The sequence below is a fragment of the Catenuloplanes indicus genome (assembly GCF_030813715.1).
Lineage (GTDB): Bacteria > Actinomycetota > Actinomycetes > Mycobacteriales > Micromonosporaceae > Catenuloplanes > Catenuloplanes indicus.
The window spans coordinates 8,347,984-8,405,047 of record NZ_JAUSUZ010000001.1; the positions used below are offsets into that span (position 1 = coordinate 8,347,984).

Consider the following 57,064-nt stretch of genomic DNA (forward strand, 5'->3'; position numbering starts at 1 on the left):
GTAGTCCGCGTCGTCGTCGACGTGACCGATCCGGTGCGCCTCGTCCGCGGGCAGCGAGCCGTCCACCGCGAGCGTGATGCCGAGCGCGGGCGCGCAGCGGCGCAGCTCCGCGCGCAGGCCGTGGCTGGAGCCGACCATGCCGCCACCGGCCAGGCCCGGGTGGTCGTCGAGGAACAGCGGTTCCGGGAAGTCGACCGGGACGTAGTAGCCGGCCGAGTCGGAGTGGCAGAGCAGGTGCGAGGAGAACATCATGGTCTCGTCGTCGACGACCTGGCGGTCGCGGTCCAGCTCGGCCGGCCCGCGCGCGGGCGTGACGTCCCGGCCCGCGTCGATCAGCGCGAGGACCCGCCGCAGGTAGGCGAGCATCGAGTAGGAGAGGCTGCCGAGCGCGTGCGAGTCGCGCGGCACCGGTGGCGTCTCCGGCTCGGACCAGGTGATCCCCTCGGCCGCGAGCGCGACGCGCAGCGTCTCCAGCCCGCCGGCCAGGGTGGCCCGCTCCTCCGCGTCGGTCACACCGGACAGCACACCCACCGAGATCGCTACACCCACGCCGGCACGTTACCGCCCGTGTCGATCAGCGTGGTTCACCGGGTCCGTGCGTACGCAGGGTGACGGCGTTGTCCGAAGCGCGACAACCGGCCGCATCGGACGGTCCGCCGGGACGAAGCTGGGACTTTCACGGCACGGAGGGGGCCTGCGATGCAGCGGGTGATGACGGGCTTCCACGCGGGGGGCGGTTGGCGGACCGACCGGCATCCTCGATTCATGATCGACCTGACCGGCGACGGCCGCGCGGACATCGCCGGTTTCGGCGAGGCCGGCCTGCACACCGCGCCGGCCGCGGGCGGCGGTGCGTTCGGCGTGCCCCGGCTGGCGCTGGCCGCGTTCGGCTACGCGGCCGGCTGGCGGGCGGACCGGCATCCGCGCCTGTTCGCGGACCTGACCGGCGACGGCCGGCCGGACGTCGTCGGGTTCGGTGACGACGGTGTGACCGTCGCGCGGAACAACGGCGACGGCACGTTCGCCGCGGCCCGGCTGGTCGTGCCGGACCTGGGCTACACCGCCGGTGGCTGGCGGGTGGAGCGCAACCCGCGGTTCGCCGTGGACCTGACCGGCGACGGCCGCGCCGACCTGGTCGGGTTCGGCGACGACGGCGTGGTCACCGCGCTCGGCAACGGCGACGGCACGTTCACCGCGCCGCGCCTGGTGCTGGCCGACCTCGCGACCGAGGCGGGCGGCTGGCTGGTCGAGCGGCACCCGCGGTTCGTCACCGACCTGACCGCCGACGGCCGCGCGGACATCGTGGCGTTCGGCGACGAGGGCGTGGTGGTGGCGCAGGGCAACGGCGACGGCACGTTCGCGCCGCCGAAGCTGGTGCTGGCCGCGTTCGGCTTCGACGCGGGCGGCTGGCGCACCACCCGGCACGAGCGGGTGCTGGCGGACGTGACCGGCGACGGCCGGCCGGACATCGTGGGCTTCGGCGAGGACGGCGTCTGGGTCGCGCTCAACGACGGCGCGGGCGGCTTCGGCCCGGCTCGGCGGGTGCTGGACGACTTCGCGATCGGCGCCGGTGGCTGGCTGCTGGACCGGCACCCGCGGCTGCTCGCGGACGTGACCGGCGACGGCCGCGCGGACATCGTCGGCTTCGGCGACGCGGGCGTCCGGATCGCCCGGAGCAACGGCGACGGTACGTTCGCCACGCCGGCCCCGGTGCTGACCGGTTTCGGCCAGCGGGCCGGTGGCTGGCGCGTCGACCGGCATCCGCGCTTCGCGGTGGACCTGACCGGGGACGGGCGCGCGGACCTGATCGGGTTCGGCGAGGACGGCGTGTGGACCACGCCGAACGCGGGCGACGGCACGTTCCGTACCGTGCGGGTGCGCCGGGACGCCTGGGACCTACCCACCTGGGACCCGATCCTGCTGCACTACGCGCGCGCGGTGCGGGCGATGCAGTCCCGGCCGATCTCCGACCCGGCGAGCTGGGCGTACCAGGCGGCGGTGCACGGGCGGAACGGGTCCACGCCGTCCGGTGCGGACTGGAACCTGTGCCAGCACGGCAGCTGGCACTTCCTGCCCTGGCACCGCGGCTACCTGTACTGGTTCGAGCGGATCGTGCGCGCGGAGGTGATCCGGCAGGGCGGGCCGGCCGACTGGGCGCTGCCGTACTGGGACTACTCGACGCAGGCGCGGGCCGCGCTGCCACCGGCGTTCCGGGAGCGGACGCTGCCGGACGGCACGCCGAACCCGCTGTTCGTGGCGCAGCGCGCGGCCGGGCTCAACGCGGGCGGGCGCCTGCCCGCGTCCGCGACCGGCAGTGCGAACGCGATGCGCGCCACCGCGTTCACGCCGGGCTTCGGCGGCGGGCGGACGAGCCCGCAGCACTTCTTCAACGCGTACGGCGAGCTGGAGTTCACGCCGCACAACGACGTGCACTCGCTGATCGGCGGGCTGATGGGCGACCCGAACCAGGCCGCGCTCGACCCGGTCTTCTGGCTGCACCACGCGAACGTGGACCGGCTGTGGACGGTGTGGCTGCGCCAGGGCGGCGGCCGCGCGAACCCGTCCGACGCGGCGTGGCGCAACCAGTCGTGGGTGTTCCGGGACGCGTCCGGCAACCGGGTCACCACGACCACGGCGGCGCTGCTGGACACCGACCGGGACCTGGGCTACGTGTACCAGGACGGCGTCGGTCTCGCGCCGGCCGCGGCCGAGGCCATGGTCGCCGAGGCGGCCGCGGTGCCCGCGCTGGAGCTTGCCGGTGCCTCCGACCGGCCGGTCGAGCTGGCCGGCCGGGCCGCGGCCGTGGACGTGCCGGTCCTGGTGGAGTCGGTGAGCGCGCCCCGGGCCTTCCTCAATCTTGAGGACATCGAGGCGGAGGCCAACCCGGCGCTGGTGTACGAGGTGTTCGTCCGCCCGATCGGCGACGCCCGCGCGGTGCCGCACTACGTGGGGAACGTGTCGTTCTTCGGCATCGAGCACACCGGGCCGCGCGGGGACACGCCGCACGGGTTCCGGCGTACGTTCGACATCACGGACTGGGCGGCGGCGCACGGCACCGGCGTCACGGTGTCGTTCCGGCCGCTGACGCTGGCGGAGCCGGACGCGGTGTCGGCGGCCGGGGCGGTCCCGGCGGTGCGGGTGGGCAGGGTGAGCGTCTTCTACGCACCGTGATCGATCCGCTGCGGTGTCGTGGCGGTGCGGTGACCAGGAAGAACGTTCACGTACCCGCTAGACGCTCGTGAATGTGAAGTGGGTGGTCGCTTCGGTCCGAAGCGTGCTCACTACCATCGCGCCGGTGATCCACAGAAGAGCGTCCATAGTGGCCGTTCTCGGCCTGGTCGGCATCGTCGCGGTCGCACCGTCCGCCGCGCTCGCCGACGAGACCGAGACCGCACCACCCGCCGAACCGGCCAAGGTCGAACTGGTCCTCGACGTCAGCGGGTCCATGGAGGCCGCCGACATCGACGGCCGCACCCGCATGTCCGTCGCCAAGGACGCGTTCAACACGGTCGTCGACGCGGTGCCGGAGACCACCCAGCTGGGCATCCGCGTGCTCGGCGCCACCTACGGCGGCGACGACAAGGCGGAGGGCTGCAAGGACAGCCAGCAGCTGGTGAAGGTCGGCCCGATCAACCGGGTCGCCGCGAAGAACGCGATCGCCTCGCTGCAGCCCACCGGCTTCACCCCGGTCGGCCTGGCGCTGCGCGGCGCGGCCGAGGACCTCGGCACCGGCGGCTCCACCCGGCACATCATTCTGATCACCGACGGCGAGGACACCTGCGCGCCGCCGGACCCGTGCGAGGTCGCCCGCGAGCTGGCCGCGCAGGGCACCAACCTGGTGGTGGACACGCTCGGCCTGGCGCCGGACGAGAAGGTGCGGCAGCAGCTGGTCTGCATCGCGACCGCGACCGGCGGCACCTACACGGCCGCGACCACGCCGAACGAGCTGACCGACCGGATCACGCAGCTGGTCGAGCGCGCCACCGACGTACCGGCCGCGGCCCCGCCGGTCGCGGTCGCCGGCACGGACGCGTGCGAGGGCGCGCCGACGCTGACCGCCGGCATCTACACCGACCGGGAGAAGTTCGAGGAGCACCGGTACTACCGCGTCGTCGTCGCGGAGGACCAGGAGCTGCGCGCGTCCGTCAGCCTGGCGCTGGACCGGCCGCTGCAGCGCGACTACGGCGTGCTGCTGCGTGCGACCGCCACGGACGGCCGTGAGCTGGTCCGCGGTACGGACGCGGGCAGTGGGCGGACCGACGTGCTCTCCACGGGTCTGCGCTACTCCGGCGCGCTGGACTCCGAGGAGACCGAGGACGCCGACGCGGAGCGCGTCGTCTGCCTCGTGGTCAGCAACTCGTTCGCGCCCGGTGCCGGTGCGGCCAACGCCGCGAACACGCCCGGCATGCCGATCGAGCTGAGCATCGACGTGGTCGACGCCTCGCCCGCGCCGGACGCGCCCGGCCTCGGCCGCGGCTTCCTGCTGCTGCTCGTGCTCACCGTCTCCGGCCTCGTCGCCGGCCTGCTCGCCGGCTGGCTGACCCGCTGGTGGGTCGCCACGTGGAGGAACTGATCATGCGTCTTTCCCGTCACCTCAGCGGCGCCGTGGTCATCGGCGGCCTGCTGTTCGGCGCGGCCGTGCCCGCGCAGGCCGCACCGGCCACGCCCACGCCGGACGGCGGCGTCACGCCGTCACCGGGCGCGCGGACGGTCACCAAGGCCGGCACCAGCTTCCTGACCGCGACCGAGATCGAGGCCGGGCAGCCGGTCGAGGTGGACGCGGCCACCGGCGAGTACCTCTACTGGGCGTTCGCCGCGCGGGCCGGGCAGGTGCACGACATCGAGGCCACGGTCACGCTGCCGCCGGCCGCGGACCGTACCGGCGACCAGGCCTGGACGATCGAGGTCTTCGACGGGCTGCGCCGCCGCCAGGCGTGCGTGGACGGCGTGCAGAGCCCGGTCGCGAAGACCGCGGACGCCGCGGTCGAGCTGCGCTGCTCGCTGCGCCGGGTGCGATCCTGGGCCGAACCGTGGTCCGGCGACCCGCTGCCCGGCACCTACTACGTCCGGCTGTCCATCACGGACCTGCCGGAGAAGGACCTCGGCCAGTCCGCGAAGGTCTCGCTGCTGGTCGGCGCGACCAACGCGGGCACGTCCGCGGACGACGGCGAGCTGGCCGCGCCGCTCGACCCGGTGACCCGGGCCGGGACGGTCAACGCCCAGCCGTCCGCCGCGCCGTCCGGCCAGCCGCTCGGCGCCGCGGACGACGAGGACACCGAGAGCTGGACCTGGAGCTGGGACTGGCTCCCGGACCTGCCGAAGTTCTCCGCACGCTGGTTCTGGACCGCCGGCGGTGGCGTGCTCGCCGCGATCGCGGGCGTGGTCGGCTTCGCGTTGACCCGCCGCCCGCGCGTCCGTCCCTGATGCCCTCCTGATCCCCCGCGGACCGGCGCGTGCGCGGCCAGCCCCCACGCCCGCGCCGGTCTCCCTGCCCCCAGGGGGAGAGAACGGCCGGGCCCGGTACCTTCCTCGCCGGGCCCGGCCGTCCGTCGTCCAGAGCGAAAAACACCATCAGGGGTACGGGTTCCCGCCCGCGATGAGCGACCCTGAGTGGTGACGACCCGACTCCGCGTGTTTGATCGCATCGATTCCCGGGCATGCGGCCCGGCGGTGCGGGCCGTCGCGGGAGGTCGGGATGAAGATCGAAGCGCTCACCTGGTCGTCGGCGGGGGCGTGGACCGCGCGCTGGGCCGCCGGTGCGGTCCTCGGCCAGATCGTCTTCGGCCCGACCACGATGCTGTTCCTCGCACTCGTCACCGGCGTCGCGGCCGGGGCCGGCGCGATGTACCTGATCCACCGCCGCGCCGTGGGCCCGCGTGCCGGGCGCCGGGTCCGGTCGAGCCCGGGGCGGATGTCGCGCACGGCCGGGTCAGGCGCCCGGCGGCCGTTCGTGCCGCCGGCCCGGCCTGCCCCGGCACAGCCGTCACCCGCGCCCGGTCCGCCCTCGGCTGCCTCGGCGACCCGGCCGGTCTGCACGTGCGGGGCGGCGTCACCGCGTACCCCGGTGGCCGTTGTCTCCGCACGGCTCGCCGCACTCGCGGCGCGCTCCTGGCGTGCCCTGCGTCGCCCGCGCGCCACCCGCCCTGCCCCGCCGGGCCCGCCACCGGCCCGCCGCTACTCACCGCGCGCACCGAAGCGCTCGTTCTCCCCGCTCGCCCCACCCGGCCCGAAAATGTCGTAGGTTGACGCCAGCGTGCCGCCATAAGGCTGACGGCCCCTCCGCCACCGCTCGACATCGAGGCGAAGTTCCCGGAGTTCACCGGTCTGGCCCGCACCACGTGGCGACGGTGGGTCCCGGTGGAGGAGGCGCCCGCCGACCAGCCGGAAGGGGCATATCCGGATTCTGCGCGCGCAGGAGCCCTCGGGCGTGATCGTCGGGCGTACGGGCGTGATGTACCTGCTCACCTGCACGGCCTGTGCGCATCGGCCGATCGTGATGGAGCTCCACTGAGCTGAGCGCCCGCGGAGGCCGTGGTCTGGCATGATGGCGGGCAGCATGACGATGATTGACATCTGTAGGGACAGCCTGGACGGTCTGTCGGTGGGTGACGCGCTGGGCGCGCAGTTCTTCGTTCCGGGCACCAACCCGGGAAGGCTTCCGGACGGGCCGTGGCCCTGGACCGACGACACCGAGATGGCCTGCTCGGTCACGGCCGCGCTGCGGCCCGGCCGGCCGATCGACCAGGACGAGCTGGCGGCGCTGTTCGCCGAGCACTTCGAACCCTATCGCGGGTACGGCGGGGGTGCGGTCGTGCTGCTGCGGCAGCTGCGCGAGGGCGCGTCGTGGCGGGAACTGGCACCGGCCGCGTTCGGCGGCCAGGGGTCGATGGGCAACGGGGCGGCGATGCGGGTGGCGCCGCTCGGCGCGTTCCACGCCGGGGATTCGCGGACCGCGGCGCGGGAGGCGCTGCGGTCGGCCGAGATCACGCACGCGCATCCGGAGGCGATCCTCGGTGCGGTGGCCGTGGCGGTCGCGGCGGCCGAGGCCGGCTGGGCGCGCACGGTGCGTGACCGGCCCGCGCCCGCGGACCTGCTCGACGCGGTGCACGGTCTTCTGGTGGAGAGCCAGGTGGCCGCGGGCGTGGGGCGGGCCCGGCGGCTACTCGGTGTGAGCGTGGCCGAGGCGGCGTACGAGCTGGGGAACGGATCGCAGGTGCTGGCGCCGGATACGGTGCCGTTCGCGCTGTGGGCCGCCGTCACGCATCTGCACGACTTCCCGGCCGCGATCATGGCGTGCGTGGAGGCCGGCGGAGACGTCGACACCACCGCGGCGATCGTGGGCGGGATTGTGGCGTCATATACGGGGCGTGACGGAATTCCGGAGGAGTGGCTGGCACGGCGGGAGCCGTTGCCGTCCTATGCGCTAAACGTTTCCTGACGCGTACCCTCCGTTATTTTCGATGTGCCGGTCGTTTCCGCTGGTTACCGCTTGTGACCAGCGGCAACGCCCGTTGATGCCGTCATAGGGCGAAATTTCCGGCACACCGCGTGCGACCAGGAAGATCACAGTAGGCGGACCCCGGCGCCGGCCGGGCGGGCACTGGGGCAGAATCGACCGTCCGCAGTGGCCGTGGCCGTACCGGAAATCGATGACCGAACTGCTTCCCCGGTCTTTTCCGAAGAAGATTCGTTCGGTACGGTCTGGGGCGCTGTGCCGAATTAAGCAATTCTTAAAAGAGCGGTGGGAAGCCAAAGTGACCGAGGGTATCGACCTCGTTGTTGCGGCCCGGGTGGGGGACCGTCGAGCGCTTGCGGAGCTGAACGCGCTCCATCTGCCCCTGGTCTACAACGTCGCGGGCCGTGCGCTGCGCGTTCACGCCGACATCGAGCACGCGGTGCGCCGCACGTTCGCGCGCGCCGCCCGCGAGCTGGCGCAGCTGCGCGACCCGGACCGCTTCCGCGGGTGGTTGCTCGCGTGTACGGTCCGTGAGATCGCGGGTGTCCAGGCCGCCGGGACCGGCGCCGCCACCGCGCTCGACGGCGGGCCCGCGGCCCCGTCCGCGGACTTCGTCAGCCTCTGTGTCGTCCAGCACAAGCTCACCGGCCGGCGCCGGGAGCTGGACGAGGCCACCCGCTGGATCGACGGCGAGCACTCCGTGGTGCTGGCGCTGTGGTGGCTGGAGGCCGCCGGCCTGCTCACCCGCGCCGAGATGGCGGACGCGCTGCGCATGCCGCCGGACCACGTCACCGGCCGGGTCGCCCTGCTCCGCGAGCAGTGGGAGCAGGCCCGTGCGCTGGTCGGCGCGCTGCGCGCCCAGCCCGGCTGCCCCGAGCTGGCCGCGCTCACCGACGGCTGGGACCACCTGCCCGCACCGGCCTGGCGCCGCGGCCTCGGCCTGCACGTCGGTGACTGCCCGGTCTGCGGCACCGCGATCGCCGGCCTGCCGGAACTGGTCCGGCTGCTCGGCGAGCAGCCGCTCGTCCCGGTCCCGGCCGCACTGGTCGGCGCGCTCGCCACGGACGGCCTGGTCCCGCCGGACGCCGCGCGCACCAACCCGATGCTCGGCGGCACGCCGCCGGTCACCCCGGTCCGCGCGGCCACCACCGGCCCGAACGGCCCGGCACCGGGCCGCCCCGGCGCCTACTCGGCCGGCTGGGCCGGTGCCCCCGGCACGGCCGCCGCCGCGGCCGCCGCGGCCGGTGGCGTGGCGGCGACGCCGGGCGCGGGAACCACCCGATCGGGTGAAGTCTCGGCCGGGCCGACCGCCGACATCACGGCCATCGCGGCAGCCGCGGCCGCCGGAGCGACCGGCGCCGCTGTGGCGGGTGCGGGCACGGCCGCGGGTGCGGCCGCCGCCGCGGCGGGTGCGGGCCGGGCCGCCGGTGCGGCCGGTGCCGTCACCGCGGGTACCGGCCGGGGTGCCGGTGCGGTCACGGCGGGTACCGGCCGGGGTGCCGGAGAGACCGGCGATGTCCCGGCGGGCACCGGCCGGGCGGGATCGCCAGGCTCCGGGCGGCCGGAGGCGACGACCACCGGGACCGCGCGGCGTGCGGAGCCGACCGCGTCGCGCGGTGGCGCGGGCGTCCGAAACGTGGCGGAGGCCGCCGCCGCACGACGTGCCGCCGACGGCAGCAGGGCATCCGCGGAATCGCGTGACGCCGATTCGTCTGCCTCGCGGTACCCGGGTGGTGCCGCCGGACAGGACTCCCGGCAGGCGGCTTCGCCGGACGTCGCCGGAGCGGCTGGTGGGCGGCGCACCGGGGCGCCGGGGGCTGCGGGCAGCTCTGGCGGGCAGGATTCCCGGCAGCCGGGTGTCGCCGGAGTTGCTGGTCCCGCCGGCGGGCGGCACACCGGGACGCCGGGAGCGGGCAGCGTGGCTGGACAGGCCGGTTCGCGGCAGTCGGCCTCGGCGGGCGCCGGTGGCGCGGCCGGTGCCGATGGCCCGGCCGGCGGGCGGCACACCGCGACGCCGGGAACCGCGGGCAGCACCGCCGGACAGGATTCCCGGCAGCCGGGTTCGGCAGGCGGCGCCGGTTCCGCCGGCGCGCGGCACACCGCGACCCCGGGGACCGCGGGCAGCGCAGGCGGAGGGGATTCCCGGCAGACGGGTTCGGCGGGCGTCGCCGGCGCGGCCGGTGCGGCCGCCGGCCGTACCGTGGCGGGCTCTTCCGGTGTCGTGGCCGGGAAGGCCGATGGCACGGCCGCGCTGCCGATGATCGGTGGCAAGCGGGCGCCGGAGGAGCCGCCCACGTGGCGCGGCACGCCGACCCGGATCGTCGGGCCGGCCGCGTCCGCCGAGCCGGGGGCGGCCGACGAGGCGCCGACGTGGACGGGCGCGCCGACCCGGATCCCGGCCACGGACGCGCCGACCGCGATGCTGCCGGCCGTGTCCGGTGGTGCGCCGGCCAAGGGGGCGCACCAGCGTGAGGTGCCGCCGGGGAAGCAGAGCGGCGCGGGTACCGTGGCGATCCCGAAGCAGCGCGGGGCGGACGCGGACACGACCGCGGTCATCCCGCGGGTGCCGGCCGACGACCGGGATGCCGGCGACACCGGCGTGCTGGCCGGCGTGATCCTGCCCGGCGACCAGTTCGTGCCGCCGCAGACCGCGTCGCGGCACATTCCGCCGCCGTCCGGTGGTGACGGTGACGACGACGCCGGCGCGATCGTGCCGCTCCGCGACGCGGAGGAGCCGGAGCACACCGGGCGGTCGAAGAAGGCGCTGGCGCTCGCCGGGATCGCGGCCGTGGTCGCGCTGAGCACCACGGCCGGGCTGATCATCAACAGCGTGATCGGCGGTGACGAGGAGACGCTCACGCCGATCGCGGCGCCGTCCGGCGCGGCGCAGTACGCGGTGCCGCCGGTGGTGGAGACGTTCGCGTCGGCGTCCGCGTCGCCGTCGGCATCCGCCTCGCCCTCGCCGTCGCCGTCCGTGTCGCCGTCGCCGAGCCCGTCGGCCGCCGCGAAGCCGTCACCGTCGAGGACGCCGTCCGCGGCGCCGCCGTCACCGGCCGCGCCGCCCGGCGGCGGGACCACCGCCGACCTGCGGTCACTGCGGACGGCCGGCTCCGACCGGTACGTGCGGGTCAGCGGCGGCAGCGTGACCGTGGAGCGCGGCTCGGGCACCTCGTTACAGCTGGTACCCGGCCTGGCGAACGCGGGCTGCGTGTCGCTGCGCACGCCGGACGGCCGCTACCTGCGGCACTTCGACTACCGGGTGCGGGCCGACGGCGACGACGGCTCCGCGCTGTTCAAGGCGGACGCCACGTTCTGCCTGCAGCAGGCGGGCGGCGCGGTCATGCTGCGGTCGCACAACTTCCCGGAATACTTCCTCCGGGTACGTGACTCCGGGCTCTACATCACGCAGATCGACCGCAACTCCGCCGCGTCGATGCTCTGGGTGCTCACCGACCCGGTCGGCTGAGTGGCCGGGTGACCGCCGGGGGCGTACGTACCCCCGGCGTCACGGGTGCGGTGGTGTGGCGACGATCAGCAGCGCGACGTCGTCCTCGCCGGTGACCACCGGGCCGTGCCGGATCAGCAGGTCGGCCAGTGTGTCCGGCCCGGCGCGGTGCTCTCGGCGCAGCAGGTCGCGCACGACGTCGAGGCCGTCGTCGAGCGTGGCGGTCCGTGTCTCGACCAGGCCGTCCGTGTAGAGCACCAGCGTCGTGCCGGGCGGCAGGTACCGGGTGTGGTTGCGGCGCGAGGTGCGCCGGGCGGCGCCGATCAGCGGGTCGTGCCCGTCGAGCAGGTCGACGCCACCGTCGGGCAGCACCACCAGCGGCGGCGGATGCCCCGCGTTCGCCCAGGTCAGCACGTGCCCGCCGGCCGGCGCCGGATCGAGGTGCGCGACCAGCACGGTGGTCAGTTCCGGGTGGCCGAGCGATCGGCTGGTGTGTTCCAGTCGGCGCAGCAGCGCGGACGGCGGCTCGTCCCGGTCGACCAGCAGCGTGCGCATCATGCTGCGGTACTGGCTCATCGCCGCGGCCGCCCCGATGCTGTGCCCGGCCACGTCGCCGATCACCAGTGCCAGGCGCTCCTCGCCCAGACTGATCGCGTCGTACCAGTCGCCGCCGACGTGGTCCTCGTGGTGCGCGGGGACGTACCGTGCCGCCATCCGCAGGTGGTCGTGCGCGGGCAGCGGCGTGAGCAGGGCCTTCTGCATGGTCGCGGCGGCCGTGCGCCGGTCGTCGAGCGCGGTCACCCGGACCAGCGCCTGCGCGGTGTAACCGGCCAGCGCGACCAGCACCGCCTGGCCGGCGTCATCCGGTGCGTACGGCCGGTCCCAGGTGAACGTCAGCGCCCCCACCGGACCGGCCGGACCTGGCAGCGGCACGCTGACCGCGGACTGCCAGCCCATCTCCGCGAACGTGGCCAGCGCGTCCGGTGTCTCGGCCGCGACCGCGACCGGGTCCGGCAGCACGACCGGGCGGCCGGTACGCACCGCGAGCGCGGTCGGGGTGGACGAGGCCGACGGATACCGCGCCCACCGGTCGGCGATCCGGGACGGCAGCAGCCGGGCGGACGCCAGCGTCAGGTGCCGGCCCGGCCCGATGACGGAGACGCCGACGTACGCCGGGTCGAGCACGTCCGCGATCAGCTCGTGGACCGCGTCCACCAGGCCGTCCAGGGAATCCGCGCCGGCCAGCGCCGTGCTGGCGCGTAACAGCAGCAGGTTGCGGTCGAAGGCGGCGGCCGCGCGCTGCTCGTGCCGGCGTGCCCAGTAGGCGGTGATGCGCAGACGCAGACTGTCCGAGCAGGCCGCGGCGAGGTCGGCCAGCAGTGCCAGCTCGGCGTCGGTCCAGTCCCGCGGCTCGTGGTCGATCGCGCACAGCGAGCCGAGGACCTGGCCGTCCGCGTCGGTCAGCGGCATGCCCGCGTACCCGATCACGCCGAGGTCCTCGATCGCGAGGTTGCCGCGCACGCGCGGGTCGGTCCGCGCGTCGACCACCACGAGCGGCTCGGAGGCGGCGACCACGTGCTGGCAGAACGAGTGCGACAGCGGCGTCTGCCGCTGCGCGGCCCACGGATCGCCGAGCCCGCAGGCACCCGGGAAGAACTGCCGGTCGTCGCCGACCAGCGACACCAGCGCGACCGGCACGCGCAGCACCGTGCGGACCATCTCCGCGAACCGGTCGAACGTCGCGTCCGCGACCGCGTCCAGCCCGGTGCGGGTCAGCGCCTCGAGCCGGGCGGTGAGCGACAGCACGCCGGACCGCTCCGGGAACGGCTCGGTCACGCGCACACCACGCGCCGGGCGGGCCGCCTCGTCACGCTCGCGGCACCGCCTCGGGGACGTTCGTCGCAGCCCGGCACGCCGGACATTATGACGACCGCCGGCCCCGGACCGCGAGCGCGGACGATGCCGATTCGATCACGCCGGGCGCCGGACCGGCGGGCGCCGGACAGGTGGGCGCCGGACAGGTGGGCGACGGACAGGCGGGCGCCGCCGGACGGGGGGAGTCCGGCGGCGCCCACGGATGGGGGCGAGTCACGCGCGCGGGGCTGCGGGCTCCGGCGTGTGCGTCTCCTCCTCCTCCTCGTCCAGCATGGTGGCCTCGTCGAACGGTTCGCGGCCGGACAGCACCGCGGCCAGGCGCTCCTTGTCGATCTCCCGGGTCCAAGTGCCGACCAGGACCGTGGCGACCGCGTTGCCGGCGAAGTTGGTCAGCGCGCGGGCCTCGGACATGAACCGGTCGATGCCGACGATCAGGCCGACGCCGTCGACCAGGTCGGGACGGTGGCTGGACAGGCCGCCGGCCAGCGTGGCCAGGCCGGCGCCGGTGATGCCGGCCGCGCCCTTGGAAGCGATGATCATGAAGAGCAGCAGCGAGATCTGCTCCCCGACGCTCAGCGGGTCGCCCATCGCGGCCGCGATGAACAGCGACGCCATGGTCAGATAGATCGCGGTGCCGTCCAGGTTGAACGAGTAGCCGGTCGGGACCGTGATGCCGACGACCGACTTGCTGATCCCGGCGTGCTGCATCTTCGCGATCAGCCGCGGCAGCGCGGACTCCGACGACGACGTGGACACGATCAGCAGGAACTCGCGGCCGAGGTACTTGAGCAGGCTGAAGATGTTCACACCGGAGACCAGCTTGAGGATCAGGCCGAGGATCACGAACACGAAGATCGCGCAGGTGACGTAGAAGCCGATCATGATCTGGGCCAGGCTCTTCAGCGCGTCCATGCCGGTCGCACCGACCACCGCGGCGATCGCGCCGAACGCACCGACCGGGGCCAGCCACATGATCATCGCGAGGATCTTGAAGACCAGGCGCTGGATCAGCTCGATCGCGCGCAGGACCGGCTCGCCGCGGCTGCCCATCGACTGCACCGCGAACCCGACCAGCAACGCCACCAGCAGCGTCTGCAGCACCAGGCCCTCGGTCAGCGACGAGACCAGCGTGTGCGGGATGATCCCGAGCAGGAACTCCGACGTGCTCTGGTGCGGCGCGTTCCCGGCCGCCTTCTGGCCCGCGGCCGCGATCGACTCGCTCAGCTGCATGCCCTGGCCCGGGTGCACGATATTGCCGACCACCAGGCCGATCGCCAGCGCCACCGTGGACATCGCGAGGAAGTAACCGAGGGCCAGGCCGCCGACCTTGCCGACCGACGCGGCCTTCCGGATCGACCCGATGCCGAGCACGATGGTGCAGAAGATGACCGGCCCGATCATCATCTTGATCAGGTTGACGAAGCCGGTGCCGAGCGGCGCCAGGGCCTTCGCGGTCTCCGGCCAGATGAAGCCGACCGCGATGCCGAGCAGCACGGCGACGATGACGGCGATGTAGAGGAAATGGGTGCGGCCGCCCGACCGCCGCGCAGGCGCTGTGTTCTCCGTGACGCTCATGCCGCAGACTGTGGCCTGTGTCTCACCCGCAAGGCACGATTGCGTTCATTCTGTTCATCGCGAGGACCCGGAACCGAAACATGCCGATCATCCGCCGCTGGAGCATCGCGCGCGAGCTGTTCGTGCTGCAGGTGCTGGTCGTGACGTTACTGGTCACGGCCGGGACCGTGGGCACGGTCGCGCTCGCGGCGCAGGACGCGCAGCACGCGGCCGTCGAGGAGGTCACCGCCGTCGCCGAGACGATCGCCCGCTCACCGCTGGTGGTCACGGCGCTGCGCGCCGACGATCCCACGACCACCCTGCAGCCGTACGCGGAGAGCGTGCGCGTCGCGACCGGCACCGACTTCATCGTGGTGATGGCGCCGGACCGCACCCGCTACACGCATCCGAACCCGTCGCTGATCGAGGGCGCGTTCGTCGGCTCGATCGACGCGGCGCTGCACGGCGGCGTGGTGGTGGAGACGACCACCGGCAGCCTCGGCCGGTCCGTGCGCACGGTCGTGCCGGTCCGCGACGAGACCGGCGCGATCACCGGGCTGGTCTCGGTCGGCATCACCACCGACGAGATCAACCGCCGGCTGCGCAACCAGCTCCCGGCCGTGCTGCTGGCCACCGTGCTCGCGCTCGCGCTGGCCGCCCTCGGCGCCTGGCTGCTCTCCAACCGGCTGCGGCGGCAGACGCACGGGCTCGGCCCGGCCGAGATGCGCCGGATGTACGAGTACTACGACGCGGTCCTGCACTCGGTCCGCGAGGGCCTGCTGGTGGTCGGCCGGGACGGCCGCGTCGCGCTGATCAACGACGAGGGCCGACGGCTGCTCGGCCTGCCCGACGACGTGCCGGTGTCCGCACTGTCGCTGCCGGCCGAGGTCGCGGAGCTGCTGACCGCGGCGGAACCGGCCGCGGACGTGCCGGTGCTGGCCGGCGACCGGGTGCTGGTCGCGAACCAGCGGGTGACCCGGTTCGAGGGCCGCACGCTCGGCACGGTCCTGACCCTGCGCGACCACACCGAGCTGCGCGCGCTCGCCGGTGAGCTGGACTCGGTACGCGGCCTGACCGAGGCGCTGCGCGCGCAGGCGCACGAGGCCGCGAACCGGCTGCACACCGTGCTCACCATGGTCGAGCTCGGCCGGGCCGACGAGGCGGTCCGGCTCGCCACCGCCGAACTGCAACTCGCCCAGCAGCTCACCGACCAGGTCGTCGGTGCGGTCGCGGAACCGGCGCTGGCCGCGCTGCTGCTCGGCAAGTCCGCGCAGGCCGCCGAGCGCGGCGTCGAGCTGGTGGTCGACCCGGCGTCCAGGCTGGACAGTGCGCGGCTGCCGAGCCGGGACCTGCTCACCGTGGTCGGCAACCTGGTCGACAACGCGCTCGAGGCGGTCGCCGGGCACCCGGTGCCGCGCCGGGTCACCGTGCTGATCACCGAGGAGCCGGCCGAGGTGCTGGTGCGCGTCTCCGACACCGGCCCGGGGATGACGGCCGAGGAGGCCGCGGCCGCGTTCCGGCGCGGCTGGACCACCAAGCGGGAGGGCCGCGGCCTCGGGCTGGCGCTGGTCCGGCAGGTCGCGGAACGGCACAGCGGCACCGCGTCGGCCGCGGCCGGCCCCGGCGGCGGCGCGGTCATCACGGTCCGGCTGCCGGTGGCCGGCGGATGAGCGCTCCGGTGCCGGCCCCGGTCCCGGGACGGCCGGCATGAGCGCGATCCGGGTACTGGTCGTCGACGACGAGCCGCTGATCGCGGAGGCGCACGCGGCGTACACCCGGCGGGTCGAGGGTTTCGAGGTGACCGGCGTGGCGCACACCGGGCGTGCCGCGCTGGCCGCGCTCCGCGCCAGCGGCGTCGACCTGGTCCTGCTGGATCTCCACCTGCCGGATCTGCACGGTCTGGAGATCGTCCGGGCGCTGCGGGCCGCCGGCAGCCCGACGGACGTGCTGGCCGTCACGTCGGCGCGCGACCTGGCGATGGTCCGTTCCGCCGCCGCGCTCGGCGTAGCGCACTACCTGCTGAAACCGTTCACGTTCGCGGGGTTCCGGGACAAGCTGGAGCGATATGCCGAGTACCACCGTCGGCTGCACGGTGACGGTCAGGTCGCGGCCCAGCACGAGATCGACCGGGTCTTCGCCGCGCTCCGCGGCACGCCCGCCGACTCCCTTCCCAAGGGCCTGGACGCGGCGACCCTCGACCTGGTGCTGGCCGCTCTGCGTACCCTGCCCGCCACCGGCGGCCTCTCGGCCGCGGAGATCGCCTCCCGCACCGGCGTCTCCCGCGTCACGGCCCGTCGCTACCTGGAATACCTCGCCGGGACGGGCCGGGTGGTGCGCGCCCCGCGCTACGGGGGACCGGGCCGGCCCGAGGTGGAGTACCGGCCGTCGTGAGGCGCGCACGCGGTCCGGCTGGTCAGTCGCCGCCGCTGCGCGCGTCCGGCACGGCCGCGGCGGTCACCAGGGTGCGGCGCGCGTCGGTGGGCGCGACCACGGTCATCGGCTCGTGGTGGGTGCCGGTCCGGGGCAGTGCCACGCGGGCCGGCTCGTCCGGGTGGTGCCGGCGGATCTCGTCGACGCCGCGCAGCAACGCGGAGCGCAGCGCCGGGCCGAAGCGGCGCTCGACGAAGCGGTGCACCAGCCACGCGGGGATCAGCATCAGCGCCATGGTGGCCGGCACCAGGAACTCCAGCGGGAGACCGGCGTCGACCACGCCGTGCCGGAGGAGGATGTAGCCGATCCGCTGGTGCAGCAGATAGTACGGATAGGTGAGCGCACCCGCCACGGTCAGCCAGCGCCAGTCGATGCGGTCCGCCCCGCCGAGCGCGATAGCGATCAGCACCAGATAGACCAGCGAGATGATCAGGACGGCCGGCCACAGCGGCACGTCCCAGCCGGGGTTGAGCTGTACGCGGTCGTTGAGGCTGTGCAGGTTGATCAGCCAGGTGAAGCCGAGCATGGCCCACAGCAGCGGGGACGGGCCGAACCGGCGGACCAGGTAGAAGAGGATGCCGGCGCAGAAGTAACCGGCGTACTCCGGCATGGTCAGCATGGTGACCACCGGGTTGGCGATGGGCACCGCGAGCACCGCCGCGGTCATCCAGGCCACGCAGAACAGCACCGCCCGCCGGTACGTGACGCCACGGCCCACCACCAGCGCCCACAGCAGGTAGAACCGCAGCTCGGTCCAGAGCGTCCAGTAGACGTTGTCGACCGACGGCGCGCCCAGCGGATGCTGCAGCATCGTCAGGTTGAGGCCGATGTCCACCCAGGTGAACGAGTCGTACACCGGGATCCACCCGCCCTTGACCGGCAGCAGCGTGGTCAGTGCGAGCGTGATCGCGATGCATACCCAGTACGCCGGGTAGAGCCGCGCCACCCGGGACGCCGCGTAGTCACCGAGCCGCTTGCCCCAGCTGCTCATCCCGATCACGAAGCCGCTGATCATGAAGAACACCTCGACGCCGAGGAATCCGTACACGGTCACGCGGCTGGCCGACGGCAGGTAGTGCGCCGGGCTGTGCGTTCCGTCCACCGCCCAGAACGTCGTGTAGTGGTAAAGGGCCACGGCCAGGGCGGCCAGCAGTCGGAGAGCATCGAGAACGGGAATTCGGCGCATAGCGACCCATCATCGTCACCCGAGAGCCCGATGACACGTGCTGCGCACTGTTAGCTTTTACATGCCCGGGTACCTACAACCGAACGGGCCGTCGCGCGACTCTTACTTGCCCGAGGGGCTGCTCAGCGGCCCCGGCCCCGGCCCCGGCGGCCGGTGGAGACGTCGTGCTTGAAGTGCACGAACAGTCGGCCCCAGTTGTCGCCGTCCTTCTCCACCCGGTGGTAGAGCTGCTTGATGTCGCGCTGGTCGAGGAAGCGGAGGACCTTCTTCTTCAGCGCGCCGCTGCCCTTGCCGGGGATGATCTCGACGGTCGCGGCCTTCTTCTGGATCGCCTCGTCGATGATGTCCCGCAGCGCGCGGTCGATCTCGTGCCCCTTGTTGAAGATGTCGTGCAGGTCCAACTTCAGCTTCACGACGTCGATGATAGCTGTCGCCCACGTCTCACCCCGGCCCGGAAATCCGGACGATCATGCTGGGGTTGGCGGGTCTGTAGAGCTTTCCTGACAGACCTTATGGGGTGACCCGGCAATGGATGGACGTGCGGACGCCGTCGTGCTCTTCGGTGTGACCGGCGACCTCGCCGCGAAGAAGCTGATCCCCGCTCTCTACGAGCTGACCCGCCGCGGCCGCCTGGACATGCCGGTCATCGGCGTCGCCCGGTCGGCGTGGGATCACGAGCAGCTCGTCCGGACCGTGCGGAAGGCGGTCACCGAGGCGGTCGACGTGGTGGACGAGGACGCGTTCGGCGCGCTCGCGAGCCGGCTGACGATGATCTCCGGTTCGTACGGTTCGCCCGCGACCTACGCCCAGGTCAGCGCCGCTCTGGGACCGGCGCGGCGGCCGCTGTTCTATCTCGCGATCCCGCCCGCGGTGTTCCCGGACGTGGTCGGCGGGCTGACCGGGTCCGGGCTCGCGGCGCGCGGGCGGGTGATCGTGGAGAAGCCGTTCGGGCACGACCTCGCGTCCGCGACCGCGCTCGCGGTCACGCTGCGCGGTGCGTTCGACCCGGAGCGGATCTTCCGGATCGACCACTACCTGGGCAAGGAGGCGGTCGAAGGGATCACCGCGGTGCGATTCGGCAACCGGCTGCTGGAACCGGTCTGGAGCCGCGAGCACATCGACAACGTGCAGATCACGCTGGCCGAGGAGTTCGGCACGCAGGGGCGCGCCGGGTTCTACGACCGCAGCGGCGCGGTCCGCGACGTGCTGCAGAACCACGTACTGCAGGTGGCGGCGCTGCTCGCGATGGAGCCGGGCGGCAAGGCCGAGGAACTGCACGTGCTGCGCCGGATGCGGCCGTTGACGCCGGCCGCGACGGTCTTCGGCCAGTACGCCGGCTACGCGGACGAACCGGGCGTCGCACCGGTCTCGACGACCGAGACGTTCGTGGCGTCCACGCTGCGGATCGACACCCGCCGCTGGGCCGGTGTGCCGTTCCACCTCCGGGCCGGCAAGCACCTCGGCGCGACCGCGACCGAGGTCGTGGTGACGCTGCGGCCCGCGACGTCGGCGCTGCCCGGCGCCGCGCCGAATCTTCTGCGGCTGCGTCTCGGCCGCGGCGACGGCCTCGGTCTGACGATCAACGTCAAGGAGCCCGGGGGTACGGTCGCGGCCCGCCCGGTGCCGCTGGACGTGGACTTCGGCAGTGTGCTCGGACCGCGGCGGGAGGCGTACGAGCGGTTGATCGACGACGCGCTGGACGGGCGGCAGGACCGGTTCGCGTCCGAGGAGACGATCCTTGAGGAGTGGCGGATCGTGGCGCCGGTGCTGGACGGCAGCGTGCTGCCCCGCCCGTACGAGCGGGGCAGCTGGGGCCCGGAGACGGCCGGCACGCGGCCGACCGGCGGGTGGCACCCGCTATCGGGTCAGGTCCGTCAGCGGGACTGACTCGTCGGACAGCCGGTCCAGGTCGACCTTCCGGCCGGCCAGCCCGGCGCGGATCAGGTCCTGGATCTGGTCCTGCACGTCCCAGACGTTCAGGTTCATGCCGGCGGCCACCCGGTCGCCGGCCAGCCAGAACACGATCGCCTCGCGCGCGGTCAGGTCACCGCGGACCACCACCCGGGTCTCGACGCCGGGCGGGACCCAGCCGGCGTACTCCATGCCCAGGTCGAACTGGTCGGTGAAGAAGAACGGCAGCCGGTCCCACGGCGTGCCGCGGCCCAGCATCGCGCGGGCCGCGGCCGGGCCTGAGTCCAGCGCGTTCGCCCAGTGCTCGACCCGGACGCGCGCGCCGAGCAGCGGGTGGTCGACCGCGGCCACGTCGCCGGCCGCGAAGATCATCGGGTCGCTCGTGGTGTGCAGGGCGTTCACGTGCACACCGTCGCCGGTCGCCAGGCCCGCCTCCGCGGCCAGTTCATCGTTGGGTACGGCGCCGATCGCGACCAGGACCGCGTCCGCGGGCAGCGTCGTGCCGTCGTCGAGGACCACCCGGTCCGGCAGGATCTCGGTGGCGTGCGCGCCGAACCGGAACTCGACGCCGTGCGCGCGGTGCAGGTCCGCGAAGACCTGCGCGACCGTGTCGCCGAGCACCTTGCGCAGCGGCAGCCGGTCCGGCGTCACCACGGTCACCTGCGCGCCGCGCTGCCGGGCCGCGGCCGCGACCTCCATGCCGATCCAGCCCGCGCCGACGATGACCAGGCGGGCGTTCTTCTCGATCGCGGCGTGGAAATGGTCGGAGTCCGCGCGGGTGCGGAACGTGTGGGTGAACGTCTCCGCCCGGTCCGGGCGGCGCGGCATCGCACCGGTGGCGAGCAGCAGGCGGTCGTAGCCGACGTCCTCGCCGGAGGCGGTGCGCACGACGCGGGCGGCCCGGTCGATGCCGGTGACGACCGCGCCGAGGCGCAGGTCGACGTCGTTGTCCGCGTACCAGTTCTCGGCGTGGACGAACGGCTCGTCGGGGGCGGTGGTGCCGAGGAGGAGGCCCTTGGAGAGCGGGGGACGCTCGTACGGGCGGAGGAGTTCGGCGCCGAGCAGCGTGATCCGGCCGCCGAAGCCCTCGGAGCGGAGGGTCTCGGCGGCCTTCGCGCCGGCAAGCCCGGCGCCGGCGATGACGATCGATTCAGGTTCGGACATGGTTGTGGTTCTACCCGTGCGCGGCCCGTTCCGCTCGCTCAGCTCATCAGCCGCTTGTCATCCTCATCCGCTGGTCAGTTCCGACAGCTCGCGGCTGATCGCGTCGGCGACGTTGCGGCGCTGCCACTGGCGGGCGAACGCGTCCGGCGGCACCACCTGCACCGGGCAGACCGCATGCGACACGCAGTAACCGGCGACCGACCGCCGGAACAGCCGCCGCCACCAGCGTTGCGGCGTCCGCCCGACGAACAGCACGTCGTCCTCCCGCGCGTAGTCGACCAGCGCCGCACCGGGCCGGTCGAGCACGGTCACGGAATTGATCTGCACGTCCGCCGGCATCCCGCCGAGCGCGTCCGCGAAACACTCCCGGATCAGCTGCCGGGCCGCGTCCCGCCCGCGCACGTACACCGCGTCCGTACCGTCGAGATCCCAGGCGCGCACCGCCCGCAGCGGCACGCCACGTCGCCGCGCCTCCGCCACCGCCAGGCGCAGCGCCCGCAGGCCGGTCAGCGACGGCGAGACGCCGACGATGACACGCGGACCCACCGAGTCGGCCAACACTCTGCCCTCCGTCCCGTCCGCCCGTCACCCTCCACGCCGATGCGCCGGCGGACGTGCCGCATCACAAGACACAACGATCGAGCGACACGGGGTGCCCACCCGTTCCCGCTCCGTCGTCATGCAGACGGTAAGCCAGCACACCCCTCTCTGGTAAGGCCCGAATTCCATCGATCCGTGACGGGACCTTCGACCCAGCGTCCCGGGCCGTGGGTCACTGCCCGTTTCGTCCCTCGAGCGCCAGGCCGAAGCGCGCGACGCTGGCTCGGCCGGTGTCCAGTCCGGCCAGGAGTTGTTCGACGACGGCGGCGGAGCGGCCGTCGTGCAGGCGGCGGAAGAGGCGGGCCGCGTTCGAGGAGAGCGGCCCGTGCGCTGTCCGGCCGGCCTTGTGCGGTGAGCAGGACGCCACGTGCCCAGCTGAGCCGGGCGTCGAGTGTGGTGATCACGTCGGTCGGGTCGTCGTCGCGGCGGAGCGTGGCCAGCAGGGTGAGGGCCTGGTACCACTCGGTCTCGCCCTGGGGGAGAAGGGCCGGGGTGTGGGCGGAAGATCAGACAGCGTCCGGTATGGTTCTGCCTCGGCGCTATTGGCTGGGTCGGCGGCCGCCGGCGTTCGTGAACGTGCTTTTCGGGCCGCGATTATCGCCTCCGCGGCAAAATGGATTACGAGTGCGATGCCTGTGGCCAGCGTTGTGCCGTCCGGTTCGTTCACCATCCGTGCGACGGCAATGTTGAGAATGGCGACGATGAGCGGGACGCGAACGTAGGCGGGTAATCGACCGAAACGCGAGATCATCAGGCGGCACACGCTTCCTCCATGATCATCGTTCTGTTCGGTGCCGCCCGCACAGTGTCGCTGCGTCGATCCGACAATTCAATTGCCTGTGTCGCCCCCACTTTTTGCCGGGATTCCCGTCTGAAGTTCTTCCGTGTCTTCGGACTTTTCTTTCATTGCGGGCCCGACTCGTGTTCGGGTGTCCGCCGGCGCCATCATTCGTGACCCCGGAAAAAGAATCATGGTGGTGCAGCCTACCTATAAGGAAGATTGGGAGATTCCCGGCGGATGTATTGAGCCGGACGAGTCGCCCGCGGCCGCCTGCCGGCGTGAGTTGCGGGAGGAGTTGGGGGCTGGAGGAGCCGGCGATCGGCCGGTTGCTGTGCGTCGACTGGGTTCCGCCGGCGTCGCCGTGGGGCGGCGCACTGAGCTTCGTCTTCGACGGAGGCCGCCTGACGGACGCGGAGATCGCGCGCATCCGCCTGCCCGCGGCGGAGTTGAGGACTTTCGAGTTCATCGCGCCCTCGGCCGTCGACGACCGGCTGATCCCGCGACTCGCCCGCCGCGTGCACGCCGGCCTGCACGCGGTCGACGATCCGGCCGCGCCGGTCTACCTCGAGAGCGGTTTCGCCGCCGTCGTCCGTACCGCCTGATTCCCCACCCGATCCGCCGCCGCCCGTCCTCGGGCGGCGGCTTGACATCATGCAGGTGATTGCCTGCATAATGCTGGTCATGGATCGGGTGTTCAAAGCGCTCGCCGACCCCACCCGTCGCCGTCTCCTCGACAGCCTTCGCGGCCGGGACGGCCAGACGCTCGGTGAGCTCTGTGCCGGCCTCGACATGGCGCGGCAGTCCGCCACCCAGCATCTCGGGGTGCTGGAGGAGGCGAACCTGATCAGCACCGTGCGGCGGGGGCGGGAGAAGGTGCACTACCTGAATCCTGTGCCGATCAACGAGATCCGGCGGCGGTGGATCGCGGCGTTCGACGAGCCGCGGCTGGCGGTGCTGGAAGCGATCAAGGAGCGTGCGATGGTTCCGGACTATGTGTACGTCACCTACATCCGCAGCACCGCGGAGCGGGTGTGGGCGGCGCTGACCGATGCCGACCTCACGGCGGCGTACTGGGGGCACAGCAACCGGTCGGACTGGCAGCCCGGGTCCACCTGGGAGCATCTGCGCACGGACGGGTCCGGGATCGCGGACGGCGGCGGCGTGGTCGTGGCGAGCGAGCCGCCGCGCCGGCTGGTCATCACGTTCGGGATGCCGGGGGAGCGGGTGGCGGACGGCGCGTCCACGGTTACGTTCGAGGTCGAGCCGTGGCAGGAGATCGTGCGGCTGACCGTGACGCACACCCGGCTGCCGTCCGACGAGGACCGGGCGGCGGTCTCGCTGGGCTGGCCGGCCGTGCTGGCGAACCTGAAGTCGCTGCTGGAGACCGGCGAGGTGCTGCCGCAGGCGCCGTGGGAATGGCCGGGCACGAACGGATAACCGATATTCCCGCTTCCGGCGTGCGGGCGATCCGCATGCTCCCGCGGGCAAACCGCGCGGTGTCTCCGCCTTCGCTCGACGCCGCGTCGGAGCCGGTTTCGTACCCGGTCACCGAAGAGCCGCGAGCAGTGTCGCACATGAATCCCAGCCGCGTCGCGGCTATTGGGAAGGGGATAGAAGAGAGCGGACGACGGGATTCGAACCCGCGACCCTCACCTTGGCAAGGTGATGCGCTACCAGCTGCGCTACGTCCGCGTATCTGCCCGGGGTTGTTGTCCCGGCGACACAGAGAACTCTAGAGCATCCCGTTCATCGACGGGACACCGGGCTCCCATTTCGGTACGCGTCGATCACCGTACGTACGCGAGGTGCCGGAACGATCCGGACATCCGGTGCGTGAATGCCGCTGCTCGGCCATCGTGATGCGAGCGTCCGATTGAGATGATGGCGAGCGTGCGATGGTCACGGACTCGACGCCTCGCGATCGCCGGGGGCCTGACCCTCGCGACACTTCTGACGGCCGGGCTCGGTCTCCTGCTGAGCCGGCTGGGCCTGGAACGCGCCGATCAGCTCTCCAGCGTCCTCGCGATGTTCATCGGCCTTCTCGCGCTGGGGGCGGCGGTGTTCGCGCTCCGTAAGGATCGCGCGGGAGCTGGCCGTGCGATGCGGCGGCAGCACCCCACGGCCTGGGGACGTCGTCCGCTCTCCGAGGAATTGCGCCGATATCTCCTGGACGCGGAAGCCGCCGCGGACCGGTCGCCGAGCCGGTTGCTCGAGGAACGCCGCACCGAGGTGCACGCCATTTATGTGCGGCAACGGGTCGAGCAGCCCGGTACGGCGGTCCCTGAGGAGGAACGGCCGGGCCAACGGCACCGTGTCGCCCGGCGCCCGGACGGCTGGCTGTTCCTGCCGTTCAGCCAGCAGCCCCGGGTGATCCCCGTCCGGCGTCCGCTGGAGAAGGTGTTCGACCAGCACCGGCATCTGCTGATCGAGGGCGGCCCGGGCACCGGCAAGTCGACGACGGCCGGCCAGGTCTGCCGTCAGCTTGCCGCGTCCTGGCTGTCGGCGGACGAGAGCGGCCGGGAACTTTCCGCGAAGCCGCTGCTGCCGGTGCTCGTGACCGCGCGGGCGCTCGCCGAGCGGATGGATCGGGACTGGGCGGGCGCGCTGTCCGAGGCGGCGTTCGACAACATGGGCCTGAGCAGCCGGGGCCACATCGACCCGGCACTGCTGAACGAGCCGGTCGGCGACGCCGAGTGGATGGTCGTCGTCGACGGCCTGGACGAGGTGCCGAGCGACGAACTCGACCGGTTCGTGATTCGGTTGTCGAGGTGGACGTCGAGCGCAGGCGGCCCGCACCGATTACTGATCACCACCCGTCCGCTGGCCGGTCATGTGACCTCGATGCTCGGCACCGGCCTGATCGGGCACTACACCCTGCTGCCGTTCGACCGGCAACTGCTCGCCGATTTCGCACACCGATGGTTCGCGCCGTACCGCGACGGCCCCGACCGGGCGGCCGCGTTCCTCTCCCAGGTGGCCTCCAGCGGTCTGCACGAACTGGCCTCCGTGCCGCTGATGGCGACCATCGCGATCCGGCTGTTCGAGTCCGCTCCTCAGGTGGGCCTCCCGCGCAACCGGCACGACCTCTACGAGAACTACCTGCGCTGGCTGCGCGAGCGAAACCACAACCGGCGTGTGGCCGGGCGCGCGAACCTCCTGGCCGATCTCGCCGGAGAGCCGAATGCCGCCGCCGTGGTCGAGGCGATCTACGACCGTACCGACGACCTGCTCGAAGAAATCGCCCGAACGCGCGTCGAGAGCCGCCGTTCCCTGGTGCGCACCGCGGTGGACCGCCTGACCTCCGAGGCGGGCCCGGTCGCCGGTCTCCCGGAGCACGACTGGGGCACCCTGGTGGAGAAGGCGCTGGTCAGCACCGGCCTCTTGAGTCACCGGGACAGCGGCCCGGACTTCATCCACCTGACGTTCGCGGAACACTTCGCGGCTCGCCGCTACGCACGCGAGCTGTCCGAGGTCTTCAGGCCCAGCGACCGGGCCTGGCAATCATGGCTCCATCGTGCGGTGTACGAAGATCCTCTCGCGACGTCGGTCCTGACTCGGTGGACCCGCGGCCGGTCCACCGAGCCATTGCTCGCCTGGCTGCTGGGACACGTTCGTCAGCAGCAGATGATCGCGGTGCGCCTGGTTGCCGAGGGCGCGTCGGCCACCGACGACCAGCTGAGGTCGTGCCTGGATGTGGTGAGCCTTGGCCTGTGGGGTGCCTCGTCGGTCGACGCGGCCGAGGTGCTGGCACCGGTCCGCCGCTTTCCGCTCGTGCCGCTGGTCGCGCGCTGGCTCGAAGAGCAGCTCGCCGTTGCCCCGGCCGGCTCCGAGCAGTGGGCCTCACTGGCCGCCGTCCTCGCCGATCGCGATCGAGACCGGCGGCCGCAGCTCATCGATGCGCTGATGGCCGCCACGCACAGCGACCGGGCCATCGGCGACCGGGTAGCGGTGGCCAAAGCGCTCGTCGACGTGGCACCGGCACGCGGTGGCGAGGTCGCCGCGAGTTTCATCGCTCTGCTGGAACCAGGCGTGATCGTCGACGCGTCCGCCCGGGGAAACCTGGCGACCTTTCTCCTCGACTACGAGGGCGCACCCAGGGACGCCGCACTTGCCGCACTGACCACCATCCTGCGGGACGTCACCGCGGCTCTCTCCGACCGGCAGGCCGCGGCCGAGGCACTGGCGGAGTGGAACGGCGAGACGCGCAGTGTGATCGTCGCCGAATTGCGCGGTGCACTGTCACTGCCGGGCTACGTGGCATTGCGGACGAAAGCCGCCGCCGCGTGTGCGATCGCGGCGATCGCGCCGGAGCAGCGCACCGAGATGGCCGCCGTGATCCGCGGCTATCTCGGCCGGAGCGATCTGGAACGACTAGAAGTTCTTCCTATCGTTGAGCTGCTGGCCGATCTCGATCCAGCTTCTCGGCAGTACGTGGTCGACTTCTTGGAGCGCGCGGCTTCCGCTCCGACCGCATCCGCTTTCGATCGGCTCCGAATGGCCGTGCGAATTGTGCGATTCGGCGATGAGCTGTGGCATGCCGGACTAAGGATTGTGGCAGACGTCCTCAGGATCAGTAATGTGCTCGACTCGTATTCCAACTTGGACTTGCGGAGTTTTCGTGATCTGGACAGGGAGTTCGTCCAGCAATTGGTTGCTCTTGTTGCCGCCGTTGCTGAGGAGGTGGAAGCTGAGCCGACAACGGCGAGCTGGATCCGGTCGACTGCTGCCTGCTTTGATCCGAGTTTCCGAGATGACGTAGATGTTGTTGTGTCGGCTTTGAGTGGCCCCGGTTTGACGGTCTGGGAGCTGTACTCGGTGCAGAGTCGAGTACGTGATTGTTCGCCTCTTGTGGTGGACGGTGTTGTGGGTATGATCAAGTCTCTGGCATTCGGCGGCGTGGCTGACCTTAGCGAGGAACGGGCTGCCGGGCTAGCGATGGCGCTGGGCAATGAGGACGTCGAAGGACGCCGCGCATACGTCGATCTCGTGCGACGCGTGATGCTGGACCGGGGGGCGGGGCCGGATGCGCAGGTCAACGCCGCGTTGAACTTGTGCGGTATCCCCGGGTATGAAGGTGAGGTTGCCGGAATTCTGGCGGATGTCCTGCGTGGCTCTGATGCTATGCGGATGTGGCCTTCCGAATGGATGTACCGGATCGTGGGTGTGCCCGCCTACGGGCAGTTCGCCAAAGTTATTCTCGATGAATCGCTTGAGGGGGCGCACCTGCCGCACTTCGAGCGTGTCGCGGTTCTTAACAAATTCAGTGAGGATTTTGCGACGCATGATCAGACGGTTGCAATCGAGAAGTTGCGGCGGCTTGCGCATGATCGTACCAATACTACTCAGGATTTGGTGGCCATTAGTTCCTGCCTGTCGGCAATGGTGCCCGGCCGAGGAATTGATGCTGCCCTCCGCGGACTGCTCAATGATGTGGACAGGCCTGTCGAGGACCGCCTCATGGTGGCCGTATTCCTGGACAAGGAGCCAGGCGGCGGAGTGGAGGCTCGGGATTTCCGATTGGGGGTGTCGCGCGACGATTTCGTCAGTTTGAGTAGTCGTCAGCTGGCACTTCGCCAACTGGCCGACCCGGAGATCGACGGTTCGGAGATGCTTATCCAGACCGGGAAGGCGCTGCCGTGGATGGCGACGTACCGTGTCCCAAGGCGCATTCAAGAATTCCTGCTGCGCATGTCGTTCGATGGACGCCATGATGACCTGCAAACGCGGGTTGTGGATCTGCAACTTCGCAGTATCTCCAGTCGTGCCATCTACCCCGGAGGTGACGCCGCCGATGTCCTGGCTCGCGTGGACAGTTGTGCGGCGACGGTACGATCCGGGCTCGCGGAACCGGTGCCGTCACCGGCACTGATCTGTGCCGCCGCCGTCATTCTGCCGCGGGAGCACGCGAAGGTCGCCGCCGCGATCCAGAGGGTTGTCGCGGAGCGGAGCAGCACGCCGGTGGAGCGTCGCCGGCTTCTGTCACTGCAGCTCAGCCTGGTACCGGCGGAACGTCCGGCAGCACTCGGCATCCTGCGTGCGTCGGCCCATCGCGTCAACGCCGAAGACCGGCTGCAGCCACCGTCGCTCGACGCCATCGAGGCAGCGGAAACCCTCCTCTCCGTGGTCGCGCAGCGAGAGTTCGCCGCCGCCGCGCTCGCCGCCGTGATGGCGGATACCGGTGAAACCACAAGCCGCCGTCGGGCGGCGTGCGAGTCGCTGGCCACGCACGGCGGCGGGCCACAGGCCCGGCGCCGAGCCGCAGCGTTCTTCACGGCGCAGACCGATAGCACGCAGCTGTCGATCCCGGCGCGGTGTGCCGCGGCTGAGCACCTCCGCTCGGCGGCAGCCGGCACACATGCGGCGGTCGCCGGGCGGCTGCGTGACTGGCTCGCCGCGGCCGATGCGGCCGAGGATCGGGCTCAGGTCCTGCGGTCCTTGCTGGACTGGGATCCGAACGACGACGACGCGCTCAACGGCTTGCTCACGATCGTCGCCAGCGCGGACGCGCCCGGCCGGGTGAGATCGCATGTCGCGCGGATGCTCGCCCAGCGATCGCCGGTGCACCGGCGCGCGCTCGGGACCGTGCTGGAGCGACTCCTCGACGATGGTGTCCCGCCGGTCCAGCGTGCGGCGTTCCGTGCCGCGCTGGCCGAAGCGTTCCCGGACACCAGGGGCGCCGCCATCGCCGACCTGACAGCGATCGCGACGGACGACCGTCAGCCGCCGGTCATCCGGGTGGACGCCGCGCGAATGCTGCGCGACCTGGGCTCCGTCGCGTCGGTCCGCACGGGTTACCTGACCCTGTACGCGATCTTCGTGGACGGCGCGCAGCCCGGTCATGCGCGCATCCAGGCCGGTGAGACCCTGATGAACGCTCCCGGACCCAAGCTGCGAGAGGTCTACGACCGCATGCTCGACCTGGACACCGCCCACGCCGACGATCGGCTCGCCGCCGCCGTAGCGGTGCTGCGGTACATCGGCCCACCGCCCGCGATTCTCGTGCATGACCTGCGGCAGCCCGCCGACGTGGCGGTCCGGCGGGCGCTGCTGTCACCGGACCTGTCACCGCACCGCATGTTGCCCGCCGCCGTCGCGCTCGGCGAACTGGGCGATGCCGAGTGCCGCCAGGCCGCGGTGGCCACGCTGGAGAAGCTGGCCGACGACGACACCGCCCGCCCCTGGCTGCGGTATGCCGCGATCGCGGCCATTCCGGCGATCACTTTCGACCGGGTGGCGGAGCGCACCGGACGCCTCTGGGCCGTGGTGACCGACGACGGGCAGCCGCTGGATCACCGCCGCTGGGCCGCGGAGGCGTTCGCCGGCATCGCCGGGTTGCTGCGGCGCCCCGCTCGCGATGCGTTGCGGGCGCTGGACGGTGAGCATCTGGAACCGCGAGCGCGCCGTCGTCTCCGTCGCTCCATCGCCTACATCGACAACGAGGAGCGCTGGATTCCCGGCACGAGCGAATCGCACGAGGTGGCGGGCAGCGGCCGGGCGGGGACAGCGAGCGGCTAGCGTGAGCGGTGGAAGGGGAGGTGGGTGTGGCGCACTGGCTCGTGCAGGCGAATGTGGCCGCGTGGCGGGAACGGGCCGATCGGGAGGTGCGGGAGTGGTGCGTCAAGCGCTACCGCGATCGGGTGACGCCGGGGGATGACGTCGTGCTGTGGCTGACCGGTGGGGTCGGGGTGGTGGCGGTCGGGCGGGTGACCGGGGTGCCGTATCGGTGGGGTGACGGGTCCTGGCATGCGCCGGTCGAGTTCTCGCGCCGCTTCTTCGACGCGCCGGTGAGCCGTGCGGAGCTGAAGGGCGACCCGGACTTCGCGGGCAGCGCGATCCTCCGCATGCCCGGTGCGGCCAACCCGTTCCCGGTTACCGACCGGGAGTGGCAGGCGATCCGGAAGCATGACGCCGCCCGCACCTGATCGAGGTGCGGGCGGCGTACCGGGGGAAGGGGTTCAGCCCTTGACGCCGCCGGCGATCAGGTCGAGTTTCCAGTAGCGCTGGAGGAAGAGGAACAGCGCGAAGATCGGGATGATCGACAGCAGGGCGCCGGTGATGACCAGGGTGTAGAGCGCGGGCTGGGAGGCGCCGCGGTTGAGCAGGGAGTAGAGGCCGACGGTGAGCGGGAAGCGGTCGTCGTCGGCCAGCATGATGTAGGGCAGCAGGAAGTTGTTCCAGATGCCGATGAACTGCAGCAGGAACACGGTGACCAGGCCGGGCATCATGACCGGCAGGCCGATCGACCACAGCATGCGGAACTCGCCGGCGCCGTCCACCCGCCCGGCCTCGAGCATCTCGTCGGGGATCGACGCGGACGCGTAGACCTGGCAGAGGTAGATGCTGTACGGGCTGATCACGCTGGGCAGGATGACCGACCAGTACGTGCCGACCAGGCCGGCCGAGGAGAGCAGCAGGTACTGCGGGATGGACAGCGTGATGCCGGGGACCAGCACCCCGGCCAGCAGCGAGCCGAGGATCAGCTTCTGGCCGCGGAACCGGTACTTCGCCATCGCGTACCCGCAGGCGGCGGAGATGACCACGGTGAGCAGCGCGCCGCCGCCGGCGTAGATCAGGCTGTTCAGCGTCCACGTCCAGAACCGGCCGTCGCCGAACTCGTTCAGCGTGCGTACGTTCTCCATGAAGCCGCCGTTGAAGCTGGGGAAGCCGGAGAACGTGGTGAACAGCTCGCCCGGGCCCTTGGTGGACGCGAACACGAGCCAGATGACCGGCGCGATCGAGTAGAGCGCGCCGAGCAGCAGCAGGATCGTCGGAACGATCTTGACCCGAGTGGCGGGACGCTTCACGACGACCTCCGGGCACGGAACCGGAACACGGCCAGCGCGGCCACGGACAGCAGGACGGTGATCAGCGCGAGCAGCACGGACGTGGCCGCGCTCAGGTAGATGTCGTTCTCGATGAAGCCCTGCTGGTAGATGCGCATCAGCGGGACCCAGTCCGGCGTGATCGAGTTGGTCATGGACTTGACCGTGTTCGGCTCGCTGAAGACCTGGAGCATGCCGATCAGCGAGAACACCGACGTCATGATCAGGGCGGGCGCGAGCAGCGGGATCTTGATCTTCCAGGCGATCTGCCACTCGGACGCACCGTCGATCTTCGCGGCCTCGTAAACCTCGGCCGGCATCGCACGCAGTGCGGTGTAGAGCACGACCATGTTGAAGCCGACCGAGCCCCAGATCGCGATGTTCGCGATCGAGAAGTAGATCGACACGTCACCGAAGAAGTCCGGCGCGGGCACGCCCAGTTCGGTGGCGACCCGGTTGATCGGGCTGACCGCGGGCAGGTACGTGAAGCCCCACAGCACCGAGGCGATGACGCCCGGCACCGCGTACGGCAGGAAGATCGACAGACGGGAGAAGCTCTTCAGCCCGACCTTCGGCACGTCCAGCATGAGCGCGAACGACAGGGCCAGGCCCATCGTGACCGGCACCATGATGACGCCGTACGCGAGCATGCGGACCAGCGCCTCGTACATGGCCGAGTCGGTGATCGCGGAGAGGTAGTTCTCCAGACCCACGAACACCTCGGTGCGCACACCGAAACCCCGGCCGCGCACGCGCATGGCGTGCAGGCTGAGCCAGATCGCGTAGCCGATGGGGACGAGGAAGAAGGCGATGAACAGCAGGACGGCGGGCGCGGCCATCAGGTACGGCGCCGCGCCGGGCCCGCGCAGGCGTCGGCGCCGTGTCGAGACAGTGGTCATGTTTCATCCGTTCCGGCGGGGACGGCCCGCCGCCGCCCGGGACGGACGGTGGCGGGCCGAGAAGATCAAGCGACCTGGTAGCCCTGCTTCTTGAGGTCGTCGACCGAGGTGGTCTGCACCTGGTCCGCGACGGCTGCGAAGTCGGTCTTGTTCTTCACCGCGGTCGGCAGCAGGTCCTCGAACGCGCCGTACGTGACGTTCGTGTTCGGGCCCCAGCTGTCGAAGCCACGTGCGGTCTTCGCGATCGCGGCTGCGGCGGTGTAGTAGTCGCTCTGGTTGCTCATGAACTCGGGCGCGTTGCCGAGCATGTCCGAGCCCTGGCCGGCGGTGGCCGCCGGGTACAGGCCGATCTTCACGAGTGCGGCCAGCGCCTCCGGGTCCGCGGTGATCCACCGCGCGAACTTCGCGGCCTGGGCCTTCTGCTTCGACGTGGTGGAGACGCCGGTCGACGAACCGCCCCAGAAGCCGGTGACGTTCTCGCCCGCGGTCCACTGCGGCAGCGGCGCGACCTTCCACGTGCCCTTGGTGCCCGGGGCGACGCCGGCGAGCACACCGGCCCCCCAGACCGCGCTCGGCCACGCGATGATCGTGCCGTCGCCCATCTGCGCGTTCCACTGTGGCGTGTACATCGGGTCACCGAGGATGTCGCCGGAGTTCACCAGACCGCTCCAGAACGCGAGCATCTTCTTGGTGGCCTCGTCGTTGATGCCGACGGTCCAGGCGTCGTTCGCGTTGCTCCACCAGTTCGCGCCGGCCTGCTGCGCGAACCCGGCCAGCCAGCCCGCGTCACCGGGGGAGAACGTGGTCAGGTACTTCTTGCTGTCCTTCTGCCGGACCGCCTTCGCGAGCGTGGCGAACTCGTCCCACGTCTTCGGCACCGAGAGGCCCATCTCCTGGAAGATGTCCTCGCGGTAGAACAGCATCATCGGGCCGACGTCCTGCGGGATCGCGTAGGTGGCGCCGCCGAACGACGTCAGGTTCCACGTGCCCTCGGCGAACGCGGGCTTGACCGGCTCGATCACGCTGGTGATGTCCTGGAGCGCGTTGTTCGTGATCAGCGTGGGCAGCGACTGGTACTCGGCCTGGATCACGTCGGGCGCGTTGCCGGCCTTGACCGCGGTGAGGAACTTCGCGACCAGTTCGTCGCTCGCGGCCTGGCCGCTCAGCTGCACCTGCTGGGTCGGGTTCTTCGAGTTCCACAGGTCGACGACCGTCTGGATGTTCTCGGCCCAGGACCAGAAGACGATCGTGGCGGGGGCGTTCTCGTCGCCCTCGATCGCCGGAGCCGCGCCGTTCTCGCCGCCCTCGTCGTCGCCGGTGCCGCACGCGGCCAGCAGCATCGCGGCCGAGGAGGCGGCCAGCAGGGACCTTCTACGCATGATGTTCTCCGCTTTCGCAGGTGTTACCAGGGTTGTTCATCGGGTGGCCGGTGCGGTGGTGCCCGTACCGGCGTGCTGCCGCAGGATCGCGACACCACGAGGGGCGAGCGTCGCCCCGTTGTGCAGCGGGGCGCCGGTGAGCACGTCCACCGCATCCCCTTCGAAGGCCACGGAGGCGGTGCCGTCCCCGTGGTTGAGCAGAAAGAGCAGGTCGCCGCGGCGGACCGCCTCGACCCCCTCGGGAAGGTCCGTTCCGGGCACCCCGGCGTCCGCGAGGAATCGCTCCGTGAGCTCCGCGAGGGCGGCCGCGTCCGGGATCGTGCCGACGTACCAGGCGATGCCGGCGCCGAACCGGTGCCGGGTGACGGCCGGTCCGCCGTCGTCGAACGTGGCGATCACGTCGGCGCCGTCGCTGCGCAATGTCTCGGTCCAGTCGCGCGCTGTGAAACCCGGGCCGTTGAAACCGGTTTCATCGCGCCATGAGCACTGCACGGGCTGGTCGACCGGGCGCCACGCCTCGCCGGACACGCCGAGCACCTCGCGCAGCGGCGCCGGGAAACGCCCGGTGTAGAGGTGGCCCCGCGGGTCCGCGACGCCGGAGAACGGCCCGACCACGAGCACGCCGCCGTTGCGCACGTATTCGGTCAGCGCCGCGGCGTCGGTCTCGCTGAGCAGGAACAGATCAGGGGCGATGACCAGGCGGTACGGGGTGAGCGCCGACGACGGCCGGGCCAGGTCCGCGGTCACGCCCCGCCGCCAGAGCGGGTGGTAGTAATCGGTCAGCTGCTCGATCACGGACAGCCGGTCGCTGGGCCGGGCCCGCTCCTCCGCCGCCCACCAGCTGTGCCAGTCGTGCAGCAACGCGACCTGCGCGCTCACGGCCGTACCCGCGACGTCCTTGAGTTTCCGCAGTTCTCGGCCGTGCTCGCGCACCTCGGCATGGGCGGCCGTGTCCGGCCCGGCCAGCGGCACCATCGAGGAGTGGAAGCGCTCCGCGCCGAACGAGGACTGCCGCCACTGGAAGTAACAGGAGCCGTCCGCGCCGCGCGCGACCGCCTGCAACGACTCCAGGCGCAGTTGCCCGGCCGGCTTCGGCAGGTTGTGCGGACGCCAGTTGACCGCGCCGGTGGACTGCTCCATCAGCATCCACGGTGTGCCGCCGGCCAGCGAGCGCATCAGATCGTGGGTGAGCGCGGCGCGGACCGGGAAGCGCGGGTCGGTCGGGTCCGGGTACCAGTCGTTGGAGATGACGTCCTGCTCCGGGGCCCAGGACCAGTAGTCGACCGGCTTGAAGAAACCCATGTAGTTCGTGGTGACCGGCGTGCCGGGGGAGTACGCGCGGAGTACGTCCCGCTCGGCCGTGAACTGTGCCAGCAGCGCGTCCGAGCAGAACCGCGCCCAGTCCAGCTTCTGCGACGGGTTGACGATGTAGGGCGCGGTGCGGGGCGGGATGATCTCGTCCCAGCCGGAGTAGTGCTGCGACCAGAACGTGGTGCCCCATGCGTCATTAAGAGCCGATATATCGTGGTATTTCGCCTGGAGCCAGCGCCGGAAATTCGCCGCGGTCAGATCGCAGTAGCAGACCTGGCCGTACTCGTTGCCGACGTGCCACATCGCCACGGCCGGGTGACCGGCGTAGCGTTCCGCGAGCGCGGTCGTGATCTCCAATGATTTTTCGCGATACACCGGCGACGACGGGCACCACTGGTTGCGCGCACCGTAGTAGAGGGTGGTCCCGTTCTCGTCCACCGGCAGCGTCTCCGGCCAGCGGTGACCCATCCACGGCGGCGGCGACGCGGTCGGCGTGGCCAGGTCGACCGCCACACCGGCGTCGTGCATCAGGTCCAGCACCCGGTCCAGCCAGGCGAAGTCGCGCTCACCCGGCGACGGCTCCAGCCGGCCCCAGCTGAACACGCCCACGGTGACCAGGTTGACGCCGGCCGCGCGCATCAGCGCCGCGTCCTCCGCCCACACGTGCTCCGGCCACTGCTCCGGGTTGTAGTCGCCGCCGAACAGCAGGCCACGGCCCCGCGTCACGGTGTGCAGGCCGGGTCGGTCCGCGCTCACGCTCGTACCTCCGCAGAATCGTGCCGCGGCGCGGCGGAACTGTCGCCGATCACCAGACGGCACGGCACCAGCTCCCCACCGGGCGGCGGGCCCGCGGTGTCGTCCGCGAGCTGCTCGATCAACATCTGTGCACCACGTCGGCCGAGCTCCAGGCTCGGCGGCTCCAACGTGGTCAGCCGCGGCCGGAACATGCCCGCGACCTGCGCTGACGTCAGCACCATCACGACCGTCAGATCCCCGGGTACGTGCAGTCCCCGGTGCTCCGCCGCCTCCAGCACGCCGACGGCCGCCTGGTCGGAGAAGACCGCCACGGCCGTGACCGCCGGGTGTGTGGCCAGCAGCCCGTCCAGTGCGGCCCGGCCCTGCTCCGCGGTGTCGGCGTCGAAGCCGTCCACGTAGCTCACCCCAGCGGCCGCGGCCGCGGCCGCGATCTCCTCGCCGATCCGGACGACCGGCCCGTACTCCCCGGCGTAGGCGTCCCGCGTGTGGTTGATGAACGCCATCGCGCGATGGCCGAGCCCGGTCAGGTGTGCCACCACGTCCGCGCCGAGCCGGGCGAAGTCGATGTCCACGAACCACAGCCGCTCCGGGAGCCGGGTACGGCCGATCAGCGCGAACGGCACGTTCTGCTCGGTCAGCAGCGCGACCCGCTCGTCGTCCAGCCGGACCTCCATCAGCAGCACGCCGTCGAGGAGCCCGGTGCCGGTCAGGTAGCGCAACTCGTCCAGCGGGTCCGCGTTCTCCGGGGAGAGCAGCAGGTGGTAGCCGAGCTCGCTGGCGGCCGCGGCCGCACCGGTCGCGAACTGCATCTCGGTCAGGCCGAACCCGCCGGACGGCGCCGGGTAGTGCAGCGCCAGGATCCGGGTCCGCTTCGAGACCAGGCCACGGGCCAGCACGTTCGGCCGGTAGCCCAGCTCCGCGGCCGCGGCCAGGATCCGGCGCTTCGTCTCGGCCGCGACCGGACGCGTGCCGTTCAGCGCGGCGGACGCGGTGGAGACCGCGACATTCGCCCGCGTGGCTACGTCCCGTAGCGAACCCATGCGCCACCGATCCTCGTCGTCCGTTGGCCGTCGAAACGTTTCGCAAAAGCTAGGCCTGTGACTCTGAACATGTCAATGGCGTTACGTGAACAATTCTGCGGGCGTAACGGTGATCTCTAGGTCACTCTGCGTGGCGTTCTCTTGCGAACGTGGTCTGCTGCACGCACCGGATCGCACCCGGCGCCCGCGACCCGGGAGACGCTGGATCTGTCCGCCGGGTCTCGTCTCCTGCCCACTGCGGCGTCCGGGCACCGACCACCCGGCGGCGCTTGCGCGGGGCCGGCGAATTCGGGCCGGTGGGCCGCAAGCGCGGTGAATTGCGTTGCCGGGTGTCTTTCCCGGGGCCTACTGTTCTCATCAACAGGGCGGGTACGCACCGCCGCGCGGAGAGGAGATCAGCGACATGACCGAATACCCGGCTGAGGCCTCCTTCCGGTGGCGTGAATAGGCTTTCGTGCCTGCTTCCGCGCCGCCTTTCCCGGAGTCGGGGATCGGCGGCGTTCGTCTTTTCATGGGCTTGTAGCGCAGGGGAAGCGCGCCGGTTCGGCATTCCGGAGGCCGGCGGTTCGAGTCCGCCCAGGTCCACATTGTTCATTCGCTCCCGACCGGTTACCGCGCCGGTAAGGAGGTCACCTTCTGACCGGCCGCGTACGCCGAGCCGGCGCCGCCGTCCGCGCACGTCGCACCGGGCGGGCCCGGTGCCGCGCCGGTGCCTCCTAGAGTCCCGTGCAGGGGTTGCCGTTCGCCGCGCACCGGTCCGGCACCTCGGCATGGCCGTCGGTGTTGAAGTGGAACCGCAGCGGTACGGTGCCGCCCGCGCGCACCGGCACGCCGGACCGCCACGTGTACGTCCGGCCGTCCACCTCCAGCGTGGCCTGTGGCGCACCCTCCACCCACGACGTGACCAGCCCGGTCATCGACGCGGGCACGGTGAGCGTGACCGTCCAGTCCGTGTCCGTGCGGCCCGGGTTCCGGACCAGCACCTCGCCGATGAAACCGCCGGGGAAGGAGTCGACCACCCGGTACGTACCGCCGGGACCGGTCGGGGGGTTTCGCTGCGACGGCGTGGAGCTGGTGGCCCGGGCGCGCTCCGGCGTGCTCCGCTGTGCCTCCGGGACCCGCCGGTCCGGCGCGGTGCGCCTCGGGTCGGCCAGCCCGATCGCCGCCTCGTCCTGCGGGGCCCCGGTCTGCGGCGACGGCTCGTTCCGGGGCGGCCCGGCCTGCGGGGTGAACGGCGGGAACAGCGGCGCCGCGCGGCCCGGCGCCGGTGCGGGATCGTCGCCGCGGATGGCATAGCCCGCGACCGTGACCAGCGAGCCGAGCAGGAACGCGACCGCCACGCCCGTGGGTAGCCACGGTACGAGATTACGGAGCGTGGTCGCCGCCGGCATCGCTCGCCTCTCCGGTAGGGACAGGGGCCACACAATACCCGTCCCGGGCGGGGAACGGTCGCGTTCACGGCCGGCGAGACGCATCGGACGGACACGGGGCGGGTGCGGTAGCGGGACGACGGCACGACCCGCCGGGACTCTTACGCTGAGCGCGGCGGCCGTGAGTCGCGCAGGCGATGATGTGGTCTCGCGCCGCACGGGGCTCATGGGCCGCCGGGCGAAGGGTGTATCCGGTCACGTCTCCGGTGCTGCCGGCCGGCTGACGAAGACGGCGGCCTCGACCGCGCGTTTCCAGCGGGCGTGTTCGGCGGCCCGGTGGGCCGGGGGCATGGCGGGGTGCCAGACGCCGGCGCGGTGGCGGTTGTTGCGCAGGTCCTGGAGGTCGGTCCAGTAGCCGGTGGTGAGGCCGGCGGCGTAGGCGGCACCGAGCGAGACCGTCTCCGGGACCATCGAGCGTTCCACCGGTACGCCGAGGACGTCCGCGACCAGCTGCATCAGCAGATTGTCCGCGGTCATGCCGCCGTCGACGCTGAGCGTGGCGAGCGTGAGGCCGGAGTCCGCGTTCATCGCGTCGACCACGTCGCGGGTCTGCCACGCGGTGGCCTCGAGGACCGCGCGGGCCAGGTGCCCCTTGGTGATGTAGCTGGTCAGGCCCACGATGATGCCGCGTGCCTCGGTGCGCCAGTAGGGGGCGAACAGGCCGGAGAACGCGGGGACGATGTAGGCGCCGCCGTTGTCGTCGACGGTCCGGGCCAGCGTCTCGATCTCCGACGGCGTGGCGATCAGGCCGAGTCCGTCACGCATCCACTGGACCAGCGAGCCGGCGATCGCGATCGAGCCCTCCAGCGCGTACGCCGGTGGCTGCCCGTCGATTCGGTAGGCGACCGTGCTGATCAGCCCGTGCGTGGACGTGGCCGGCCGCGGACCGGTGTTCATCAGCAGGAACCCGCCGGTGCCGTACGTGCACTTGGTGTCGCCCGGGTCGAAGCACGCCTGGCCGAACAGCGCGGCCTGCTGGTCGCCGATCGCGGCGCCGATCGGCACGCCGAGGAACGACGTGCCGAAGTGGGCGGACGACGGCCGGATCTCCGGCAGCATCGCGGCGGGGATGTCGTACAGCGCGAGCAGCCGTGCGTCCCAGTCCAGGGCGGAGAGCGACATCAGCTGGGTACGGCTGGCGTTGGTCACGTCGGTGGCGAACACGTCCCCGCCGGTGAGGTTCCAGATCAGCCAGGTGTCCATGGTGCCGCACAGGATCTCGCCGCGCGCCGCCCGTACCCGCAGCGATGGGTCTTGATCCAGTAACCACCGGATCCGGGGCGCGGAGAAGTAGGTGGACGGCGGCAGCCCGGTGATCTCCCGCAGCAGGTCGCCGTGCCCGAGCGCGGCGACGAGACCGGCCGTCCGGGTGTCCTGCCAGACGATCGCGGGTGCGACCGGCACGCCGGTCCGCCGGTCCCACAGCACGGTCGTCTCGCGCTGGTTCGCGATGCCGATCGCGGCCACCTGGCCGGGCTCGAGGCCGGCCTCGCGCAGCGCCTGCGGGATGAGTTTCCGCACGTCGCGCCAGATGCGGGCGGCGTCGTGCTCGACCCAGCCGGGTCGCGGGTAGGACTGGGGGAGCGGGCTGCGGGCCACCGCGACCACGGTCGCGCGCCGGTCGAAGACGATGCAGCGCGTCGACGTGGTGCCCTGGTCGATCGCGAGCACGTACCGCTCGGTGAGGCTCACCGTGCCAGCGCCCGGGAGGTCGCCCGCGCCGCGTCGGCCACGTGCGTGACCAGCCGGGCCCGGGGCCGTCCGGTGGTGTCGCAGACGCGGTCGACCGGTCCGGACACGCCGATCGCGCCGACCACCAGGCCGCCGGTGGTGCGCAGCGGCGCCGCGATCCCGGCCGTGCCCGCGTCGTGCTCGCCCACCGCCGCGGCCCAGCCCCGCGCCCGGGTCTCGGCCAGCGCGGCCCGCAGCCGCGCGTCCGAGGTGATCGTCGACCGGGTGAAGGGCTCGAGAACGACGTCGGTGCCGCCGGCCGCGTACGCGAGCAGCACCTTCCCGAGCGCGGTCGCGTGCAGCGGCAGCCGCCGGCCGATCTCCAGCCGCTGCGCCGAGTCGTCCGGCCGGAACACGTGGTGGGCGACCACGGCCGCGCCGTCACGCAGCGCCGCGACCCGGACCGTCTCGCGGCTGCGCACCGCGAGCGTGTCCGCCCAGTCCAGCGCGCGGGCACGCAACTCGTTCGGGTCGACGCCGGTCCCCAGCGTGCGCAGCGCGTCGCCGAGCCGGTAGCGGTCGTCGCGCGGGTCCTGCGCCACGAACCCGACGTGCGCGAGCGTGCGCAGGATGCTGTGCGCGGTCGACTTGGCCAGGCCGAGCGCGTCCGCTATCTCCTTGACCCGCAGCCCGGCCGGCGCGGCGCCGATCAGCCGGAGCATCGCGGACGACCGCTCGATGGACTGGATCAATCCGGGCACGTGCGACATTGTCGCACGCGGAGCGTTGTCGCGGACCCGGCCGGTTCATACCGTCGGGATCATCCGGCAATCGAGAGGACACACTGTGGCGGACTTCGTCGGCGCGGTCGATCAGGGGACCACCAGCACCCGGTTCATGATCTTCGACCGGTCCGGTGCGGAGGTCGCGCGCGGCCAGGTCGAGCACCGGCAGATCCTCCCGCGGTCCGGCTGGGTCGAGCACGACCCGATCGAGCTGTACGAGAACACCCGCAAGACCATGGAGGCCGCGCTCGCGTCCGCCGGGCTGACCGCGTCCGACCTGGCCACGATCGGGATCACGAACCAGCGGGAGAGCGTGGTGCTGTGGGAGCGCGCGACCGGCCGCCCGCTGCACAACGTGATCGGCTGGCAGGACACCCGGACGGCGGAACTGGTGACCTCGATCGGTCACGCCGCCGAGATCCGGGAGATCACCGGGCTGCCACCGGCCACCTACTTCTCCGCCACCAAGATCCGGTGGCTGCTGGATCAAGACCCATCGCTGCGGGTACGGGCGGCACGCGGCGAGATCCTGGCCGGCACCGTGGACACCTGGCTGCTGTGGAACCTCACCGGCGGGGACGTGTTCGCCACCGACGTGACCAACGCCAGCCGTACCCAGCTGATGTCCCTGGAGACCCTGACCTGGGATCCGCGGCTGCTCGCGCTGTTCGGCATTCCCGCGGAGATGCTGCCGGAGATCCGGTCGTCGTCCGCGCACTTCGGCACCGCGACGAACGGTGTGCCGATCGAGGCGGTGATCGGCGACCAGCAGGCCGCGCTGTTCGGGCAGACCTGCTTCGACCCGGGTGACGCCAAGGCCACGTACGGCACCGGGAACTTCATCCTGCTCAACACCGGCGGTACGCCGGTCCGGTCCACGCACGGGCTGCTCACCACGGTCGCCTACCGCAACGGCGACGAGCCGCCGGTCTACGCGCTGGAGGGCTCGATCGCCGCCACCGGCGCCGCGATCCAGTGGCTGCGCGACCAGGCCGGCTTCTTCGACGACGCGGCGCAGAGCGAGACGCTGGCCGGGAGCGTCGAGGACAGCGGCGGCGTGGTGTTCGTGCCCGCGTTCTCCGGGCTGTTCGCGCCGTACTGGCGGCCGGACGCGCGCGGCGCGATCCTCGGGCTGTCCCGCTTCCACACCGCGGCGCACATCACCCGGGCCGCGCTGGAGGCGATCTGCTACCAGACCCGGGACGTGGTCGACGCGATGGCGCTGGACGCGGGCACGCCGCTGTCGAAGCTGCGGGTGGACGGCGGCATCACGGCGAACGCGCTGTGCATGCAACTGCAGGCGGACATCCTCGGCGTACCCGTGATCAGGCCCGCGGTCGCCGAGACCACCGCGCTCGGCGCGGCCTACGCGGCCGGGCTGACCGCCGGATTCTGGGCCTCCACCGACGAACTCCGCGCCAACTGGCGGGAATCCCGCCGCTGGCAGACCACCTGGCCGGCCGACCGCCGGGACCAGGGACACACACGCTGGAAGGCCGCGGTCGAGCGCACCTTCGGACTAGGGGATATCTGATGTTGACACCACAGGCGCGTACGGCGGCGCTGGCCGCCATGACCAGCCAGGAGCTGGACGTCCTGGTCATCGGTGGCGGCGTGACCGGCGCCGGTGCCGCGCTGGACGCGGCCACCCGCGGGCTCACCGTCGGCCTGGTCGAGGCGCGCGACTTCGCCAGCGGCACGTCCAGCCGGTCCAGCAAGCTCATCCACGGCGGCGTGCGCTACCTGGAGATGCTGGACTTCGGCCTGGTCCGGGAGGCGCTGCGGGAACGCGGCCTGCTGATCCAGAAGCTGGCACCGCACCTGGTCCGGCCGGTGCCGTTCCTCTACCCGCTGCGGCACGTCGGCTGGGAACGGCTCTACGTCGGCGCCGGGATCTTCCTCTACGACGCGCTGAGCGTGTCCGGCGGCACTAGCGCCGGGATTCCCAAGCACAAGCACCTGTCCCGCGGCGCGGCGCTGCGCGCGTTCCCCGGGCTGCGGCCGGAGTCGCTCGCCGGTGCGATCCAGTACTACGACGCGCAGGTCGACGACGCGCGGCACACCATGTTCCTGGCCCGCACCGCCGCCGCCCACGGAGCACACGTCGCGTCCCGTACCGTGGTCGACGGCTTCCTCCGATCGTCCGACGGACGGGTCGCGGGTGTCCGGGCGACCGACGCGGAGACCGGTGCCGCGCTGGAGATCCGTGCCAAGTCGGTGATCAACGCGACCGGTGTCTGGACGGACGACCTCCAGTCGCTGCTGCCGGAGCCGGGCAAGTTCCAGATCACCGCGTCGAAGGGCATCCACCTGGTGGTGCCGAGGTCCGCGATCCCCGGCCACTCCGGCATGATCCTGCGCACCGCGACCAGCGTGCTGTTCGTTATCCCGTGGGACCGGCACTGGATCGTCGGCACCACCGACACGCCGTGGACGCTGGACAAGTCGCACCCGGCCGCGTCCGGGCGCGACGTCGACTACCTGCTCGCCGAGGTCAACAAGGCGCTCGTCACGCCGCTGACCAGGGACGACATCCAGGGCGTCTACGCCGGGCTGCGCCCGCTGATCTCCGCCACCGCGGAGACCACGGCCAAGCTGTCCCGCGAGCACGCGGTCGACTCACCGGTGCCCGGGCTGGTGGTGATCGCGGGTGGCAAGTACACGACGTACCGGGTGATGGCCAAGGACGCGGTCGATCTCGCGGTCAAGGGGCTCCCGCACCGCGTGCCGGCCTCCTGCACGGAACAGGTGCCGCTGCTCGGCGCGGCCGGGTATCGCGCCGCGTGGAACCGGCGGCACGCGCTCGGCCGCGGCACCGGGCTCGGCGTGGGACGGATCGAACACCTGCTGCACCGGTACGGGACGCTGGTCGACGAGGTGCTGGCGCTGATCGACCGCGACCCGTCGCTCGGCACGCCGCTGCCCGGTGCGGAGGACTACCTGGCCGCGGAGATCGTCTACGCGGTCACCCACGAGGGCGCGCGCCACCTGGAGGACGTGCTCACCCGCCGTACCCGGATCTCGATCGAGACCGCGGACCGCGGAATCACGGCGGCCCGCGCGGCCGCACCGCTGATCGCGGACGCGCTCGACTGGTCGGCCGCCGACGTCGCGCGGGAGATCAGCCACTACGAGTCCCGGGTCGCGGCCGAACTCGCGGCGCAGTCCGCCCCGGACGACGCCGGCGCGGATGCGCTGCGCCGCGAGGCCCCCGAGATCGTGCCGGCCTGACCACGTGCGTGACCGGCCGCCTCTAGCGGCCGGTCACCGGTCGTCCGGCCCTTTCCCCGCCCGTACCGCGGATCGCGCCGCGCTCGCCCGCTTAAGATCATCGGCATGACGACGTACGCGCTCTACGCGTGGGGCAACTTCATCTACGAGGTCGGGCTGGACCGGCACCCGGAGTGGCTGGACCCGGCGCTGCTGCGCGGCGAGCGGGACGAGCTCAACGACCACCTGACCATTCTGGACACCGGGACGCTGCGGGTGGACGGGCCCGGCACGATCTTCGAGATCGGTGACGAGCGGGTCGAGGGGCGGACGCTGCTCGGCCGGGAGCCGGCGGACGGCGAGTGGCGGGTCGTGCGGATCCGGGTGGCGACGGACGGGACGCGCGAGGACGCACTGCGGATCACCACGATGCTGGAGGCGGAAGCCGACGTCTACGCCGAGGACACCCCCGCCAGGAATCCGCTCCCGTTCGGCGAGGTCGACACGTTCTGGACGGACGACCACGGCCAGTGGGACCTCGCACTGGTCAGGGTGTGAGGACCTCGACCGTGACCGCGGTGACGTCGCCGGGGGCGAGACCGTTCCTCTCCCGGACCGCGCGCTTGACCGGGAGGACGTAGGCGCCGCGCTTGCCGTCCGGGAAGATCGAGGTGGACCACTCGCTGCGGCCGATGACGGCGCGAACCTTGACCGCGCCGAAACCGCGCCGCAGCCCCGCGGTCAGGTGCTTGATGTCGTCGGAGGCGTCCTCCGGCAGGCTGACGAACGTCCAGCTCTCCTGGCGCGCGTCCCACTCCCAGAGCGGCGCCTCGAACTCGATGATCACTTGGACAGCACCGCCACCAGGAAGTCGGCGTCCGGGCCGAACGGGCGCAGGTCCCACGTGCCGAGCAGCACGGACGCGCTCAGGCCGGCCTCCTTCACGTCCGCCAGGTAGGCGTCGAAGTCGTAGCCGCGGCCGGCGCCGAAGCCGGTGACCACGCGCCCGCCGTCGGCCAGGTGATCGGCGAAACGGCGCAGGATCTCGACGCGGGTGGACGGCGCCACGAACGTCAGCACGTTCCCGGCGCAGACGATCACGTCGAACCGGTCCGGCAGGCTCAACTCCGCGAGGTCGCCGACGAGCCACCGCGTTCCCGGATACGTCGTCCGCGCGTCCTCGATCAGCTCCGGGTCCAGGTCGACGCCGGTCACGGTGTGGCCGGCCGCGGCCAGCAGCCCGCCGACCCGCCCGGTGCCGCACCCGGCGTCCAGGATCCGCGCGTCACGCGGCACCATCGCGTCGACCAGGCGAGCCTCGCCGCCCAGATCGGCCCCGCGCGCCGCCATGTCCCGGAACCGCTGGATGTACCACCGCGCATGCCCCGGATTCTCCGCGACCTGCCGCAGCCACAGATTCTCCTCGGCCATGACCACCCCACCCCGTACCCTCAAGATCTGCTGTTGCCGGTCAAACCTAGCCCGCCCGGCCGGGACCGGCGCCACGGACCCGCGTCCCCGGACGCGCTTGCCGGCGCGGCCGGGGATCCGACCAGAGCGCGAGGAGCTTCATGTTGTCGTGGGACGGGCTGCCCGGGTCGGTGTTGTAGATGAAGAGGGTCTGGTCGGGGTCGCCGGGGAGGGCCAGGGCCTCGTAGCGGATGGTGATCGGGCCGACCGCGGGGTGGAGCAGGTGTTTCGTGCCGTGCGTGCGTTCGTGGACGCGGTGGCCGTTCCACCAGGTGCGGAACTCGGCGCTCTTGATCGTCAGTTCGCCGACCAGCTCGTTCAGCCGGACGTCGTCGGGGTGGCGGCCGGCGTAGAGCCGCAGGGTGCCGACGACGTCGGCGGCGACCGTACGCCAGTCGGTGAAGAGGTCGCGCGCGGCCGGGTCGAGGAAGACCCAGCGGGTGTAGTTGCGCTCGCGTGGCGGTAGCGCGGGCCAGTCCGCGAGCAGCGCGCGGGCCAGCGGGTTCGCCGCGAGGATGTCGGTGCGGCGGCCGACGATGAACGCCGGGTGCTCGGTCATCGACGCGATCATCTGCTGCATCGCCGGCCGCACCTTCTGCGCCGGCAGCCGCTCGGCCGGCCGGCGTGCCGGTTTCGCCAGGTCGGCCAGGTGGGCGTGACCGGCGGCGTCGAGGCGGAAGACGCGGCTCAGCGCGTCGATCACCGCATCGGACGGGCTGGTGTGCCGCCCCTGCTCCAGGCGCGTGTAGTAGTCGACGCTCACGCCGGCGAGCTGCGCGACCTCCTCGCGGCGCAGACCGCGTACCCGTCGTCCCTGCCCCACGTCCTCGGGCTCGGTGGCCGCCCGGCAGGCCCGCAGGAACTCGCCCAGTGCCGACCGATGATCCATGCCGTCCATCGTCGCGCATCCGGCCGGCCGGCGGGAGGGGCCTGGGTGGGTATGCCGTTCCCAGGTACGGCTGGGCCTGCTCGGCCGTGTCCACGGGTCGCCCGCCGGCGAAACATTGAACCCGTCACCACGACCCGAGGAGTTACCCATGAACTGGTTCGTCACCGGCACGTCCCGCGGCCTCGGCCTGGAGCTGGTCAAGCAGCTGCTCTCCCGCGGCGACAGCGTCGCGGCGACCACCCGCTCGACCGCCCGGCTGACCGAGGCGCTCGGCGGCGCGGACACCGCGCGGCTGCTGCCGCTGGAGGTCGACCTGGCCGACGAGCGGCAGGTCGCGGCGGCCGTGCAGGCCGCGAAGGAACGCTTCGGCCGGATCGACGTGGTCGTCAACAACGCGGGGTACGGCTTCCTGGGCGCGGTCGAGGAGACCACGGACGCCGAGGCGCGGCAGATGTTCGACGTCCAGATCTTCGGCGTCTGGAACGTGCTCCGCGCGGTGCTGCCGGACTTCCGGGCCGAGCGCCGCGGGCACGTGATCAACGTCAGCTCGATCCTCGGCCTGACCACCTTCCCGGGCTGGGCGCTCTACTGCGCCGGCAAGTACGCGCTGGAGGGCTTGACCGGGTCGCTGGCCGCGGAGGTCGCGGAGTTCGGCGTCCGGGTCAACCTGATCGAGCCGGGCTATTTCCGCACCGACTTCCTGCGCCCGCACTCGATCGGCCTGCCCACCGGCACGATCGACGGGTACGGCGCGATCCGGGAGATGACCGAGGCGCACCTGGCCATGCCGGGCACCCAGCTCGGCGACCCGGTCAAGGCCGCCGAGGCGATCATCACGGTCGCGGTGGACGGCGCGGCACCGCTGCGCCAGCTGCTCGGCTCCGACTCCTACGGCCTGGCGAAGGCCGCGGTCGACGCGCTCAGCGCGGACATCGAGGCCGGCCGCGAGCTGGCCGTCACGACCGATTCGTGAGCGCGGCGAGGTCCCGCTCCGCGTAGAGCCGGTGCTGCCACTCCTCGTTGAGTACGGTCAGCAGGCAGTCGGCGACCGGGTACGAGTCGTTCTCCGCCGGCCAGCCCGGACCCTTCGCGGGCGGCGTCGGCGCGGCCAGCGACTCCGGCGTGAGCGAGGCGATCACGTCGCGGACGCCGGACATGCGGTCGGCGCGCAGGGCGAGCACCTCGTCCAGCGCCGGCCGCGCGTCCCGGTCCCACGGCACGCCGGGCGTCGGGGACATGCCGTCCCACGGCAGGCCGAGCGGGTGCCACGGCGACGGGTCGCCGCCGATCGCGCGCCGCACCCAGGCGTCGGTGGCGAAGACCAGGTGCCGCAACGTCTCGATGAACGACCACTCGTCGTCGACGCGCTCGTGCAGCAGTGCCGGGTCGAGCCGCCGTGCGCGGTCGGCGGTCTCGGCCCAGATGCTCTCGACCACCTCCCATGCGGTGACGTAACCGTCCGGTGTGGTGGGGCGCATCAGCGGGCGGCGCGGGTCGCGGCGGTCCAGCTCCGCCTCGATCAGTGGCGCCACGTCGACGCCGTTGATCACCAGGTTGCGGACCTCGCCGTCGATGTCCACGTCGGACATCCAGACGCCGCGCATCCGCGCCCGGTGGAAGTCGACGTCGTGGAAGCGGGCGCCGGCCAGCCGCACCATCCGGAAGCGCGCGCCGCTCAGGTCCTGCCCGGTGAAGTCCGCCATGGTCAGAGCCTACGCACGGCGACGGTCTCCCCGTCGGCGACTTCGCCGGTCGGGACGAATCCGAGCCCGCGGTAGAACGGGGCGGGGCCGCCGTCGCGCGGCACGTAGGTCACGTAGAAGTCGATGGTGCCGCGGGCGCGCAGCTCCGCGCAGGCCGCCTCGACCGCGAACGTGCCGTACCCCCGGCCCTGCTCTTTCCCGGCGATGTTGAGCCGCCACAGGCCGGAGCGCCGGTCGGTGTCGTCCGGGTCCTTCCACGGCAGGTCCACGAACGCCATCAGGAAGCCGACCAGCCGGTCACCGTCGTAGACCAGCCGGGGCCAGGCGTGCTCGCCGTACACGTACGCCTCCGCGAGCGAATGCTCGACGGACGCCACGAGATCCTTCTGGTCCTCGCGGACGGACAGCTTCAGCGCCGCCTCGTAGTTCTTCGGCGTCACCCGTTCCAAGCGCATGTCCGCAGGATAGGCGTCAGGGATGAGCGATTTTTGAGTCCTTACCGAGCGCCTGTGCCGGCAGCTCCCGCACGCACGCGCTCGCTCGCGGCCGAGTAGTAGATGAACGTGCCCTGCCGCCGCGACGTGACCAGCCGGGACATGCGCCGCTTCGCCAGGAGCTGGCTGACCGCGGCCGGCGACGTGCCGGCCAGCTCGGCCAGGCAGGCGACCGACGATTCGCCCCGCATCAGCGCCCACCGCACCTTGACGCCGGTCGGCGCGGCTGCTGCCGGTGCGGCGGTCGCTGCCGGTGCCGCGGCGCGTGGGCCGGTGGCGGCGGAGGAGCTGCCGGCGGCGCTCGCGATCGCCGTCCGGGAGGCCGAGGGCCGCAACGCACGTTCCCGTAGCCTGGCGGCGTGAGTGACGGGAAGCTGACCGGCGACGAACCCCTGGCCGACGGCATGCGTGTCTTCGTGCGACTGCGCCGGGACTGCACGGTCACCGACGCGGACCGCCTGCTGGCCACGGCGTGCCGCATCTACCGCGAACAGAACCCGGACGCGACCGACGCGGACGCCGCGGCCTTCGTGACCGGTGCCGCCGACCCGCTGTGCACGGTGCTGGAAGCCGCCGGGCGCGAGTAGCGGAGCAGCTGACCCATCCGGTAGCTGGTCGTGAAGCCCACCAGGTACGGCCCGACCTGGAACACCGTGGAATCGGAGCGGACCGCGACGTGCCAGCCGTCGCTGCCGGCCGAGTCGCCGCCGATGGTGACGGTCCGCTCGTCCGTGATCCCGACGATGCACGTCATGCTGTCACTCTCCATGGCCGGGCGATGTCGTACCCGAATCGTATGATCCTGCGCGACACCGGCCGCTGGACCACGGGAGAACGCCATGAGCACGCTCATCGACCTGCTGCACGAGGACGGCTCGTGGCGGTGCACGCTGGTTGAGGGCATGGTCGACGAGGCGGTGTTCCGGCTCGAACCGGGGACCGCGCCGGCACGCCGGGACCTGGCCGCCCGGCTGCTGGACGGGCGGGATCCGGGCCGGCTGGCCGATCCCGAGCAGTGGGAGGCGGTGCTGATCGAGGCGTTGCTGGCCGACCCCGTCGTGGCGCGGCTGCGGGTGCTGCGGCTGCACCTCACCGACTACCACCACTCCGCGGCCGCCGCCGCGCGGGCGCTCGCCGGGAGCGTGCGCACCCACCTCGAAGAGCTCTATCTCGGGTACGACTTCACATACCTGCTGGAGCACAGCCGCACGTCGACCGGCGGCCGGATCGAGCCGGAGAGCCGGCTGCACGACGGCTTCACGCACGACGCCGAGGCCGGCATGTGGGAGGCGCTGCCCGCGCTGCGGACGCTGACCGCCGAGGGCGCGTTCCTGTTCGACCGGATCGGCGGCGACTCGCTGACCGAGGCGCGGCTGCGCGGCGCCGTGCTGTGCGACGGCGGTGTGTTCCCGGCGTCGGCACCGGCCCTGGTCCGGCTGGCCGTCGAGCTCGGCACGGACGTGTACGGCGTGGCCTGCCCCGTCGACCAGCTGGAGAACGAGCTGACCCCCACGGCCATGCCGAACCTGCGCCACCTCGACCTGGGCGAGGCCGAGTTCGACGGGACCGATCTCGAGGTGCTCGAGGTGCTCGCCGGGTCGCCGCTGCTGCCGCAGCTGGAGAGCCTGGTCGTGCGGTCGCTGGAGGCCGACGAGGAGGCGGTGGCCGCGCTCATGCCCGCCTTCGCCCACCTGAACCTGTCCGTCGCGCACTGAGTCAGCGGCAGCCCGGGTCCATGGCGTACACGTCGTAGTCGCCGTTCGTGTCCCCGGCGGCGAGGGCGGCGGCGGTGTGGAAGACGACCGAGGCACCGTCCGGCGTGAGCCGCGGACCGTACCCGTAGCCGCCGTAGCCGTTGCCGGTCAGGCGCGTGGTGGTGCCGGCGACCCGGTCCCGGACGAAGATATCGTAGCTGGCGTTCGTGTCGCCGGGTACGAGCGTGGTCGCGCCGGACGCCCAGACGACGCACCGGCCGCTGAGCCCGATCGCCGGGTCGCGGCTCTCGTACGCTGTCGTCCCCACTCCGGTGCCGCCGTGTGGGGGGTGGCCGTCGGCTGAGGGGGGAATGGATCGTGCTCGGGATCGCCGGACAGATACTGCTCGGGCTGGCGCTGATCGGTGCTGGGATCGGGCATCTCACGGTGCTGCGTGCGGAGTTCCAGGCGCAGGTGCCGTCGTGGGTTCCGCTGGACGCGGACTTCGTGGTGGTCGCGTCCGGGGTGGTGGAGGTCGTGCTCGGGCTGGCGCTGCTGCTCGCCTGGCGGCAGCCGGTGCGTGGCCTGGTCGGGGCGGTCGTAGCGGCGTTCTTCGTGGTGATTTTTCCGGGTAACGTCGCGCAGTTCACCGAGCAGCGGGACGCGTTCGGGCTGGAGTCCGACCTTGCCCGTGGGGTCCGGCTGCTCTTCCAGCCGCTGCTGGTCGTCTGGGCGCTCGCCGCGACCGGCGCGATTCCCGTGCTCCGCACGCTTCTCCAGCGAAGCCGGCGTTCCCGGCGTTCCTAGCGGCGGTCAGCGGCGGCGTGCGGGAGCGGAGCGGGAGAAGTCGTAGTCGTCGGCGTCGAACGGGACGCCCTTGAGCGAGGCGATCGCGGAGAGAACCTTGATCTGGCCCTCGCGGCCGCCGCAGCGGTAGATGCCGTCCTGGTCGACGCTGCGTACGTAGTCGTGGAAGAAGCCGGGCGCGACGAACAGGTTGTTGGCGACGTGCCAGAGCACCTCGGGCGCGGAGCGGAACGTGCCGCCCGGGTCGTCGATCAGGTCCACGACCAGCAGCGGCAGGTCGGGCGACGTCATGGTGACACTGTCGGCGAGCGCGACCATCGGGTGCGACGGGGACCGCGGCACCAGCTTGAGCGCGCGGGACGGGCTGACACCGGTGAACGCCGGGTCGTCCACGAACGTGAACGCGGCGCGGACCAGGTCGCCGCCGGGTGGCTCGGCGACGGCGCGGCACACCCGCGTCCACGCGTCCGAGTCGGTGAAGTCTGTGCGCACGACCAGCGTGCTCTCGGTCACAGGCAGCATGCCCTCACGCTAACAAGTGATCAGCGGTCTTCCAGCCGAACGCGACTGATCAGCTCCGCGATCGCCTCGGCGTCGCCGGTGCCGAGGCCGTGCCGGGTGACGTTGAGCGCGCCGGCGGCGGCGCCGGTGCGCAGCGCCGCCTCGATGTCGCCGCCGCGGGCGAGCACGGAGGCGATACCGGCGGTCATCGAGTCGCCGGCGCCGCGGTGGTCGGCGACCTCGAGCGCGGGCGGCTCGACCGTGACCACGCGGTCGTCGAAGAGCGCGAGGCTGGGCGCGTGCGGACGGCTGATCAGCACGGTGCCGGCGCCCTCGCCGAGCACGCTGCGGCCGGCCTCGATCAGAGCCTTCTCGTCGTCGCCGGACGCGCGGCCCGCGTTCATCAGCTCCTCGTGGCTGACCTTGACGAACGCGGGCTTGCCCTGGAGGACCGCGGTGAGGTCGTCGCCGGACAGGTCCACGACCACGGTCACGCCGTTGTTGCCGAGGTCCGCGGCGAGCCGGCGGTAGATGTCCGGGTCGACGACGCCGGGTGCGGCCGACCCGCTGAGCACCGCGACCGGCGACCGCAGGCCCTCGGCCAGCGCGATCCCGTAGAGCGCGTCGATGTCGTGCCGGGTGAGCGGGACGCCGCCGTCCTCGGCGACCTCGTCGCGTTCGCCGCTGCGGCGGTCGTGCACGTACCAGCCGTTGCCCGACTCCCGTTTCACCGACCGTACATCGATGTTCTCGCCGCTGAGCCGGCCGCGCAGGACCTCACCGGTCTCGCCGCCCAAGGACACACACAATGTCACGGGTACGCCGAGCGACGCCACCATGCGTGACATCCAGACGCCTTGGCCACCGGCGTGCACATGCAGCTCCGGCCGGTCCGCCCGTTCCTCGATCGTCACCGTCAGGATCGGTACGGCCGCGAACACCATCACTCGCGCATCCATGGCCCGGAAGTGCCCGGAATCCGGGCCGGTCACCCGTGGTAGTCGCTGTGAACTCGCTGAGCATTACCTCAGGCCGCGGCGGCCGCGCGGGCGGAGACGAACTCGTGCAGCCGCAGCCACTCGGTCTCCAGCACGGCGCCGTGCGCGCGGGCCACGTCGATCATGTCGCGCGCCCGGTCGAAGTCGCCGGCCAGGAACGCCGCGGTCGCGGCCGCGTTCGCCTGACCGCCCTGGGTGCGGCGCCGCGCGGACCACTCCTCGGCGGTGCGCACGACGTCCGGCAGGCCGTGCGTGGCGACGTGCGCCTCCAGCCAGGCCCGCTCCTCGTCGGTCGCGCCGGTGATCTCGCAGACGTACTTCAGCCAGCCACCGGCCACCTCCCGATAGCCCGGCGCCCACTGCTCCGTCGCCATCAGCAGCTGCTGCCGGCGTATCTTCGCGCGCCGCTGCTCCAGGTCGTCACCGAGCGCCGGAGCGTTCTCGACAGTCGCGGTCATACCGATCCCCCTCGAAGATCAACGTCAGGGGCCCGGATTTCCCTGGCTGATCGGCCCTCATGCCCGGCGGACGGACACGAGCGGGTAACGATCGGTACCGGGCGCCGAGTTCCGCGTGACCACGGGCCGGGTGGCCTGTGGCCCGCACGCCGTCGGTGTCGCACCGGCCCGCGTCGCGGCCCGGTGCGCCCCTGCGCGAAATCTCGGGATGAAGTCCTGGGCCGCTGCGTCTGGTGATCGTGTCCGCCGTGAGTCCGGAGCCTGTGTGATCAAACAGTGGAGCGAAAAGGAGGTCATTGAGCCTTTTTCATCCTGGTGTGTGGCCTGCGTCGATGTGGTCGAGGACCAGGATGGCTTGGATGATGGTGGTGGTGCGGTGCGGGCTGCAGCGGAGTTTGGTCAGGATCTTCCATTGCTTCAGGGTGGCGTTGGCTTGTTCGCCGATGGCTCGTAGGCGGGCGTGTCCTTTATTGGCGGTTTTCTCTCCGGTCGATAGTTTGCGCCAGCGGCTGCCGCGGTAGGGGACGAGGACGTTGTCGGGGGCGCCGAGGTAGGCCTTGTCCGCGAGAACGGTGATGTTCGCGCTGGCCAGGGCGTCGATGATGCCGTGGGTGCGGGCGGCGGTGAGGTCGTGGGCGCCGCCGGGCAGGGCGGGTGAGGCCCATAGCCATGTGCCTTGTGGGCTGGCGATCGTTTGGGTGTTCATGCCGTGCCGGTGATGTTTTCCGGAGTAGTACGGTTTTTGGTCCGCGACCCGGTCGATGGGTATCAGGGTGCCATCGAGGATGACGTACGGGTACCGGCGGATCCGGTCCATGGCGGTGGCCAGATCGGGTGCGGCGGCGGCGAGCAGGGCGATGGCTTCCTGGACGTAGCGCCAGGCGGTCGTGACCCCGATACCGAATCCGGCGGCCAGGCGGGTGTAGGTGTCCCCGTTACGCAGGTGCGCCAGGGCGAGAAGGGCCTGGTCGCGGGGTGTCAGCCGCCGCCACCGGGATCGTTGCTGGTGGCGGTGGCGGCGGATATGGCCGGTGAGGTGGTTGAGGGTGCGGGTGGACAACGAGATCGTGGCGGGGTAAGACAGCACGGGCGAGGCTCCCTGGTCGGGGCATCGGATCTTGGTCGACTGCTGTCTTACCGGGAGCCTCGCACCTATCGATCTCCGGGGTCGTCATACCCGCTGCCACCTGCAAAGCCAGGATGAAAAAGGCTCATTCAACGAAGGGGCGGCCATGCGAGCACGGTCGGGTGGCCGCGTCAGGGCCGGGTGCGGTGAGCGTGATCCGGGAGATGGGCAACAGGGCCGGAAGCATGCGGAACCCCGGCCGGGCCGGAAACCGGAGGCGGGAAACGGGAAGAGCAGGATCTTGAAGTTCAAGATCCTGCTCTTCGTCGCCGTATCGAGCCGTCAGCGGGGTGCCGAGTCCTCCGCCGGGGCCGGGGCCGGTGTCGTCTCCGGGAGCTCGCTGATCGTGACCGGGGGAACCGTGCGCTCCAGTGCCGCGCCCTCCACGTCCAGCGTCGGGAGCCAGCGCAGCCAGGACGGGAGCCACCAGGCGGCGTGGCCGAGCAGGCTGAGCGCGGCCGGCACGGCGATCATGCGGACGATGATGGCGTCGAAGAGGATGCCGACGGCCAGGGCGAACGCGATCGGCTTGATCGTGTCGTTGCCCTCCGGGACGAAACCGGCGAAGACCGCGAACATGATGGTCGCGGCCGCGACGACGACCGGGGCGGCCTGCTTGAAACCGGTGATCACGGCGTCCCGCGGCGTGGCGCCGTGCGCGTGAGCCTCGTGCATGCGGGAGACCAGGAAGACCTGGTAGTCCATGGCCAGGCCGAACAGGATGCCGATCACGATGATCGGGGCGAGGCTGAGCAGCGGCGCCTCGGTATCCGTGTTGACCAGCGCGTTCAGCCAGCCCCACTGGAACACCGCGGTGGTGGCGCCGAGCGCGGAGCCGATCGTGAGCAGGAAGCCGAGCACGCCGATCACCGGCACCAGCAGCGACCGGAACACCAGGATCAGCAGGATCAGCGCGAGGCCGACGACCAGCACCAGGTAGCGCGGCAGCGCCTCGTCGAGCTTCTCGGCCACGTCCACGCTGACCGCGGTCTGGCCGGTCACGTAGATCTGCTCGTCGCCGGTCTCGTCGACCCGGTCGCGCAGCGTATGGACCAGCTGCTTGGTCTCCTCGCTGTCCGGTGCGGAGTCGGCGATGACGGTGACCAGCGCGGCCGCGTCGTCCGGGCGGGCGCCGCCGAGCGTCGCGAACGAGACGCCGTCGAGCGCCTGGAACGACGCCGCGATCGCGGTGGCGCGGGCGGTCGCGTTCGCGCCGTCGACCAGCACGACCAGCGGGCCGGAGAAGCCGGGGCCGAACTTCTCGGCGATCATCGCCTGAGCCCGCTCCTGCGTGCTGCCGGCCTGCGCGGGCTGGATCAGCGTGGTCTGCATGGAGAAGAACGGGATGGAGACGACGCCGAGCACGATCACGGCGGCGAGCAGGCTCAGCGTACGGAACCGGGTGACCGTGTTCGCCCAGCCGCGGTAGAACGGGCGGCCCTGCTCCTCCGGGTCGACCGCACCGGCGGCCCGCAGCTTGCGCGGCAGCGCACGCCGGCCCATGAAGCCGAGCACCGCGGGGACCAGCGTGATCGCGATCAGCACGGCTACCACGATGGTGGCGGCGGCAGCGATGCCCATCTCGGTCAGGAACGGGATGCCGGCGACCGCGAGACCGGCGAGCGCGATGACGACCGTGATGCCGGCCGTGACGACCGCGGAACCGGCGGTGCCGACCGCCATCGCGGTCGCGTTCTCCGGGTCGCGGCCGTGCAGCAGCTCGTGCCGGTAGCGGGTGACGATGAACAGCGTGTAGTCGATGCCGACCGCGAGGCCGAGCATGACCGCGAGGATCGGCGTGGTCGACTGCAGGTCGACGAAGCCGCTGAGGGTGGTGATGCCGAGCGCGCCGATGCCGACGCCGACGATCGCGGTGAGCAGGTTCATCCCGGCCGCGACCAGCGAGCCGTAGGTGATCGCCAGCACGATCAGCGCGACCACCACGCCGACCGCCTCGGCCGGGCCGCCGATGTCCGAGCCGGGCTCCATGCTGGCCTCGCCGCTGACCTCGGTGTTCAGGCCGCCGTCGCGCGCCTCGGCGACCGTGTCGAGCAGGGCCTCGCGCTGCTCCGCGGTGATCTCCGGCGCGGGCGTGCCGTAGGTGACCGTGCTGTACGCCGCGCTCTGGTCCGGCGCCACCGTGGGCCGCTGCGGGTCGAGCGGGTTGCTGGCGGACTCCACACCGGGCAGCGCGCCGAGCTTCTGCACGTACGCGGTGATCTCCGCGGCCACGGCCGGGTCGCTGACCTTGGCGCCGTCCGGCGCCGCGATCACCACCTGTGCGGTGCCGCCGGAGCCGCCGCCGAAGCGCTCGTCGATCAGGTCGAGCGCGGTGGTCGACTCCTGGCCGGGGATGCTGAACGACGTGGCCATGGTGCCGGACAGCGTGGCCGCGCCGACCCCGGTGCCGACGAAGACCAGCAGCCAGACGATGGTGACCGCCCATCGGTGCCGGAACGAGCCCAGCCCGAGGCGATGCAGGAAGGTTGCCATGCCGAATGGTTCCTCTCGGTGGTCTTTAACGCGGGTGGCCGAGTGCGTCGTAGATGGCGGCGACCAGGTGGTCGCGGACCTGGCCGGGCGTGCCGTCGCTGAGCTGGTGGAACGGGTTGTCGTCGTCGCTGAGCGCGACGGAGGTGACCGCGAGGGCGCCGGCGGCGGCGATCACGCGGACCACGCGGCCGATGTCGGTGCTGCCGGGCAGCACGCCGAACGCGGTCATCACCGGGCGGGCGATGCCCTCGAGCTGGTCGCCCTCGCCCGGCCCGCCGATGAAGGAGAGTGCGAGCGAGGCGAGGCCCGGGCTGGACAGCGCGAGGTCGACCAGCTGCTCGATCACCGCGCGGTCGCGCGCCGGCCCGTCCGGCATGGCCGCGGCGGTCTCGGCGACCTCGCGCATGGCGCCGGCGCAGCAGTCGATCGCCGCGTCCCACAGCGCCTCCTTGTTCGGGAAGCGGTGCAGCAGGCCGGTCTTCGAGTAGCCGGCCGCATCCGCGATGCGCTGCACGGACGTGTCCTTGAAGCCGTGCCGGGCGAAGAGCGCGGCCGCATGCTCGACGATCTCGTCGTCGATCTCCTGTCTCGTCTGTCGCGGCATGCGGACCAACCTAGTCCCTCACGGACCACCCTGGTCCGTATCGGACCGTAATGGTCCTCACATTCAGCACACGATTCATACTCGCATTTCGCCTATATGCGGCGAAGCGAAACCAACGATCA

Annotated in this window: 50 protein-coding genes, 2 tRNA genes and 1 pseudogene (2 of these 53 running past the window's edge); 23 read left to right on the plus strand and 30 right to left on the minus strand. The window is 71.9% G+C overall.

The annotated features are described in order from the left end of the window. Window positions 1-549 carry the 5' portion of a putative DNA-mimic protein gene (locus J2S42_RS37490; RefSeq protein WP_307247107.1) on the minus strand. It extends 84 nt beyond the left edge of the window, so the window shows 549 of its 633 coding nt (coding positions 1-549); its start codon is at window positions 547-549; its stop codon lies beyond the left edge, outside the window. Between the two features lie 216 nt (window positions 550-765). On the opposite strand from J2S42_RS37490, the gene J2S42_RS37495 reads away from it, so the two are divergent. The 6 genes from J2S42_RS37495 (at window position 766) to J2S42_RS37520 (ending at window position 10,922) form a co-directional block, all read left to right on the plus strand. Beyond that, on the plus strand, window positions 766-3,171 hold the full coding sequence (locus tag J2S42_RS37495; RefSeq protein WP_307247109.1) for a tyrosinase family protein: 2,406 nt from the start codon (window positions 766-768) through the stop codon (window positions 3,169-3,171). A 124-nt stretch (window positions 3,172-3,295) separates the two neighbouring features. Continuing rightward, window positions 3,296-4,573, plus strand: coding sequence for a VWA domain-containing protein (locus tag J2S42_RS37500; protein ID WP_307247111.1), 1,278 nt, complete (start codon window positions 3,296-3,298; stop codon window positions 4,571-4,573). A 2-nt stretch (window positions 4,574-4,575) separates the two neighbouring features. Further along, on the plus strand, window positions 4,576-5,424 hold the full coding sequence (locus tag J2S42_RS37505) for a peptidase (RefSeq protein WP_307247113.1): 849 nt from the start codon (window positions 4,576-4,578) through the stop codon (window positions 5,422-5,424). A 271-nt stretch (window positions 5,425-5,695) separates the two neighbouring features. Then, the gene (locus J2S42_RS37510) at window positions 5,696-6,241 is read left to right on the plus strand and encodes a hypothetical protein (RefSeq protein ID WP_307247115.1); all 546 of its coding nucleotides are present in this window, start codon (window positions 5,696-5,698) and stop codon (window positions 6,239-6,241) included. 315 nt (window positions 6,242-6,556) lie between these two features. Beyond that, window positions 6,557-7,438 carry an ADP-ribosylglycohydrolase family protein gene (locus J2S42_RS37515; RefSeq protein WP_370879340.1) on the plus strand — a complete coding sequence of 294 codons (882 nt, stop codon included), beginning with the start codon at window positions 6,557-6,559 and terminating at the stop codon, window positions 7,436-7,438. 316 nt (window positions 7,439-7,754) lie between these two features. Further along, a complete protein-coding gene (locus tag J2S42_RS37520; RefSeq protein WP_307247116.1) occupies window positions 7,755-10,922 on the plus strand; it encodes an AbfB domain-containing protein in 3,168 nt (1,055 codons plus the stop codon). Window positions 10,923-10,961: 39 nt separating this feature from the next. On the opposite strand, the gene J2S42_RS37525 is transcribed toward J2S42_RS37520, so the two are convergent. Continuing rightward, window positions 10,962-12,737 (minus strand): GAF domain-containing SpoIIE family protein phosphatase, encoded by a 1,776-nt coding sequence (locus tag J2S42_RS37525; protein ID WP_307247117.1) that lies wholly within the window; start codon window positions 12,735-12,737, stop codon window positions 10,962-10,964. Window positions 12,738-12,989: 252 nt separating this feature from the next. Next, window positions 12,990-14,351 (minus strand): cation:dicarboxylate symporter family transporter, encoded by a 1,362-nt coding sequence (locus J2S42_RS37530; RefSeq protein ID WP_307247119.1) that lies wholly within the window; start codon window positions 14,349-14,351, stop codon window positions 12,990-12,992. A gap of 80 nt (window positions 14,352-14,431) precedes the next feature. Here J2S42_RS37530 and J2S42_RS37535 point away from each other — a divergent pair, with 80 nt between their 5' ends. Both J2S42_RS37535 and J2S42_RS37540 read left to right on the plus strand, forming a co-directional pair. Further along, on the plus strand, window positions 14,432-16,000 hold the full coding sequence (locus J2S42_RS37535; protein WP_307247121.1) for a sensor histidine kinase: 1,569 nt from the start codon (window positions 14,432-14,434) through the stop codon (window positions 15,998-16,000). 37 nt (window positions 16,001-16,037) lie between these two features. Continuing rightward, complete coding sequence (locus tag J2S42_RS37540) at window positions 16,038-16,721, plus strand: response regulator (RefSeq protein ID WP_307247123.1); 684 nt, start codon at window positions 16,038-16,040, stop codon at window positions 16,719-16,721. A 22-nt stretch (window positions 16,722-16,743) separates the two neighbouring features. Here J2S42_RS37540 and J2S42_RS37545 read toward each other — a convergent pair whose 3' ends face one another. Together J2S42_RS37545 and J2S42_RS37550 are read right to left on the minus strand one after the other, a co-directional pair. Further along, window positions 16,744-17,946: an acyltransferase family protein gene (locus J2S42_RS37545; protein WP_307247125.1), complete on the minus strand. Its 1,203-nt coding sequence runs from the start codon at window positions 17,944-17,946 to the stop codon at window positions 16,744-16,746. Between the two features lie 122 nt (window positions 17,947-18,068). Continuing rightward, the gene (locus J2S42_RS37550) at window positions 18,069-18,359 is read right to left on the minus strand and encodes a Smr/MutS family protein (protein ID WP_307247127.1); all 291 of its coding nucleotides are present in this window, start codon (window positions 18,357-18,359) and stop codon (window positions 18,069-18,071) included. A gap of 115 nt (window positions 18,360-18,474) precedes the next feature. On the opposite strand from J2S42_RS37550, the gene zwf reads away from it, so the two are divergent. Further along, window positions 18,475-19,833: a glucose-6-phosphate dehydrogenase gene (gene zwf, locus J2S42_RS37555; protein ID WP_307247129.1), complete on the plus strand. Its 1,359-nt coding sequence runs from the start codon at window positions 18,475-18,477 to the stop codon at window positions 19,831-19,833. Here zwf and J2S42_RS37560 read toward each other — a convergent pair. The 3 genes from J2S42_RS37560 to J2S42_RS37570 all read right to left on the minus strand — a co-directional run bounded on the left by J2S42_RS37560 (window position 19,804) and on the right by J2S42_RS37570 (window position 21,988). Beyond that, on the minus strand, window positions 19,804-21,021 hold the full coding sequence (locus J2S42_RS37560; protein WP_307247131.1) for an NAD(P)/FAD-dependent oxidoreductase: 1,218 nt from the start codon (window positions 21,019-21,021) through the stop codon (window positions 19,804-19,806). The genes zwf and J2S42_RS37560 overlap by 30 nt on opposite strands. Before the next feature lie 63 nt (window positions 21,022-21,084). Then, window positions 21,085-21,582 (minus strand): universal stress protein, encoded by a 498-nt coding sequence (locus J2S42_RS37565; RefSeq protein WP_307247133.1) that lies wholly within the window; start codon window positions 21,580-21,582, stop codon window positions 21,085-21,087. A 211-nt stretch (window positions 21,583-21,793) separates the two neighbouring features. Next, window positions 21,794-21,988 carry a hypothetical protein gene (locus J2S42_RS37570; RefSeq protein WP_307247136.1) on the minus strand — a complete coding sequence of 65 codons (195 nt, stop codon included), beginning with the start codon at window positions 21,986-21,988 and terminating at the stop codon, window positions 21,794-21,796. A gap of 604 nt (window positions 21,989-22,592) precedes the next feature. Between J2S42_RS37570 and J2S42_RS42070 the strand changes: the two are divergent. The 3 genes and pseudogenes from J2S42_RS42070 to J2S42_RS37580 form a co-directional block, all read left to right on the plus strand. Beyond that, window positions 22,593-22,646, plus strand: a pseudogene (locus J2S42_RS42070) (NUDIX hydrolase); the annotation flags it as partial. Window positions 22,647-22,680: 34 nt separating this feature from the next. Further along, window positions 22,681-23,004 (plus strand): NUDIX hydrolase, encoded by a 324-nt coding sequence (locus J2S42_RS37575; protein ID WP_307247138.1) that lies wholly within the window; start codon window positions 22,681-22,683, stop codon window positions 23,002-23,004. A 79-nt stretch (window positions 23,005-23,083) separates the two neighbouring features. After that, entirely contained in the window at window positions 23,084-23,839 is a 756-nt protein-coding gene (locus J2S42_RS37580) for an ArsR/SmtB family transcription factor (RefSeq protein ID WP_307247140.1), read from the plus strand. A 182-nt stretch (window positions 23,840-24,021) separates the two neighbouring features. On the opposite strand, the gene J2S42_RS37585 is transcribed toward J2S42_RS37580, so the two are convergent. Next, window positions 24,022-24,094, minus strand: a tRNA-Gly gene (locus J2S42_RS37585). A 189-nt stretch (window positions 24,095-24,283) separates the two neighbouring features. On the opposite strand from J2S42_RS37585, the gene J2S42_RS37590 reads away from it, so the two are divergent. Beyond that, the gene (locus J2S42_RS37590; RefSeq protein WP_307247142.1) at window positions 24,284-29,917 is read left to right on the plus strand and encodes an NACHT domain-containing protein; all 5,634 of its coding nucleotides are present in this window, start codon (window positions 24,284-24,286) and stop codon (window positions 29,915-29,917) included. Between the two features lie 26 nt (window positions 29,918-29,943). Then, a complete protein-coding gene (locus tag J2S42_RS37595; RefSeq protein ID WP_307247144.1) occupies window positions 29,944-30,324 on the plus strand; it encodes an EVE domain-containing protein in 381 nt (126 codons plus the stop codon). Between the two features lie 33 nt (window positions 30,325-30,357). On the opposite strand, the gene J2S42_RS37600 is transcribed toward J2S42_RS37595, so the two are convergent. The 5 genes from J2S42_RS37600 to J2S42_RS37620 form a co-directional block, all read right to left on the minus strand. Beyond that, window positions 30,358-31,206 carry a carbohydrate ABC transporter permease gene (locus J2S42_RS37600; RefSeq protein WP_307247146.1) on the minus strand — a complete coding sequence of 283 codons (849 nt, stop codon included), beginning with the start codon at window positions 31,204-31,206 and terminating at the stop codon, window positions 30,358-30,360. Then, entirely contained in the window at window positions 31,203-32,123 is a 921-nt protein-coding gene (locus J2S42_RS37605; protein ID WP_307247148.1) for a carbohydrate ABC transporter permease, read from the minus strand. The genes J2S42_RS37600 and J2S42_RS37605 overlap by 4 nt, the downstream gene beginning before the upstream one ends. A gap of 65 nt (window positions 32,124-32,188) precedes the next feature. After that, entirely contained in the window at window positions 32,189-33,502 is a 1,314-nt protein-coding gene (locus tag J2S42_RS37610; protein ID WP_307247150.1) for an ABC transporter substrate-binding protein, read from the minus strand. Window positions 33,503-33,538: 36 nt separating this feature from the next. Beyond that, window positions 33,539-35,569, minus strand: a complete 2,031-nt coding sequence (locus J2S42_RS37615) for a beta-galactosidase (RefSeq protein ID WP_307247152.1) — start codon at window positions 35,567-35,569, stop codon at window positions 33,539-33,541. Continuing rightward, window positions 35,566-36,609, minus strand: coding sequence for a LacI family DNA-binding transcriptional regulator (locus J2S42_RS37620; RefSeq protein WP_307247154.1), 1,044 nt, complete (start codon window positions 36,607-36,609; stop codon window positions 35,566-35,568). The genes J2S42_RS37615 and J2S42_RS37620 overlap by 4 nt, the downstream gene beginning before the upstream one ends. A gap of 513 nt (window positions 36,610-37,122) precedes the next feature. On the opposite strand from J2S42_RS37620, the gene J2S42_RS37625 reads away from it, so the two are divergent. Continuing rightward, window positions 37,123-37,194 (plus strand) — tRNA-Ala (locus tag J2S42_RS37625). 131 nt (window positions 37,195-37,325) lie between these two features. On the opposite strand, the gene J2S42_RS37630 is transcribed toward J2S42_RS37625, so the two are convergent. From J2S42_RS37630 to J2S42_RS37640, 3 genes are all read right to left on the minus strand, one after another. Next, entirely contained in the window at window positions 37,326-38,000 is a 675-nt protein-coding gene (locus J2S42_RS37630) for a cellulose binding domain-containing protein (protein ID WP_307247156.1), read from the minus strand. A gap of 234 nt (window positions 38,001-38,234) precedes the next feature. Beyond that, entirely contained in the window at window positions 38,235-39,731 is a 1,497-nt protein-coding gene (gene glpK, locus J2S42_RS37635) for a glycerol kinase GlpK (protein WP_307247158.1), read from the minus strand. After that, complete coding sequence (locus J2S42_RS37640; protein ID WP_307247160.1) at window positions 39,728-40,471, minus strand: IclR family transcriptional regulator; 744 nt, start codon at window positions 40,469-40,471, stop codon at window positions 39,728-39,730. The genes glpK (J2S42_RS37635) and J2S42_RS37640 overlap by 4 nt, the downstream gene beginning before the upstream one ends. 85 nt (window positions 40,472-40,556) lie before the next feature. On the opposite strand from J2S42_RS37640, the gene glpK (J2S42_RS37645) reads away from it, so the two are divergent. The 3 genes from glpK (J2S42_RS37645) (at window position 40,557) to J2S42_RS37655 (ending at window position 44,263) form a co-directional block, all read left to right on the plus strand. Further along, a complete protein-coding gene (gene glpK / locus J2S42_RS37645) occupies window positions 40,557-42,029 on the plus strand; it encodes a glycerol kinase GlpK (RefSeq protein ID WP_307247162.1) in 1,473 nt (490 codons plus the stop codon). Next, window positions 42,029-43,726, plus strand: a complete 1,698-nt coding sequence (locus tag J2S42_RS37650) for a glycerol-3-phosphate dehydrogenase/oxidase (protein ID WP_307247164.1) — start codon at window positions 42,029-42,031, stop codon at window positions 43,724-43,726. Before glpK (J2S42_RS37645) ends, J2S42_RS37650 begins: the two co-directional genes overlap by 1 nt. A gap of 105 nt (window positions 43,727-43,831) precedes the next feature. Beyond that, window positions 43,832-44,263, plus strand: coding sequence for a hypothetical protein (locus tag J2S42_RS37655; protein ID WP_307247166.1), 432 nt, complete (start codon window positions 43,832-43,834; stop codon window positions 44,261-44,263). Here J2S42_RS37655 and J2S42_RS37660 read toward each other — a convergent pair. Genes J2S42_RS37660 through J2S42_RS37670 form a run of 3 tightly spaced genes read right to left on the minus strand, consistent with a single transcriptional unit; the run spans window position 44,253 to window position 46,064 of the window. Further along, window positions 44,253-44,552 (minus strand): DUF1905 domain-containing protein, encoded by a 300-nt coding sequence (locus J2S42_RS37660; RefSeq protein ID WP_307247168.1) that lies wholly within the window; start codon window positions 44,550-44,552, stop codon window positions 44,253-44,255. The genes J2S42_RS37655 and J2S42_RS37660 overlap by 11 nt on opposite strands. Next, window positions 44,549-45,136 (minus strand): class I SAM-dependent methyltransferase, encoded by a 588-nt coding sequence (locus J2S42_RS37665; protein ID WP_307247170.1) that lies wholly within the window; start codon window positions 45,134-45,136, stop codon window positions 44,549-44,551. The genes J2S42_RS37660 and J2S42_RS37665 overlap by 4 nt, the downstream gene beginning before the upstream one ends. Window positions 45,137-45,182: 46 nt before the next feature. Continuing rightward, the gene (locus J2S42_RS37670) at window positions 45,183-46,064 is read right to left on the minus strand and encodes a helix-turn-helix transcriptional regulator (RefSeq protein WP_307247171.1); all 882 of its coding nucleotides are present in this window, start codon (window positions 46,062-46,064) and stop codon (window positions 45,183-45,185) included. Window positions 46,065-46,212: 148 nt separating this feature from the next. Here J2S42_RS37670 and J2S42_RS37675 point away from each other — a divergent pair, with 148 nt between their 5' ends. Then, on the plus strand, window positions 46,213-47,037 hold the full coding sequence (locus J2S42_RS37675; RefSeq protein ID WP_307247173.1) for an SDR family NAD(P)-dependent oxidoreductase: 825 nt from the start codon (window positions 46,213-46,215) through the stop codon (window positions 47,035-47,037). Here the strand turns inward: J2S42_RS37675 and J2S42_RS37680 are convergent. Next, window positions 47,021-47,767: a DinB family protein gene (locus tag J2S42_RS37680; RefSeq protein WP_307247175.1), complete on the minus strand. Its 747-nt coding sequence runs from the start codon at window positions 47,765-47,767 to the stop codon at window positions 47,021-47,023. The two genes, J2S42_RS37675 and J2S42_RS37680, sit on opposite strands and share 17 nt — an antisense overlap. Window positions 47,768-47,769: 2 nt before the next feature. Continuing rightward, window positions 47,770-48,222, minus strand: coding sequence for a GNAT family N-acetyltransferase (locus J2S42_RS37685; protein WP_307247177.1), 453 nt, complete (start codon window positions 48,220-48,222; stop codon window positions 47,770-47,772). A gap of 102 nt (window positions 48,223-48,324) precedes the next feature. On the opposite strand from J2S42_RS37685, the gene J2S42_RS37690 reads away from it, so the two are divergent. The 3 genes from J2S42_RS37690 (at window position 48,325) to J2S42_RS37700 (ending at window position 49,976) form a co-directional block, all read left to right on the plus strand. Continuing rightward, entirely contained in the window at window positions 48,325-48,624 is a 300-nt protein-coding gene (locus J2S42_RS37690; protein ID WP_307247180.1) for a hypothetical protein, read from the plus strand. Continuing rightward, window positions 48,621-48,848, plus strand: a complete 228-nt coding sequence (locus J2S42_RS37695) for a hypothetical protein (protein WP_307247182.1) — start codon at window positions 48,621-48,623, stop codon at window positions 48,846-48,848. The genes J2S42_RS37690 and J2S42_RS37695 overlap by 4 nt, the downstream gene beginning before the upstream one ends. A 252-nt stretch (window positions 48,849-49,100) precedes the next feature. Beyond that, window positions 49,101-49,976, plus strand: a complete 876-nt coding sequence (locus tag J2S42_RS37700) for a hypothetical protein (RefSeq protein WP_307247184.1) — start codon at window positions 49,101-49,103, stop codon at window positions 49,974-49,976. Window position 49,977: 1 nt separating this feature from the next. Here J2S42_RS37700 and J2S42_RS37705 read toward each other — a convergent pair whose 3' ends face one another. Next, window positions 49,978-50,283, minus strand: a complete 306-nt coding sequence (locus tag J2S42_RS37705) for a TolB-like translocation protein (RefSeq protein WP_307247186.1) — start codon at window positions 50,281-50,283, stop codon at window positions 49,978-49,980. Between the two features lie 50 nt (window positions 50,284-50,333). On the opposite strand from J2S42_RS37705, the gene J2S42_RS37710 reads away from it, so the two are divergent. Then, the gene (locus J2S42_RS37710; RefSeq protein ID WP_307247188.1) at window positions 50,334-50,762 is read left to right on the plus strand and encodes a DoxX family protein; all 429 of its coding nucleotides are present in this window, start codon (window positions 50,334-50,336) and stop codon (window positions 50,760-50,762) included. Between the two features lie 6 nt (window positions 50,763-50,768). On the opposite strand, the gene J2S42_RS37715 is transcribed toward J2S42_RS37710, so the two are convergent. From J2S42_RS37715 to J2S42_RS37745, 7 genes are all read right to left on the minus strand, one after another. Further along, window positions 50,769-51,284 (minus strand): DUF6924 domain-containing protein, encoded by a 516-nt coding sequence (locus J2S42_RS37715; protein ID WP_307247190.1) that lies wholly within the window; start codon window positions 51,282-51,284, stop codon window positions 50,769-50,771. Window positions 51,285-51,304: 20 nt separating this feature from the next. Then, window positions 51,305-52,222 (minus strand): 1-phosphofructokinase family hexose kinase, encoded by a 918-nt coding sequence (locus tag J2S42_RS37720; RefSeq protein ID WP_307247192.1) that lies wholly within the window; start codon window positions 52,220-52,222, stop codon window positions 51,305-51,307. A 68-nt stretch (window positions 52,223-52,290) separates the two neighbouring features. Next, on the minus strand, window positions 52,291-52,719 hold the full coding sequence (locus J2S42_RS37725) for a hypothetical protein (protein ID WP_307247194.1): 429 nt from the start codon (window positions 52,717-52,719) through the stop codon (window positions 52,291-52,293). Between the two features lie 307 nt (window positions 52,720-53,026). Beyond that, the gene (locus J2S42_RS37730) at window positions 53,027-53,806 is read right to left on the minus strand and encodes a transposase family protein (RefSeq protein WP_307247196.1); all 780 of its coding nucleotides are present in this window, start codon (window positions 53,804-53,806) and stop codon (window positions 53,027-53,029) included. A gap of 321 nt (window positions 53,807-54,127) precedes the next feature. Continuing rightward, on the minus strand, window positions 54,128-56,338 hold the full coding sequence (locus J2S42_RS37735; RefSeq protein ID WP_307247198.1) for an MMPL family transporter: 2,211 nt from the start codon (window positions 56,336-56,338) through the stop codon (window positions 54,128-54,130). Window positions 56,339-56,363: 25 nt separating this feature from the next. After that, a complete protein-coding gene (locus tag J2S42_RS37740) occupies window positions 56,364-56,942 on the minus strand; it encodes a TetR/AcrR family transcriptional regulator (RefSeq protein WP_307247200.1) in 579 nt (192 codons plus the stop codon). A 119-nt stretch (window positions 56,943-57,061) separates the two neighbouring features. Beyond that, window positions 57,062-57,064 carry the 3' end of a MerR family transcriptional regulator gene (locus J2S42_RS37745; protein WP_307247203.1) on the minus strand. The gene runs 750 nt beyond the window's last position, so the window shows 3 of its 753 coding nt (coding positions 751-753); the start codon falls outside the window, past its right edge; it ends in the stop codon at window positions 57,062-57,064.

What these genes read in the sequence shown, in the direction of transcription:
- J2S42_RS37655 (WP_307247166.1), top strand. Translation starts at nt 43,832, where the DNA reads ATGACGACGTACGCGCTCTACGCGTGGGGCAACTTCATCTACGAGGTC.
- J2S42_RS37715 (WP_307247190.1), bottom strand. Translation starts at nt 51,284, where the DNA reads ATGCTGCCTGTGACCGAGAGCACGCTGGTCGTGCGCACAGACTTCACC.
- J2S42_RS37670 (WP_307247171.1), bottom strand. Translation starts at nt 46,064, where the DNA reads ATGGATCATCGGTCGGCACTGGGCGAGTTCCTGCGGGCCTGCCGGGCG.
- J2S42_RS37540 (WP_307247123.1), top strand. Translation starts at nt 16,038, where the DNA reads ATGAGCGCGATCCGGGTACTGGTCGTCGACGACGAGCCGCTGATCGCG.
- zwf (WP_307247129.1), top strand. Translation starts at nt 18,475, where the DNA reads ATGGATGGACGTGCGGACGCCGTCGTGCTCTTCGGTGTGACCGGCGAC.
- J2S42_RS37590 (WP_307247142.1), top strand. Translation starts at nt 24,284, where the DNA reads ATGGCGAGCGTGCGATGGTCACGGACTCGACGCCTCGCGATCGCCGGG.
- J2S42_RS37515 (WP_370879340.1), top strand. Translation starts at nt 6,557, where the DNA reads ATGACGATGATTGACATCTGTAGGGACAGCCTGGACGGTCTGTCGGTG.
- J2S42_RS37665 (WP_307247170.1), bottom strand. Translation starts at nt 45,136, where the DNA reads ATGGCCGAGGAGAATCTGTGGCTGCGGCAGGTCGCGGAGAATCCGGGG.
- J2S42_RS37495 (WP_307247109.1), top strand. Translation starts at nt 766, where the DNA reads ATGATCGACCTGACCGGCGACGGCCGCGCGGACATCGCCGGTTTCGGC.
- J2S42_RS37720 (WP_307247192.1), bottom strand. Translation starts at nt 52,222, where the DNA reads ATGGATGCGCGAGTGATGGTGTTCGCGGCCGTACCGATCCTGACGGTG.
- J2S42_RS37680 (WP_307247175.1), bottom strand. Translation starts at nt 47,767, where the DNA reads ATGGCGGACTTCACCGGGCAGGACCTGAGCGGCGCGCGCTTCCGGATG.
- J2S42_RS37610 (WP_307247150.1), bottom strand. Translation starts at nt 33,502, where the DNA reads ATGCGTAGAAGGTCCCTGCTGGCCGCCTCCTCGGCCGCGATGCTGCTG.
- J2S42_RS37735 (WP_307247198.1), bottom strand. Translation starts at nt 56,338, where the DNA reads ATGGCAACCTTCCTGCATCGCCTCGGGCTGGGCTCGTTCCGGCACCGA.
- J2S42_RS37545 (WP_307247125.1), bottom strand. Translation starts at nt 17,946, where the DNA reads ATGCGCCGAATTCCCGTTCTCGATGCTCTCCGACTGCTGGCCGCCCTG.
- J2S42_RS37560 (WP_307247131.1), bottom strand. Translation starts at nt 21,021, where the DNA reads ATGTCCGAACCTGAATCGATCGTCATCGCCGGCGCCGGGCTTGCCGGC.
- J2S42_RS37510 (WP_307247115.1), top strand. Translation starts at nt 5,696, where the DNA reads ATGAAGATCGAAGCGCTCACCTGGTCGTCGGCGGGGGCGTGGACCGCG.
- J2S42_RS37505 (WP_307247113.1), top strand. Translation starts at nt 4,576, where the DNA reads ATGCGTCTTTCCCGTCACCTCAGCGGCGCCGTGGTCATCGGCGGCCTG.
- J2S42_RS37620 (WP_307247154.1), bottom strand. Translation starts at nt 36,609, where the DNA reads ATGGGTTCGCTACGGGACGTAGCCACGCGGGCGAATGTCGCGGTCTCC.
- J2S42_RS37535 (WP_307247121.1), top strand. Translation starts at nt 14,432, where the DNA reads ATGCCGATCATCCGCCGCTGGAGCATCGCGCGCGAGCTGTTCGTGCTG.
- J2S42_RS37725 (WP_307247194.1), bottom strand. Translation starts at nt 52,719, where the DNA reads ATGACCGCGACTGTCGAGAACGCTCCGGCGCTCGGTGACGACCTGGAG.
- J2S42_RS37530 (WP_307247119.1), bottom strand. Translation starts at nt 14,351, where the DNA reads ATGAGCGTCACGGAGAACACAGCGCCTGCGCGGCGGTCGGGCGGCCGC.
- J2S42_RS37740 (WP_307247200.1), bottom strand. Translation starts at nt 56,942, where the DNA reads ATGCCGCGACAGACGAGACAGGAGATCGACGACGAGATCGTCGAGCAT.
- J2S42_RS37690 (WP_307247180.1), top strand. Translation starts at nt 48,325, where the DNA reads ATGAACGTGCCCTGCCGCCGCGACGTGACCAGCCGGGACATGCGCCGC.
- J2S42_RS37685 (WP_307247177.1), bottom strand. Translation starts at nt 48,222, where the DNA reads ATGCGCTTGGAACGGGTGACGCCGAAGAACTACGAGGCGGCGCTGAAG.
- J2S42_RS37630 (WP_307247156.1), bottom strand. Translation starts at nt 38,000, where the DNA reads ATGCCGGCGGCGACCACGCTCCGTAATCTCGTACCGTGGCTACCCACG.
- J2S42_RS37580 (WP_307247140.1), top strand. Translation starts at nt 23,084, where the DNA reads ATGGATCGGGTGTTCAAAGCGCTCGCCGACCCCACCCGTCGCCGTCTC.
- J2S42_RS37700 (WP_307247184.1), top strand. Translation starts at nt 49,101, where the DNA reads ATGAGCACGCTCATCGACCTGCTGCACGAGGACGGCTCGTGGCGGTGC.
- J2S42_RS37675 (WP_307247173.1), top strand. Translation starts at nt 46,213, where the DNA reads ATGAACTGGTTCGTCACCGGCACGTCCCGCGGCCTCGGCCTGGAGCTG.
- J2S42_RS37650 (WP_307247164.1), top strand. Translation starts at nt 42,029, where the DNA reads ATGTTGACACCACAGGCGCGTACGGCGGCGCTGGCCGCCATGACCAGC.
- J2S42_RS37605 (WP_307247148.1), bottom strand. Translation starts at nt 32,123, where the DNA reads ATGACCACTGTCTCGACACGGCGCCGACGCCTGCGCGGGCCCGGCGCG.